This is a genomic window from Amphibacillus marinus, from assembly GCF_900110345.1.
Lineage (GTDB): Bacteria > Bacillota > Bacilli > Bacillales > Amphibacillaceae > Amphibacillus_D > Amphibacillus_D marinus.
Genome location: NZ_FODJ01000008.1, coordinates 57,672 through 115,342 on the forward strand (window position 1 = coordinate 57,672; position 57,671 = coordinate 115,342).

General features: G+C 37.5%; 62 protein-coding genes and 1 tRNA gene (2 of these 63 cut by a window edge). 38 read left to right on the top strand and 25 right to left on the bottom strand.

Annotation, left to right across the window (positions count from 1 at the left end; genetic code table 11):
• On the top strand, window positions 1-35 hold the 3' end of the coding sequence (locus BM000_RS11245) for a C40 family peptidase (RefSeq protein ID WP_091498313.1). It extends 1,207 nt beyond the left edge of the window; the window shows 35 of its 1,242 coding nt (coding positions 1,208-1,242); the start codon falls outside the window, past its left edge; the stop codon is at window positions 33-35.
• 291 nt (window positions 36-326) lie between these two features.
• Here BM000_RS11245 and BM000_RS11250 read toward each other — a convergent pair whose 3' ends face one another.
• From BM000_RS11250 to BM000_RS11275, 6 genes are read right to left on the bottom strand one after another with little or no spacing between them, the layout of a single operon-like run.
• Window positions 327-545 (bottom strand): spore germination protein, encoded by a 219-nt coding sequence (locus BM000_RS11250; RefSeq protein WP_091498315.1) that lies wholly within the window; start codon window positions 543-545, stop codon window positions 327-329.
• Between the two features lie 22 nt (window positions 546-567).
• Window positions 568-927 carry a spore germination protein GerPE gene (locus tag BM000_RS11255; RefSeq protein ID WP_091498317.1) on the bottom strand — a complete coding sequence of 120 codons (360 nt, stop codon included), beginning with the start codon at window positions 925-927 and terminating at the stop codon, window positions 568-570.
• Window positions 927-1,094 carry a spore gernimation protein GerPD gene (locus BM000_RS11260; RefSeq protein WP_091498320.1) on the bottom strand — a complete coding sequence of 56 codons (168 nt, stop codon included), beginning with the start codon at window positions 1,092-1,094 and terminating at the stop codon, window positions 927-929. The genes BM000_RS11255 and BM000_RS11260 overlap by 1 nt, the downstream gene beginning before the upstream one ends.
• Complete coding sequence (gene gerPC, locus BM000_RS11265) at window positions 1,081-1,575, bottom strand: spore germination protein GerPC (protein ID WP_091498321.1); 495 nt, start codon at window positions 1,573-1,575, stop codon at window positions 1,081-1,083. Before gerPC ends, BM000_RS11260 begins: the two co-directional genes overlap by 14 nt.
• Before the next feature lie 23 nt (window positions 1,576-1,598).
• Window positions 1,599-1,793 (bottom strand): spore germination protein GerPB, encoded by a 195-nt coding sequence (locus tag BM000_RS11270; RefSeq protein ID WP_091498324.1) that lies wholly within the window; start codon window positions 1,791-1,793, stop codon window positions 1,599-1,601.
• A gap of 5 nt (window positions 1,794-1,798) precedes the next feature.
• A complete protein-coding gene (locus tag BM000_RS11275) occupies window positions 1,799-2,020 on the bottom strand; it encodes a spore germination protein (protein ID WP_091498327.1) in 222 nt (73 codons plus the stop codon).
• 173 nt (window positions 2,021-2,193) lie between these two features.
• On the opposite strand from BM000_RS11275, the gene BM000_RS11280 reads away from it, so the two are divergent.
• Both BM000_RS11280 and asnB read left to right on the top strand, forming a co-directional pair.
• Window positions 2,194-2,574 carry a YisL family protein gene (locus tag BM000_RS11280; protein WP_245751645.1) on the top strand — a complete coding sequence of 127 codons (381 nt, stop codon included), beginning with the start codon at window positions 2,194-2,196 and terminating at the stop codon, window positions 2,572-2,574.
• Between the two features lie 193 nt (window positions 2,575-2,767).
• Complete coding sequence (gene asnB, locus BM000_RS11285; RefSeq protein ID WP_091498332.1) at window positions 2,768-4,618, top strand: asparagine synthase (glutamine-hydrolyzing); 1,851 nt, start codon at window positions 2,768-2,770, stop codon at window positions 4,616-4,618.
• Between the two features lie 70 nt (window positions 4,619-4,688).
• Here the strand turns inward: asnB and BM000_RS11290 are convergent, their stop codons facing one another.
• Window positions 4,689-5,549: a DegV family protein gene (locus BM000_RS11290; RefSeq protein ID WP_091498334.1), complete on the bottom strand. Its 861-nt coding sequence runs from the start codon at window positions 5,547-5,549 to the stop codon at window positions 4,689-4,691.
• 372 nt (window positions 5,550-5,921) lie between these two features.
• On the opposite strand from BM000_RS11290, the gene BM000_RS11295 reads away from it, so the two are divergent.
• The 3 genes from BM000_RS11295 (at window position 5,922) to BM000_RS11305 (ending at window position 10,023) form a co-directional block, all read left to right on the top strand.
• Window positions 5,922-6,770, top strand: a complete 849-nt coding sequence (locus BM000_RS11295; protein WP_091498337.1) for a YitT family protein — start codon at window positions 5,922-5,924, stop codon at window positions 6,768-6,770.
• 306 nt (window positions 6,771-7,076) lie between these two features.
• On the top strand, window positions 7,077-9,374 hold the full coding sequence (locus BM000_RS11300) for an ATP-binding protein (RefSeq protein ID WP_177178284.1): 2,298 nt from the start codon (window positions 7,077-7,079) through the stop codon (window positions 9,372-9,374).
• A gap of 4 nt (window positions 9,375-9,378) precedes the next feature.
• Window positions 9,379-10,023, top strand: a complete 645-nt coding sequence (locus BM000_RS11305) for a response regulator transcription factor (RefSeq protein ID WP_091498342.1) — start codon at window positions 9,379-9,381, stop codon at window positions 10,021-10,023.
• 114 nt (window positions 10,024-10,137) lie between these two features.
• On the opposite strand, the gene BM000_RS11310 is transcribed toward BM000_RS11305, so the two are convergent.
• Window positions 10,138-11,361: an ISL3 family transposase gene (locus BM000_RS11310; protein WP_091498345.1), complete on the bottom strand. Its 1,224-nt coding sequence runs from the start codon at window positions 11,359-11,361 to the stop codon at window positions 10,138-10,140.
• 253 nt (window positions 11,362-11,614) lie between these two features.
• Window positions 11,615-11,878 carry a NifU N-terminal domain-containing protein gene (locus BM000_RS11315; protein ID WP_091498347.1) on the bottom strand — a complete coding sequence of 88 codons (264 nt, stop codon included), beginning with the start codon at window positions 11,876-11,878 and terminating at the stop codon, window positions 11,615-11,617.
• A 387-nt stretch (window positions 11,879-12,265) separates the two neighbouring features.
• Here BM000_RS11315 and BM000_RS11320 point away from each other — a divergent pair, with 387 nt between their 5' ends.
• Window positions 12,266-12,466 carry a hypothetical protein gene (locus BM000_RS11320; protein WP_091498349.1) on the top strand — a complete coding sequence of 67 codons (201 nt, stop codon included), beginning with the start codon at window positions 12,266-12,268 and terminating at the stop codon, window positions 12,464-12,466.
• 194 nt (window positions 12,467-12,660) lie between these two features.
• Here BM000_RS11320 and BM000_RS11325 read toward each other — a convergent pair whose 3' ends face one another.
• Entirely contained in the window at window positions 12,661-13,482 is an 822-nt protein-coding gene (locus BM000_RS11325; protein ID WP_091498352.1) for a Cof-type HAD-IIB family hydrolase, read from the bottom strand.
• A 546-nt stretch (window positions 13,483-14,028) separates the two neighbouring features.
• Between BM000_RS11325 and BM000_RS11330 the strand changes: the two genes are divergently transcribed.
• Entirely contained in the window at window positions 14,029-14,340 is a 312-nt protein-coding gene (locus tag BM000_RS11330; RefSeq protein ID WP_091498595.1) for a metal-sulfur cluster assembly factor, read from the top strand.
• 73 nt (window positions 14,341-14,413) lie between these two features.
• Here the strand turns inward: BM000_RS11330 and BM000_RS11335 are convergent, their stop codons facing one another.
• Both BM000_RS11335 and uppP read right to left on the bottom strand, forming a co-directional pair.
• Complete coding sequence (locus BM000_RS11335) at window positions 14,414-15,115, bottom strand: Crp/Fnr family transcriptional regulator (RefSeq protein ID WP_091498355.1); 702 nt, start codon at window positions 15,113-15,115, stop codon at window positions 14,414-14,416.
• Between the two features lie 33 nt (window positions 15,116-15,148).
• Window positions 15,149-15,973, bottom strand: a complete 825-nt coding sequence (uppP, locus tag BM000_RS11340; protein WP_091498357.1) for an undecaprenyl-diphosphatase UppP — start codon at window positions 15,971-15,973, stop codon at window positions 15,149-15,151.
• 80 nt (window positions 15,974-16,053) lie between these two features.
• Between uppP and BM000_RS16800 the strand changes: the two genes are divergently transcribed.
• Window positions 16,054-16,467, top strand: coding sequence for a hypothetical protein (locus BM000_RS16800; RefSeq protein ID WP_177178285.1), 414 nt, complete (start codon window positions 16,054-16,056; stop codon window positions 16,465-16,467).
• A 148-nt stretch (window positions 16,468-16,615) separates the two neighbouring features.
• On the opposite strand, the gene BM000_RS11350 is transcribed toward BM000_RS16800, so the two are convergent.
• A complete protein-coding gene (locus BM000_RS11350; RefSeq protein WP_091498361.1) occupies window positions 16,616-16,783 on the bottom strand; it encodes a DUF2929 family protein in 168 nt (55 codons plus the stop codon).
• Window positions 16,784-17,060: 277 nt separating this feature from the next.
• Between BM000_RS11350 and BM000_RS11355 the strand changes: the two genes are divergently transcribed.
• The 4 genes from BM000_RS11355 (at window position 17,061) to BM000_RS11370 (ending at window position 20,450) form a co-directional block, all read left to right on the top strand.
• On the top strand, window positions 17,061-17,996 hold the full coding sequence (locus tag BM000_RS11355; protein ID WP_091498364.1) for a beta-ketoacyl-ACP synthase III: 936 nt from the start codon (window positions 17,061-17,063) through the stop codon (window positions 17,994-17,996).
• Between the two features lie 22 nt (window positions 17,997-18,018).
• Window positions 18,019-19,257 carry a beta-ketoacyl-ACP synthase II gene (gene fabF, locus BM000_RS11360; RefSeq protein ID WP_091498367.1) on the top strand — a complete coding sequence of 413 codons (1,239 nt, stop codon included), beginning with the start codon at window positions 18,019-18,021 and terminating at the stop codon, window positions 19,255-19,257.
• A gap of 180 nt (window positions 19,258-19,437) precedes the next feature.
• A complete protein-coding gene (locus tag BM000_RS11365) occupies window positions 19,438-19,641 on the top strand; it encodes a YuzI family membrane protein (RefSeq protein ID WP_091498370.1) in 204 nt (67 codons plus the stop codon).
• Window positions 19,642-19,694: 53 nt separating this feature from the next.
• Complete coding sequence (locus BM000_RS11370; RefSeq protein WP_091498372.1) at window positions 19,695-20,450, top strand: DUF3603 family protein; 756 nt, start codon at window positions 19,695-19,697, stop codon at window positions 20,448-20,450.
• A 51-nt stretch (window positions 20,451-20,501) separates the two neighbouring features.
• Here BM000_RS11370 and trpS read toward each other — a convergent pair whose 3' ends face one another.
• Window positions 20,502-21,494: a tryptophan--tRNA ligase gene (gene trpS / locus BM000_RS11375; protein WP_091498375.1), complete on the bottom strand. Its 993-nt coding sequence runs from the start codon at window positions 21,492-21,494 to the stop codon at window positions 20,502-20,504.
• Between the two features lie 592 nt (window positions 21,495-22,086).
• Between trpS and BM000_RS11380 the strand changes: the two genes are divergently transcribed.
• The 6 genes from BM000_RS11380 (at window position 22,087) to pepF (ending at window position 29,784) form a co-directional block, all read left to right on the top strand.
• Window positions 22,087-23,310 (top strand): putative glycoside hydrolase, encoded by a 1,224-nt coding sequence (locus BM000_RS11380; RefSeq protein ID WP_091498378.1) that lies wholly within the window; start codon window positions 22,087-22,089, stop codon window positions 23,308-23,310.
• A gap of 318 nt (window positions 23,311-23,628) precedes the next feature.
• Window positions 23,629-24,213: a GNAT family N-acetyltransferase gene (locus BM000_RS11385; RefSeq protein WP_091498381.1), complete on the top strand. Its 585-nt coding sequence runs from the start codon at window positions 23,629-23,631 to the stop codon at window positions 24,211-24,213.
• 280 nt (window positions 24,214-24,493) lie between these two features.
• Window positions 24,494-24,889: a transcriptional regulator SpxA gene (gene spxA, locus BM000_RS11390; RefSeq protein WP_091498384.1), complete on the top strand. Its 396-nt coding sequence runs from the start codon at window positions 24,494-24,496 to the stop codon at window positions 24,887-24,889.
• Window positions 24,890-25,257: 368 nt separating this feature from the next.
• Entirely contained in the window at window positions 25,258-25,941 is a 684-nt protein-coding gene (gene mecA / locus BM000_RS11395; protein ID WP_091498387.1) for an adaptor protein MecA, read from the top strand.
• Window positions 25,942-26,618: 677 nt separating this feature from the next.
• Window positions 26,619-27,812, top strand: coding sequence for a competence protein CoiA (locus BM000_RS11400; RefSeq protein ID WP_091498390.1), 1,194 nt, complete (start codon window positions 26,619-26,621; stop codon window positions 27,810-27,812).
• A gap of 148 nt (window positions 27,813-27,960) precedes the next feature.
• A complete protein-coding gene (pepF, locus tag BM000_RS11405) occupies window positions 27,961-29,784 on the top strand; it encodes an oligoendopeptidase F (protein WP_091498393.1) in 1,824 nt (607 codons plus the stop codon).
• 620 nt (window positions 29,785-30,404) lie between these two features.
• Here the strand turns inward: pepF and BM000_RS11415 are convergent.
• Both BM000_RS11415 and BM000_RS11420 read right to left on the bottom strand, forming a co-directional pair.
• Complete coding sequence (locus BM000_RS11415) at window positions 30,405-31,304, bottom strand: ClpXP adapter SpxH family protein (RefSeq protein WP_091498400.1); 900 nt, start codon at window positions 31,302-31,304, stop codon at window positions 30,405-30,407.
• A 319-nt stretch (window positions 31,305-31,623) separates the two neighbouring features.
• On the bottom strand, window positions 31,624-32,199 hold the full coding sequence (locus BM000_RS11420; RefSeq protein ID WP_091498403.1) for a CYTH domain-containing protein: 576 nt from the start codon (window positions 32,197-32,199) through the stop codon (window positions 31,624-31,626).
• Between the two features lie 129 nt (window positions 32,200-32,328).
• On the opposite strand from BM000_RS11420, the gene yjbM reads away from it, so the two are divergent.
• Genes yjbM through BM000_RS11435 form a run of 3 tightly spaced genes read left to right on the top strand, consistent with a single transcriptional unit; the run spans window position 32,329 to window position 34,704 of the window.
• The gene (gene yjbM, locus BM000_RS11425; RefSeq protein WP_177178286.1) at window positions 32,329-32,979 is read left to right on the top strand and encodes a GTP diphosphokinase; all 651 of its coding nucleotides are present in this window, start codon (window positions 32,329-32,331) and stop codon (window positions 32,977-32,979) included.
• Between the two features lie 8 nt (window positions 32,980-32,987).
• Window positions 32,988-33,791, top strand: a complete 804-nt coding sequence (locus tag BM000_RS11430; RefSeq protein ID WP_091498405.1) for an NAD kinase — start codon at window positions 32,988-32,990, stop codon at window positions 33,789-33,791.
• A 19-nt stretch (window positions 33,792-33,810) separates the two neighbouring features.
• Window positions 33,811-34,704, top strand: a complete 894-nt coding sequence (locus tag BM000_RS11435; RefSeq protein ID WP_091498408.1) for an RluA family pseudouridine synthase — start codon at window positions 33,811-33,813, stop codon at window positions 34,702-34,704.
• A gap of 36 nt (window positions 34,705-34,740) precedes the next feature.
• Here BM000_RS11435 and prpE read toward each other — a convergent pair whose 3' ends face one another.
• Complete coding sequence (gene prpE / locus BM000_RS11440; RefSeq protein WP_091498411.1) at window positions 34,741-35,487, bottom strand: bis(5'-nucleosyl)-tetraphosphatase PrpE; 747 nt, start codon at window positions 35,485-35,487, stop codon at window positions 34,741-34,743.
• 332 nt (window positions 35,488-35,819) lie between these two features.
• Here prpE and mgtE point away from each other — a divergent pair, with 332 nt between their 5' ends.
• The 3 genes from mgtE to BM000_RS11455 all read left to right on the top strand — a co-directional run bounded on the left by mgtE (window position 35,820) and on the right by BM000_RS11455 (window position 38,645).
• Window positions 35,820-37,178 carry a magnesium transporter gene (gene mgtE / locus BM000_RS11445; RefSeq protein ID WP_091498414.1) on the top strand — a complete coding sequence of 453 codons (1,359 nt, stop codon included), beginning with the start codon at window positions 35,820-35,822 and terminating at the stop codon, window positions 37,176-37,178.
• A 143-nt stretch (window positions 37,179-37,321) separates the two neighbouring features.
• Window positions 37,322-38,101: an enoyl-ACP reductase FabI gene (fabI, locus tag BM000_RS11450; protein ID WP_091498416.1), complete on the top strand. Its 780-nt coding sequence runs from the start codon at window positions 37,322-37,324 to the stop codon at window positions 38,099-38,101.
• A gap of 67 nt (window positions 38,102-38,168) precedes the next feature.
• Window positions 38,169-38,645 carry a CotO family spore coat protein gene (locus BM000_RS11455; protein ID WP_091498419.1) on the top strand — a complete coding sequence of 159 codons (477 nt, stop codon included), beginning with the start codon at window positions 38,169-38,171 and terminating at the stop codon, window positions 38,643-38,645.
• 575 nt (window positions 38,646-39,220) lie between these two features.
• On the opposite strand, the gene BM000_RS11460 is transcribed toward BM000_RS11455, so the two are convergent.
• Window positions 39,221-39,676 (bottom strand): CotY/CotZ family spore coat protein, encoded by a 456-nt coding sequence (locus BM000_RS11460; RefSeq protein WP_091498422.1) that lies wholly within the window; start codon window positions 39,674-39,676, stop codon window positions 39,221-39,223.
• A gap of 177 nt (window positions 39,677-39,853) precedes the next feature.
• On the opposite strand from BM000_RS11460, the gene BM000_RS11465 reads away from it, so the two are divergent.
• The 3 genes from BM000_RS11465 to BM000_RS11470 are packed head-to-tail and all read left to right on the top strand — an operon-like array spanning window position 39,854 to window position 40,615.
• Window positions 39,854-40,096, top strand: a complete 243-nt coding sequence (locus BM000_RS11465; protein ID WP_091498426.1) for a hypothetical protein — start codon at window positions 39,854-39,856, stop codon at window positions 40,094-40,096.
• A gap of 12 nt (window positions 40,097-40,108) precedes the next feature.
• Window positions 40,109-40,270 (top strand): hypothetical protein, encoded by a 162-nt coding sequence (locus tag BM000_RS16805; RefSeq protein WP_177178287.1) that lies wholly within the window; start codon window positions 40,109-40,111, stop codon window positions 40,268-40,270.
• A 57-nt stretch (window positions 40,271-40,327) separates the two neighbouring features.
• A complete protein-coding gene (locus BM000_RS11470) occupies window positions 40,328-40,615 on the top strand; it encodes a hypothetical protein (RefSeq protein WP_091498429.1) in 288 nt (95 codons plus the stop codon).
• Between the two features lie 14 nt (window positions 40,616-40,629).
• Here the strand turns inward: BM000_RS11470 and BM000_RS11475 are convergent, their stop codons facing one another.
• Window positions 40,630-41,304, bottom strand: a complete 675-nt coding sequence (locus BM000_RS11475) for a DUF421 domain-containing protein (RefSeq protein WP_091498432.1) — start codon at window positions 41,302-41,304, stop codon at window positions 40,630-40,632.
• A gap of 57 nt (window positions 41,305-41,361) precedes the next feature.
• Window positions 41,362-41,787: a GNAT family N-acetyltransferase gene (locus BM000_RS11480; protein WP_091498435.1), complete on the bottom strand. Its 426-nt coding sequence runs from the start codon at window positions 41,785-41,787 to the stop codon at window positions 41,362-41,364.
• Between the two features lie 246 nt (window positions 41,788-42,033).
• On the opposite strand from BM000_RS11480, the gene BM000_RS11485 reads away from it, so the two are divergent.
• A complete protein-coding gene (locus tag BM000_RS11485) occupies window positions 42,034-43,110 on the top strand; it encodes a glycoside hydrolase family 43 protein (protein ID WP_091498438.1) in 1,077 nt (358 codons plus the stop codon).
• Window positions 43,111-43,198: 88 nt separating this feature from the next.
• Here the strand turns inward: BM000_RS11485 and BM000_RS11490 are convergent, their stop codons facing one another.
• From BM000_RS11490 to rodA, 3 genes are all read right to left on the bottom strand, one after another.
• Window positions 43,199-44,191, bottom strand: a complete 993-nt coding sequence (locus BM000_RS11490; protein ID WP_091498440.1) for a LacI family DNA-binding transcriptional regulator — start codon at window positions 44,189-44,191, stop codon at window positions 43,199-43,201.
• A gap of 184 nt (window positions 44,192-44,375) precedes the next feature.
• Window positions 44,376-45,470 carry a putative lipid II flippase FtsW gene (gene ftsW / locus BM000_RS11495; RefSeq protein ID WP_091498443.1) on the bottom strand — a complete coding sequence of 365 codons (1,095 nt, stop codon included), beginning with the start codon at window positions 45,468-45,470 and terminating at the stop codon, window positions 44,376-44,378.
• 12 nt (window positions 45,471-45,482) lie between these two features.
• Window positions 45,483-46,643, bottom strand: a complete 1,161-nt coding sequence (gene rodA, locus BM000_RS11500; protein WP_091498446.1) for a rod shape-determining protein RodA — start codon at window positions 46,641-46,643, stop codon at window positions 45,483-45,485.
• 241 nt (window positions 46,644-46,884) lie between these two features.
• Between rodA and BM000_RS11505 the strand changes: the two genes are divergently transcribed.
• Window positions 46,885-46,956, top strand: a tRNA-Val gene (locus tag BM000_RS11505).
• A gap of 117 nt (window positions 46,957-47,073) precedes the next feature.
• Here the strand turns inward: BM000_RS11505 and BM000_RS11510 are convergent.
• Window positions 47,074-47,433, bottom strand: a complete 360-nt coding sequence (locus tag BM000_RS11510; protein ID WP_091498449.1) for a DUF6483 family protein — start codon at window positions 47,431-47,433, stop codon at window positions 47,074-47,076.
• 276 nt (window positions 47,434-47,709) lie between these two features.
• On the opposite strand from BM000_RS11510, the gene BM000_RS11515 reads away from it, so the two are divergent.
• A complete protein-coding gene (locus BM000_RS11515; RefSeq protein WP_091498452.1) occupies window positions 47,710-49,335 on the top strand; it encodes an alpha-glucosidase in 1,626 nt (541 codons plus the stop codon).
• A gap of 168 nt (window positions 49,336-49,503) precedes the next feature.
• On the opposite strand, the gene BM000_RS11520 is transcribed toward BM000_RS11515, so the two are convergent.
• A complete protein-coding gene (locus BM000_RS11520) occupies window positions 49,504-50,511 on the bottom strand; it encodes a LacI family DNA-binding transcriptional regulator (protein WP_091498454.1) in 1,008 nt (335 codons plus the stop codon).
• A gap of 210 nt (window positions 50,512-50,721) precedes the next feature.
• On the opposite strand from BM000_RS11520, the gene BM000_RS11525 reads away from it, so the two are divergent.
• The 7 genes from BM000_RS11525 to BM000_RS11555 form a co-directional block, all read left to right on the top strand.
• Window positions 50,722-52,008, top strand: coding sequence for an ABC transporter substrate-binding protein (locus BM000_RS11525; protein ID WP_091498457.1), 1,287 nt, complete (start codon window positions 50,722-50,724; stop codon window positions 52,006-52,008).
• Between the two features lie 13 nt (window positions 52,009-52,021).
• The gene (locus BM000_RS11530; protein ID WP_091498459.1) at window positions 52,022-52,873 is read left to right on the top strand and encodes a carbohydrate ABC transporter permease; all 852 of its coding nucleotides are present in this window, start codon (window positions 52,022-52,024) and stop codon (window positions 52,871-52,873) included.
• 19 nt (window positions 52,874-52,892) lie between these two features.
• Window positions 52,893-53,735 (top strand): carbohydrate ABC transporter permease, encoded by an 843-nt coding sequence (locus BM000_RS11535; RefSeq protein WP_245751647.1) that lies wholly within the window; start codon window positions 52,893-52,895, stop codon window positions 53,733-53,735.
• A gap of 27 nt (window positions 53,736-53,762) precedes the next feature.
• Window positions 53,763-54,311 (top strand): hypothetical protein, encoded by a 549-nt coding sequence (locus tag BM000_RS11540; RefSeq protein ID WP_091498462.1) that lies wholly within the window; start codon window positions 53,763-53,765, stop codon window positions 54,309-54,311.
• A 246-nt stretch (window positions 54,312-54,557) separates the two neighbouring features.
• The gene (locus tag BM000_RS11545; RefSeq protein ID WP_143063933.1) at window positions 54,558-56,432 is read left to right on the top strand and encodes a hypothetical protein; all 1,875 of its coding nucleotides are present in this window, start codon (window positions 54,558-54,560) and stop codon (window positions 56,430-56,432) included.
• Window positions 56,433-56,447: 15 nt separating this feature from the next.
• Entirely contained in the window at window positions 56,448-57,524 is a 1,077-nt protein-coding gene (locus tag BM000_RS11550) for a glycoside hydrolase family 130 protein (RefSeq protein ID WP_091498466.1), read from the top strand.
• A 9-nt stretch (window positions 57,525-57,533) separates the two neighbouring features.
• Window positions 57,534-57,671, top strand: the beginning of a protein-coding gene (locus BM000_RS11555) for a DUF1861 family protein (RefSeq protein WP_091498468.1). The gene runs 798 nt beyond the window's last position; the window shows 138 of its 936 coding nt (coding positions 1-138); its start codon is at window positions 57,534-57,536; the stop codon falls past the right edge of the window.

The following is a 57,671-nucleotide window of genomic DNA, read 5'->3' on the forward strand; positions in this document are numbered from 1 at the left end:
ATACATTTAACGGATTGGTTCGTCGAGTTAAATAATTTCAACTATAAATATAAAGGCTACTGTATCTTAAAAGATACAGTAGCCTTTTCGGTTCTTCATCAAATAGCGTTGGTAAGATAATTCCAAAAGATTAGGCAGAAGCAAAAAAGAGCCGACTCCTGCGGGAATAGCACGTGTCCGAAGACCCGTTCGTCTAACGGACTCACATCCTGTGAGCCTAAAGATGTCACGTTTGTACCGGTGGGTGAAAGCGCCTCTTTTTTGCTGGAGCAATACAAATATTTGCCTAACCGACGCTATTTGATATACAATCACCTTTCCCCTCGTTATGCGTTACTTGCAATAACTTGATCAGCAAGGTCAGGATCGTATGTTGTTGTCGCGTTTAAGCCTGATGTTGCGTTTACAAAACTACCGGTATTAAATGCACCTGCTCCAGCAGCTGTTTTAGAAGCACTTTTGGGGGAAAGGTAGAAGCTATCACCAAAATTTATGACACCACCCCCCACTTCAATAATTTGAATAGGACCAACGATTGCTGGCATAAAAATTAACACCTCTACTTTTTTAGACATATCGAATATGTTTTATTTTGGTGTCAGCATAAATTGACTGACAATTTCCAATTTGTATTTGGGAGCTTCCACTTAGTCCTGTTAATTTAATACGCTCAACATGAATATGCGGTTGATGATTCACGGTTCGAAGCACTTGATTAGTAGGTAAAGGATAGTATGGAGCTTCTCTTGTAAAAAATGGGTAATCACCATATGCCTCATCTTCCTCTCCGGTAATGTCGGGATACTTCTGAATGGCAACCTGTCTAACAGAAGCAGTCCGCTCTGTACAATCACCAATTTGGATAGCGGATGAAAAGGAGATTGCAATAACTTTGAGATCATTGACAAGTGCTGTTCGCTCACTCATTAATCATCCCTATTTGGACTGTTTAGAACAACGTAAGAGTCTGGAGGCGTGTCAAAATACCCGTAAAGCTGAATATGCTGACTGTCTCCGATAATTAAGCTGGAAGAAGCAGAAACAGTGCCAATATCAATTTGACAAACCTTTAATTCCCAATTATGAACCTCCATCGTTGTCATCCACCTTTTTCTCAAAATGATTTGATAATGATTGCCGCAGGTCTTTTCTTAAGGCAGTCTTTATCGCTTCTAATGATAATTGCTTATTTTGATAGTATTGTATTCGATTAGGCATTTGCCGATACAAATCTGATAAAATAATTTCTTTGTCATTATTTGTTAGTTGGAGATTATATTGTGCTGCTAACTGATCTAATTCAGATGGTAGGTATTCCACCATGTCAGAATGTAGTAACTCTTTTGTCTGCTCATGGGCATGTGGGATGAAATTTTCAATATCATCTGGAGAAATTCCTATTTGCAAAACGCCATCAAGTTGCTCAATCTTTAATTGATCAAAATGATATTCAATGCGATCAATTCGTGTACGAGCTTCAGTACTAAATTGTTCTTCAATTCTTGCGAGTCTTTGCTCTAGTTGTTTTATTTTTAAGTCTTGTTGCTGAATATAATACCAGAAGTCCATTTGCATGGTATATCCCCTTTCCGACAGTGCTAAATATTGGGTTGAGATAGTGGTACAATGGGAGCATCGAATTCAGGCTTATCAAGTACTTCTGTAAATTGTCCTGTATTATTTAAACTCGCATATGTTTGAAAACTACCAGTCGTTCCAATTTGGAATACTGAAGCATTACTAATCGACCCAATTTTAATTTGATAAATAATAATCGATTGTTGTATAAACATCTAATCTACCCCATACCAGTCATAACTTGGTCGAACTTGTCATTGTCATTAATTGCCGTTTGTGCATGATCAATTTGTACGGTAACAGCATCTCCAGTATTAAAAGAGCCACCACCTGCGAAGGTTTTTGCTTCAGAGTAGGAATTTATCGAGTAAACATCACCAACATGAATAATACTTGAGGTACCGACTGATTGAATTCTTAAAGCACCGACGATTGCTGGCATGACTATTCCCCCTCCTTCATAGCTTATGCAGAGTATACACTACTGTGTCTGCTGTCAGTTGATTGAACTATATGGTTTTGAATCTGAATAAGCTGTTTATGGTAAGAATTATGAAAGTAGGTTTGCATGCTCTTATGTAAGGGAATTTATTTTAAAAAAGGAGGTCGATATTTTTGTTTTTTATTCATTTACATGTTACAAGTTGGCTACTTGCTTTTATTTTATTTCTTATAGCTTGGCCATTATACGTGAAAGGGAAAAGTCAGACAGCAATAATCCTACATTGGATAATTCGGATAAGCTATGTGATCATCTTAATTAGTGGAAGTGTGCTCTTATATAGGTATTCACAAGCGGAAGTATGGCAAACATATAGTGCTGAGGTGATTGTAAAGGCAGCTGCCGGTCTTTGGGCAGTTGTAATGCTTGAGGCAACGCTTCATCGTATGAAAGGTGGTAAACCATTTAAGGGGTTCACTGTGCAACTAGTCGTCATGTTTGCCATTACTTTAATTCTTGGTTTTGGTCGTTTACCTTGGGGATTCCTTCCTTAGTTCTCTAATTAAGATTAGTTCAGCAAGTTACGAGGAGGCTAACTATGAAGCAATAGTTAGCCTTTTAGCATGCTCAAAAATCTTTGTTGTTTATTTATGTTCTAATCTCTATCGGCAATTTAATAAATGGGCACTTCTCCGCTCGGACAGCATATACATAACTAGGAACAGCAAAGTGAGGGAGCGTGAGTGTATGTGTGGAATTACTGGAATAGTTAGCTTTAAAGGTAATATAGAAGATCAGGACACGAAGATAAAGAAAATGACAGCAGCTTTAGTTCATCGAGGTCCTGATCAGGCAGATGTCTATCAGTCTAAACATGTGTTATTTGGTCACCGTCGCTTAATTGTCGTTGATCCTGAAGGTGGGTGTCAGCCAATGACTGTCGAGCATAATGGATACGCATATACGATGGTTTATAATGGTGAGTTGTACAATACCGACCAGCTAAGGCAACAGTTAATGGATTTAGGCTGGGAATTTGAATCTCATTCAGATACTGAAGTTTTATTAAAAAGTTATATTGAATGGCGTGAAGATGCTTTACCACTATTAAACGGAATTTATGCTTTTGCAATTTGGGACCCTGAAACAGAGCACGTGTTTTTTGCACGTGATCGATTAGGGGTCAAGCCACTTTTTTATACGAAATGTCAAAATAGCCTTTTATTTGCTTCAGAAATTAAAGGCATACTTGCTCATGATGATGTACAGCCAGTCGTTACTAAAGAAGGCCTGCAGGAATTATTAGGTTTAGGACCTGCGAGAACATCAGGCCATGGTGTGTTCAATAATATTTACGAATTAAAGGCTGCCCATTTTGGACGATACTCTCGGAAGGGGTTTGAGCAAGTTAGGTATTGGCAAGTGGAAAGTAGACCGCATACGGACTCAGTAACTGAAACAGCTTTACGTGTGCGAGAGCTCTTAATGGATGCTGTCCAAAGACAGCTTGTCTCTGATGTACCAATTGGTACTTTTTTATCTGGTGGAGTGGATTCTAGTGCAATAACTGCTATCGCAGCGCAGTACTTAAAAGAGACAAAGCAAGAGCGATTAAATACATTCTCCATCGATTTTACGGAAAATGAGCGGTTCTTTCAGCGGAACAGCTTTCAACCATCTCGGGATCAGGACTTTCTACCGCTGGTTGTTGAAAAATATGATACAGAGCATCAAAACTTTGTCCTTGACCAGGTCACGCTGGTAGAGACATTAAAGCAAGCTGTTAATGCAAGAGATTTACCAGGCATGGCTGATATTGATGGATCACTGCTATGGTTGTGTGAGAGAACAAAAGAACATGTAACGGTAGCATTATCTGGTGAATGTGCGGATGAGATATTTGGCGGTTATCCATGGTTTTATCGCGAGGCAGATCTTAATCGAGAGGGATTTCCATGGATTCGATCAAAGGAGTTGAGAAATCATCTCATTCGACCTGAACTAGTTGAGCAATTGAACCTTGATAGCTATCGTATCAATGCCTACAATGAGATCATCAAGCAGACGCCCAGATGCGCGGCTGATTCACCACTTGAAGCTAGAAGACGAGAGCTTTTTTACTTAAATATGGAGAGTTTTATGTCAACACTCTTAGAACGGAAAGATAGAATGAGTATGGCAGTAGGCTTTGAGGCGCGCGTTCCATTCAGTGATCATCACCTAATTGAGTATGTTTGGAATATTCCTTGGGATATTAAAAATACCGGCGATCAGGAAAAAGGTATCTTAAGAAAAGCTTTGCAAAACATACTACCAGAAGGGATATTAGCACGGAAGAAAAGTCCTTACCCAAAAACGTATCATCCCGACTACACGAAGGCAGTTGTTACTTGGATGGAAGCGATCTTGTCAGATGCTGAAGCACCATTGTTTCAGATATTTGATCGAGAGACGATTAAAGAACTAGTAGGGAATGAAGGAGAAACGATTGATGAACCGTGGTTCGGACAATTAATGCAGGGACCTCAGTTATTAGCCTATTTAGCCCAGTTTGATTATTGGTTGCGAACTTACAAGGTACAATTAGACTTTTCTTAAGTGTTGTGTAAATAAATAAATGGCGGTAATCTAGACTGATTACCGCCACTTATTAACTTATATGAAATAATTACTCATATTTGTCATTTGAGAAAAATAAAGCAATTGTACCTGGACCGGAGTGGGCACCAATACTTGAACCTACCATTCTAATTTTAATTTCTTTGACATCATAGCGTACTTTGATCAATTCCGCTAGTTCCTCTGCTCGTTCTAGTGAGTCACCATGGCTAATTCCAATTGTTTGATTGCTGAAATCAGTCCCTCGCTCACTCATAATTGCAAGCATGCGTTGAAAGACTTTTTTTGAGCCTCTGATCTTTTCAAGGGGGATTAATTTTCCAGCATTCATATGAAGTAAAGGTTTAATTTTAAGCAATGTTCCAACAAAGGCAGCTGATTTGCTCACTCTGCCACCTCGATATAAGTACTCTAGATCGTCTACTGTAAAGATATGCTCCATATGATTAGCTTGATATTGACAAGCTGCTGTTACTTCCTCTAACGTACGCCCTTCTTTTGCTAGTTCAGCTGCCTTAATAACGACAAGACCATAACCAAAGGAAGCGCACTTGGTATCGATCGTCTCTAATGACCAATCCGGATAACTCTCTTGTACCTCCTTAGCAGCAATTACTGCTGATTGGTATGTTCCGGATAGTTCTGAAGAGAAAGCTAAATAGAGGCAGGGTTGTCCGATTTCAGCGTATTTAATAAAAGTATCTTTAAAATCTTGAGGTGTGACCTGAGATGTTTTTGGTGCTTTTCCTGCACGCATCGCATCATATACTGTCTTGGCGGATATTGTCTTACCATCTAAATATGTTTCATCGTCTAGAAGAACGGTAAGGCTCACATTGTCAATGTCATAATTTAAATAGTCCTCTTGATTTAAATCACAAGCAGAATCAGCAATTATTTTCACGTTCATATTTACAGACCTCCATATTTTTTTGGTGAATTTAAAAAAGAATGATTGCATTACATATACTTCTAGTTTATAGTTAGCGTGGTCATTCGTCAAAAGTTATTTTTTGAAAGATCAACTTTCATACATGTAACCATGGTCACTATCTTTAGAATAAATTTAGCTGATTAAGGTTTAGTAATTACGATTGCTGGCTAACACTTTAAATAGTAGGTTTTTATCGCAGATTAACAATTAGTAAAACCCCAAATCAGTGTTTCTTTTGCGAGGACGCACTTGGGGCATACCTTTAGGTGCATGCTCGTGCTATTAAGGATCAGTAGGAGATAAACAAAATGCACGGATTGAAGATTCACTTTACAAGGGGGAATACTCATGTTTATTTTTGAAGCAAAACGAATTGTTGTTGTGATCATTGGTGGGTTAATTAATGCCATCGCTCTTAATTTCTTCTTTATTAGCGCAGATGTTTATGCCAGTGGTTTTACTGGGATGGCTCAAATTATTTTTACAGTTTTGTCGGAGTTTTTAAATGTAGATTTTATTAGCACAGGAATCTTGCTCTTACTGTTAAATATTCCTGTAGCATTATTAGGTTGGTTTAAAGTAGGTCGTCATTTCACAATTTATAGTATTCTGTCAGTTTTAATGACCACGGTATTTCTTGAAATTATCCCGATCCGATCCTTTTCAAGTGATATCATGTTAAATGCGGTTTTTGGTGGTGTGCTCGGGGGTTTTGGCGTTGGTATTACATTAAAATGGGGTGCTTCCACAGGAGGGTCGGATATCTTAGCAATGGTAATGTCGCGCATGAAGGACAAACCCATTGGCGGTTATTTAATGATTATTAATGGAATTATTATCTTCTTAGCGGGTGTATTAAATGAGCCGGAAAATGCTCTTTACACACTATTAGCTCTGTATGTATCAACGCGTGTTATTGACGGTATTCATACGCGTCATGAAAAGGTTACGGCAATGATTGTGACAAAAAGAACGGATGATCTCCAAAGTGCCATTCATAAAAGAGTAGTAAGAGGTATAACGATTTTACCAGCGAGAGGTGCGTATTCAAAGGAGGATAAGTCAATGCTCATTGTGGTTATTACAAGATATGAGCTATATGACTTAGAACGAATCATTAAAGAAGTTGATCCAGAAGCATTTACAAATATTGTCCAAACAGCTGATGTATATGGCTTTTTTAGAAAAGATAATTAACTTAGTTTGACCGCCACTAAATGGCGGTCAAACTTATAAATATGTCGGTTAAAATTAATTTAATTTATGATAGAATGAATTTAACAATTAAATGTGCAATATGCACATAAACATTACCCCCCCTAAGCATATTTCGACAAGGTAATGTTACGGAGCCCGGCTGCATATGGTCAGGGCTTTTTTTCTTGAATAATCAACAATTGTGTAATCGCTGCTCATGTTTAATAATGACAGTCTATAGTGACCAATTTAGAGTTAATATAGGAATAATCCGATATTTGTAAGATGGAGAGGAGACTAACAATCTTGAAGCGATTTCTGCAACGGTTAAAGTCACATCGTTTACTTGTAATCTTTTTTATTTCTATTATCCTTATTCATATGTATTTGCTAATTAATAATTTTCAGCCCTTAATTGGCATTAACCTCACTCAGGAAAATGATCAACATTACCGGATTACCTCATTTGATCGGCTTGGCTGGGGCAGGACAAGTGGATTAGCAGTTAACGATCAAGTGATCTATGTTAATAATCAGTCAGTTGAAGCTTTTACAACTGTTCAAACACATAATCGAATTGAAGGAGCTCAAACGATTACGGTTGATCGTATTGGTCAACTTTATGTTTACGAGGTCAGTTATCATAGTGATTTATTTTATCAATATATTTTCTATCTTCTTTTACCGTTATTGTTTTTTTTATTTTGTCTACTTACGTCATTTATCCTTTATCAGCGTAATCCAGATCAAAAAAGTGCCCAGCTATTAATTATAATGTCACTGCTTATTAGCCTTGCCTACAACTCATCAAGCTTGGCAAATAAACTGTTTTTTTCAGCTGAAGTAATAATGGTTAGTGTATTGTTGCTATCTCCATGTTTTTTCTTTCATTTCGTTTATTTGTTATTTACTGAAAAAAAGAAAAATTGGTTTACCGTAAAGCTGGTGTACTTTTTATACGCAGTTGCCACTATTGCAGTGGTTAGTGTATTGCTTAACTGGCAAACTATACAAAGTGATCAGATTACATCACCATTTTTCTCAATTATTATGTTGATTATTTTTTTTCAACTTTTCCGTGGTGCTTATCTTTTGCGCTTTGACCCGGCAATTGATAGCATTTATGGTATATTATTATCAATTGGACTTGCAATTTCGCCTTTTTTATTTCTTTACACCATTCCACAGGTGTTATTTGGTCTCCAATTTATATATGTGGAAGTGTCAAATGTCTTTTTATTCTTTATCCCTGCTGGTTTCCTCTATTTAATTGTTTCTGATCAACTTTACCTGCTGAAAATAAAAATTAAGCAGCTTCCCTATTACTTGATGCTTGCCTTTTTTTTAGCAATTAGTATGACCATTATGCATGTTTCCTTCATAAGTGAGGTATTTAATCCAAGACAAATCGTGCAATTCTTTGTTTATACCTTTTTAACCGGCTTGCTCTTGTTATTTCTTAAGAAACAGTTGGATTACTATTTTCGATTACAACTATTTGTATCACAGGAAAATTATCAAGCTAGTTTATATCGATTTAGTGAAGCAATAAAAATGGAGAAGAGTAAGGATCAAATTGTTGCAGCAGCTCAACGTGAGATTCGTGAAGTGTTGAATACTGTCCATATTGAGATAGCTGAATTACATGAACCTGTCTTTAGTAATGAAGCTCTACAGGGACTTCGACCAATTTTCATACCATTAATTCGTACTTATCAAGGACAACCATTAGTTATGGGAAAGATTTATAATCGCAATGAGCTTTGTGCAATATCGATTAATCAAAAAAACGAGCAGCCTTTAGTCTTCTTTCTGGCACTGAACAAGGGCTTAAGACGAGAGCAACTTGATTGGCTATCTAGCTTAGCCCAATTCACCAACCTTGCCTTAGAAAATCAATTAAAAATTGATGATCTTCTGGCCGAATTGGAGCAAATCAAATTTTCTGGTGACATGAGTTGGTTATCAAAGCTCCTTTTTCATTGGTCGGAGAATGAGCGCAGAACTTTAGCACAAGATATTCATGATTCTTTCCTTCAGGATCTTATTGTGTTAAAAAGAAATATTGAAGGAATTAAGGATATTAAGCGGGCAGATCAAAAGAATAAGCAATTAGAAGCGGTTGAACAGGATATTCAAGATATGGTATATGATGTTAGGGAAACGTGCATGTTCTTATATCCAACGATTATCGAAGAAATCGGTTTAATTGAAGCACTTCAGGAATTAGCTGCAAAGTTTAGATTGCAATCTAATAGTGTGTTAGATTTTAAGATAACAATTCATGAACACAGAACATACTCTAAAGATGTTAAAATGGCAGTTTATCGTATTGTCCAGGAATGGTTAAATAATGCACGGAAGCACGCAAAAGCAAATCATGTTAAAATTGACTTACAGGAAAGAAGTGGCGAATTGTGCTGTCAATATATTGATGATGGAGTTGGAATAGCCTCTGGCGGTTGGCCGACATCTTATCATAATATGGGTTTACTATCAATTAAAGAGCGTGTTAGAAGCTTGCAAGGTCATGTCTCACTTGACACTAAGGAAAAGCAGGGTGTGAGAATGATCGTTACGCTACCGTATCAAGAAGGAGAATAATGTAATGAAAACAATCTTGATTGTTGATGATCATAAGATGGTTGGAGAAGGAACAAAGCGCCTATTAAGTGACGAGCAGAACTTAATAGTTGATTTTGTTTCAACAGGTGCTAAGGCACTAGAGATGCTTGATAACAAGGAATATGATTTATACATAATTGATTTGAACATGCCAGATCAGAATGGCATTGAGCTTACTCAAGCGATCAAAGAGAAATATGCTAATGCTAGAATTTTAATTTATACGGGTTATGATACAAGTGCATATTTTAATAGGTTAGCAGATATAGGTGTAATTGGCTTTTTAAGTAAAAGTTATTCAAACGAACAGTTTGTTCATGCTGTGATGTGTGCCTTGGCTGATCTTGCTGTTATCCCGGCAAAGTGGTTATATGAATTAAGACGGACAGATCATAGTGCTCAATTGATGAACGGTGATCACGTCTCACTAACTGATATGGAACAAGAAGTACTCATTCTTGTAAATAAGGGAATGTCAAATGACGATATTGCAGAACATATTAATGTGAGTCGGCGTACTGTTGAGCGATACTTAACTAAAATTTTTCAAAAAATGAATGTAAGCTCAAGAGCTGAAGCAATTGAGACAGGCAAGAAAATAGGTGTTTTACCAGAAATTATTTTATAATAGGAACTCTTTTATTACCTAAAGAAAGCTGTTAGGAAGAACATCTGTTACCTACTAATTGAGAATTCAGGTTCTACGTCAAATGTTGGGGTGAGCTCATGCTTACTCCTTCATTTATAAAACTCGCGTGTTAATATGTTTGTATTGGTGATGCAATAAGATTTTCAATCTAAAGCGGTCAAATCGACGGAAACCAAAGGCATTTCGCTTGATCACTTTGGTCTGATTATTCATCCCCTCGATATAACCATTGTGTAGATCAAAGGCAAAACTATTGAGAATCTCTTTTTGCCAATTTTTAAAGGTTTCGATCGCTTTCGTAAAGGCTGGTATTTCAGCTGTTCGAACGCGCTCATAAAAATCATATAAGTGCTCCTTAAGGGTTGATAAATCTGTGTAACCTAAGGTCTTTGCCTCTTCAAACCATATCCGATAAGCTTCTTTTAGGTCATAAGCTTTCCTCAATCCTTCGGATAAATTTAAATAACGCATTAAATACCAGTGTTGTTTTTCTGACAAATGCTCTTTTTTCTTATGGAAGACATGTTTCATTCGCTTGCACTTTTTGCGATCGTACGTACTAAACGTTTTCTGTTCTTCTCTTTTGACGCGTTCCAGAGCCCAATTGATATAACGACAAAAATGAAAACGATCAGCCACCACAATGGGTTTTCCTAAAGCTTGATCGACAGCTGCCTTAAAGGATGGGCTCATATCCATCACAACCATATCTACCTGCTGACCGTGCTTTTTCAAGTATGCCTTCACCGTTTCTTTTTTACGATCCGGCAGGATCTCTAGCGGTGTTCGCTTTATGGGATCAGCAATTAACGTTTGGTATTTCTCACCTCCTGCATCCCCTTTGTATTCATCAATGGCAATGATAGGTGGGAGCGTCTTTGTCTCCTCTAATAAGCTTGCACCTACTTCATCAAAGCGACGCATAATCGTGGTGGGGGAAGTATTGAACCGTAAAGCTATATCTCGAAAGTTCTTTCCGTGAATAAGCTCCAGAGCTACAGCCTGTTTAAAGGCTTTCGATTGACGCTGGTAACGTGATACCAAGCTATTTTGTTCATAGAAACGTTTGCCACAGGCCGAAGCACTACATCTATAGCGTCTTTTAGCGTAAAAGATGCGCGTTTCCCTCGCAAATATTTTCGTATGCTGGATCTTTTGAATACGATAGTCATGCACCTTCTCTGTTTCTGCATGACACTCTGGACATTCATGAGATTTGATCCCTAACTCCAAATGAATATGAAAGACACCCGCTTGTTCTTTACTTTTTTTAATTCGAAATTCTTCTAAACCTGGTAGAGATATGTTAGAATGCACTTACACGCAACTCCTTTTGTTTTGTTTTAGTGGTTTAAAACAAGTCTAACAAATTTAGGAGTTTGCGTGTTTTCTTTTTGTTTGATTTTTTTCTCTACCCCAACATATATTTTAGAGCCAGAATTCAGAGGGAAACAACAAAGAAATGGAGCTGAGATAGAAGGTAGGTATTGCTTTTATCTCAGCCCCTGGTTAGGAAGATGTGGCACGAAAACTAGAAAAAGAATGCGTGTCAAGTCACATGTTTTTTCTATTAATAACCGTTTTGTTGCATAATCTCTTCAATTAAATGTGTCAAACCTGACCAATCTGCATCAGGGTCTTTATTGATCGTAATGAAAAATTGATAACCAAATGCATTGTCCACACCAGGTAAAGCAATGAGTTGGTTAAGAACCTGGTACTCGCTTTCTCCACCTTTTGCGACGGAAACACTTGCGTCTCCTTGGAAAATCTGTTTGTTAGAAGTAAACTTCATTGCATTTGGATTTGGTGTAGCCTCGGCGATAACACTCATGTATAACTTCCTCCTTAAACATTGTCTTCTCTAGTTTAGCAAAACATTGAGCTAAGGTAAAAATAAATTGACCTAGCTAGTCGCTTAGTTAATAATAACTTAACTTCTGCACCCTGAAAATAGTCATTAAGCTTTGGTGGTGCTTGGGAGAGATGGTATTCAGTACCTATGTTGACCCTCTTATCCGTTTGGCGCGCTATGTCGTTCCTAAAGGCAATGGATTCGCTTTCCGCGGGGCTGGCTTCTGGCCTACAGGTTAGACGTTGTCACAAATGTTTTGGTGGGGCATGTAATTGCAAATCACTTCGGTGGGACGAGTAATCGCAGTCCCAGGACGGGACGGGTTTAGCCTAACATCCCCACTTTGTGAAGAAATGCGCGTCAAAAATGGATCTTCAGCTCATCCTGTTCCCGCAGGAGTCTCCCTATTGCTTATCTCCTCTTGGTTGGGTATTCATCATGAATGAATCTGTTCAAAAGTTAGGAGTAGAAGGGGAAATAGCGCTTATTATCGGTCATCCAGCTAAGGTGCTGGCATTTGCTGCTTCGAAAACCGAACTCTCTATCTTCTCGACCGACAAGGTGTAGCTCTAATACTGACATAAAGCGAACATATTTCTACTAAGGGTTAATAACATTAGCTTTATTTAAGAGAGGACTAATTCATCAAACGAGCTATTAGTCCTGTCAATCCGTAGACTTAATCCTTCGCCCACCCCTCAGCCAGCTTAGTTGAACCTGAATATATTGATGCGAAAGTTGAGTTAATAAAAAAACGAGAGTTAATTAAGTTTAAAGTACTCTTCAATAAATAACCCAACGCCATTTTCTTGATTGGTTTTGGTTTGATAGTTTGCAATTGCTTTTAACTCTTCAATAGCATTGCCCATTGCCACACCAACTCCGGCATATTCAAGCATTTCAAGATCATTATCCTCGTCACCAAAAGCCATCACATGAGCAGGGTCAATATGAAAATAATGAGCAATTCGCTGCAGTGCAACTGCTTTATTCATTCCTTTTCTAACAATCTCAATAATATTCCATGGCGCACCCCATTTACGGTGCTCTATAACTGAAGCATGATCACGTTCAAGACATTGTCTTAACTCGTCAATATGTTCATCACGAGGGTGAATAAGTAGGGATGTAGGATTTTCCTTCAGTTGGTTCTTAAGACTCCCAATCCGAATCGGATTTTCTTCCTTATCTGTATGAACGATCTCCATAATTTTCTCATCGTATCGATCAAGATAAACATCACTTAGAACTTCAGCCATTATATTACGAACTTCCATGTCATAACAGGTTTGAATAATTCCCTTGGCTGTTCGAAGGGGGAGCGGGCTGTGTAGTACTTTCCATTTTTGATCATGTGGATGATGGAGATAGGCACCGTTAAAATTTATCATCGGTGTATCTAAGCCTAATTCATGATAGTAGTCAAGACTAGCTCGGTGGGGTCTACCAGTTGCAATAACAACAATGTGACCGGCATCACGTGCCTTTTGAATAATTGATTTGTTTCTTGAACTAATTGTTTTGCTATCTGTTAATAAAGTTCCATCAAGATCTAATGCTATTAAATGTTTTTTGTTTGTCATTTATGCTTTCACCTCATTCTATGTACATACAGTGTAATGAAGATTTTGCTAACTGTAAAGTCATAATCTTGTTTCTTTAACTAGCGATTGAATGAATTTCATAATTGCTTATACCCGTTCCAAACACGAACATCAAGAATGGAACTAGACTATTAATCCGTTCTGACAGGCCAATGGACTCGCTTTGTCCGAGGCTGACTTCAGCTACCTTTTTGTCACAAAATGCGTGACAAAAGTGGAGAGTTAGCGCAATTCAGGTCCATGAAAAGCGGAACATAGCTCCTCAACGGGGTTAATAACGATAGCTTTATAAAAAAAGGGATTATTCATCAAACTACCTACTGGTCTTGTCAATACGTGGATTTAATTCTTCATCCACCCTTTAACCAGCTGAGCTGAACCTTAATATGTTGATGCGAAAGTTAAATTGTTGTCCTTTGTTAGTTTAAACATTTTCTTTTCATGTGAAAATTGTTTATACTATAATGTGAGCAATATGTTGAAAAATATTGCTGTTTTATTAACATAGATAGGAGTGTGTAAATGATGGATGAGGCATTACAGGAAAACTTACTCGGCGCACTGGAGAATGTAATTGATCCTGAGCTTGGTATCGATATAGTTAATTTAGGTCTAGTTTATGGCGTTGATATTGATGAGGACGGTAAGGCGATTGTTACCATGACACTAACAGCAATGGGCTGTCCGCTCGCTGGTCATATTGAAGCAGATGTTAAACGTGCTTTATCTGATCTCCCTGAGGTTACTGATACAGAGGTAAATATTATTTGGTCACCACCATGGAGTAAAGATCGCATGTCGCGCTATGCAAAAATAGCATTAGGAATTCCGGATTAATAGCAGCTTAGAATAAAAAAGGGATGACAGGGGCAATCATTTAGTTAAATGCCATGGTCATCCCTTGTTATTATTATTGGATTGTGCAAAGAATTAGAGGGCAGTTTTCACAATTTATCGCTTGTTTAAGGTAATTTAAATTAACGATGGTAATTTGCCCGCTATCAATTAAAATAATTTCTTTTCGTTTTAATTCGTTTAACATTCGGTTTACAGCTTCTCGTGAAGTAGCGCAAAAACTGGCGAGTTCCTGGTTAGTTAGTTTAACATCAATTAAAATACCATTTCCGCTTTTTTTGCCATAACTATTTGACAGCCTAATTAACGTTGAATAGAGCGCACCCTTTTTTCCATGAAGTACCAGATCCCTGAATTTTGTTTGATCCTTGCGGTATTGTAAGTTTGCTAGATTAAGAAAGCTTGTCATAGCATTTTGATCTTCGCGTATCCGCTCTCGCAGCCGTGTCTGATTAAAGACAGCAACGGTTCCAGATTCGACTACTTTTGCATCTACTAGATATGGCATACTTTCTGCTTCCCATGTCAACTCACCAATTATATCACCAGGTCCACAGAATCTAAGACTTAGCTCACGACCATCAGGTGAAGTTTTGCCAAGTAAAACTTTGCCCTCCACAATAATATAAAGGTCTTTTACCGCTTCACCTTGTCGAAATAAGAGTGTGTTCTTCTTCAGTAATGAGTAGTAATCGGGTTGAGAAAGGTAACGGGCTGTGCTCTTTGGAAGTCCGTTAATCTTTGTTAACTTATCCATGTGAAGCAGACTCCTTTCTTACTCATAGAAGAGCTATAAAATAATAAATGCAAATGTACCTAAAATAAAACAATAAATTGAGAAATAGATGAGGTTTCCTTTCGCCATAATGTTCATAAACCAACGTAGAGCAAAATAAGTTGCAATTGCTGCAGTAATAAAAGAGAACAAATATGGAAGCCATAACGTACTAAATTGATCATTAAAAAGATCATTTACAGATAAGATGAAAGATCCTAGGCTCACAGGGATGTATAGTAAAAAAGAGAATCTGAGTGCTGTTTTTTGTTTCATTCCAAGGAGCATGGCAGCTACAATTGTCGCGCCCGATCTACTTATTCCAGGAATTAAGGCAACCGATTGAGCCAAGCCAACAATGATTGCATCCTTTAAGGTAATTTCTCCTTCATTTTTATTTCCGCGTAAGTTCCGAATAACCCACAATGCAATTCCAGTGACGATTAAGCTAATGCCGACCATTTTAGCAGCGCCAAATGTTTCAGCAATTAAATCATCAAATAAAATACCGATAACACCAGCTGGGATGGTACCAATTATTAAGTATATAATAAAATCAAACTCTGGCTTGCTAGCCTGTTCTTGTTTAAATAGATAGTTAAAGCCATTTACAGCTAATCGAACAATATCGTCCCAATAGACGATGACAACAGCGATTAATGAAGCAAAGTTAACAAGAATCTCAAAAGAAAAATTGTTAACCCCAGTTCCAATCCCTAAGATGCGTTGGACAATAACTAAATGCCCACTTGAAGAGACAGGAATAGGTTCCGTAAATCCTTGAACGAATCCTAAAACAATGTATTGACTAATTAAACGTAGAAACTGTAAAAATGGCATATAAATTTCCTCCTAAATTTTCTAAAAGTCACACTTTCTTTTTTTGGGCATAGGCTAATGATGAGAAAGGGAGTGATCGATTGAAACCTGATATGTATAAGTTATGTCAAGAACACTTAAATCATTTTGTTAGTTTACAAACAGTTAATGGTGAAGAAATCCAAGGAATAATTACTGAGCTAGATGATCAGTATGTCTATTTGTCGATTCCAAATCATGGTACAGACCATCAACAACCCTATATACCTGAACAAGACCATCAACAACGATCACCGTATGGTGGTCCAGGGTATGGTCCAGGTCCAGGATACGGCCCTGGACCTTTTCCGCCTTATGGTCCCAGACCACCTTATGGCCCAGGTCCTTATCCACCGTATGGTCCGGGTTATGGTTATGGACCAGGTTTTTATCCACCATATGGTCCTGCTCCAATTCAGAGACTTGTCTTACCATTAGCCGCTTTAACAGCGTTAACAGTGCTACCCTGGTTTTAACAACGAATCCCATTCTAAGAATTTAGAATGGGATATTTTTTTATCTACGTAGTATCAATTAAAGTTCACCAAGGAGTTGGTTAGTTAAATGAAATAGTTTTCGCACACAAAAAGATCTACTTATAGTTATTATTTCCTTAAAGCCTATTTAATCATCAATTAGTTTTTCACCGACAAATATGCCAACAAAGCTAAATAACAGTGTTAACCCGATAACAGGTAGAAAACTGAACGAATAACCGGCCATACTTGTTAGGACATAGCTTAGCACTAAGCTTAGTGCGAATGACCAGATAATAATAATAATGAACCGCATGTAAGCCACCTCGTTTATTTTGCATGAATCCTCATATTATTGTATCAAATTGATTATCAAAAGGGAATAAAATTAATTCGTTTTATTAAGCCTAGAAACGGATGATCTGGTAAAATTAAAAGGATATGCTTTGTTTTATAATTCAGTTAGCTATTCATGATAATTTAACGGTATTAACCGATTTTTTTCGTAAAAAACTTGCTTCTCATGTCATAATGCCTTATATTAGTACCAAGTCTTAATTGTAGATTATAATTTTTATATAAGGAGTTTGAAGATGGCGACTGGTATAATTGGAGTTGGACATTATGTCCCTGAGCGTATTTTAACAAATTTTGATTTAGAAAAGATAGTGGATACAAATGATGAATGGATTCGTACCAGAACGGGAATTGAAACACGTCATATAGCTAATGAATCAGAGAATACTTCGGATTTAGCCTATCAGGCCGCTTTAAGTGCAATCGCAGATGCCGGCATAGAAGCAGAGGAGCTTGATTTAATTCTGGTAGCAACAATTACCCCTGACCAGCCATTTCCATCTGTTTCCTGTCAATTACAGGCTCGCCTAGGGGCAAAAAAAGCAGCAGCTATGGATATTAGTGCTGCATGCTCTGGCTTTATTTATGGCGTTGTGACAGCAAAGCAGTTTATTGATAATGGCACATACAAACATATTCTGGTTGTTGGGGCAGAAAAGCTTTCAAAAATTACGGATTGGACGGATCGGAATACCTGTGTTTTATTTGGAGATGGCGCAGGGGCGGCTGTCGTTAGTCATGTTAGTGAAGGGAGAGGAATTCTTTCTTATGAACTAGGTGCAGATGGTAGTGGCGGAGCGGCACTCTATCAGGAAGATCAAAAGATAAGAATGAATGGCCGTGAAGTTTTTAAATTCGCCGTTAGACAAATGCCAGAATCGTCAGTTAATGTCGTCGAAAAAGCGGGTTTTCAAAAAGATGATGTTGATTTCTTAATTCCACACCAAGCCAATGTTCGGATTATGGAAGCAGCTAGAACCCGGTTAGGAATTAGTGAAGATAAAATGGCATACTCGATTAACAAGTATGGAAACACTTCGGCTGCTTCTATACCAATTGCATTGTCTGAGGAAGTTAAGGCCAATAAAATTCATGATGATGATCTTATTGTGCTTGTAGGCTTTGGTGGTGGATTGACATGGGGTGCAATGGCGCTAAGATGGGGCAAATAATAGATTAAGGAGGAATTTTAAAATGACAAAAAAACGTGTCGTTGTTACAGGAATGGGAGCTATAACCCCATTAGGATCAACAATTGAACAATTATGGGATAACTTAATTGCAGGTGTGTCAGGGATTGACTTCTTAACCAAAGTAAATCCAGATGATTTTCCTGCTAAGGTGGCTGCTGAGGTTAAAGACTGGGATGCTAGCCTATATATGGATAAAAAAGATGCAAAAAGAATGGATTTATTTACACAGTACGCTGTTGGAGCAGCAAAGCTAGCAATAGATGATGCAAAGCTTGTTATAAACGAAGATAATGCTAGCCGTGTAGGTGTTTGGGTAGGGTCAGGAATTGGTGGCATGGCAACCTATGAGGAACAGTTTAGAAAATTCCTTGATAAAGGTTATCGACGTGTGAGCCCTTTCTTTGTTCCAATGTTAATTCCAGATATGGCCGCTGGTCAAATTTCAATACAATTTGGTGCAAAGGGGATAAATACGTGCACAGTAACGGCTTGTGCTACCTCTACTAATTCTATTGGTGATGCTTATAAAGTCATTGAACGTGGTGATGCTGACGTTATGATTACCGGTGGAGCAGAAGCACCGTTAACGAATATGGCTTTTGCTGGGTTTTCTACAGCTAAGGCATTAACATTTAATGATGATCCTAGCACCGCTAGTCGTCCATTTGATAAAAATCGTGATGGTTTTGTTATGGGTGAGGGTGCAGGTATCCTCATTCTAGAATCACTAGAGTCGGCAGAAGCAAGAGGCGCCCATATTTATGCAGAAATTGTCGGTTATGGTGCGACAGGTGATGCCTACCATATTACTGCTCCAGCACCAGATGGGGAAGGTGCCCAACGTTCTATGAAACAGGCTATTGAGAATGCTGGAATAGTGGCGGCAGATATTAATTATATTAATGCCCATGGGACAAGTACGCAATTTAATGATAAGTTCGAAACAGCGGCTGTTAAAGCTGTTTTTGGTGAACATGCTTCATCAGTACTTATGTCTTCAACGAAATCGATGACAGGTCATTTACTAGGAGCAGCTGGTGCAGTAGAAGCGATCGCATCGATTAAAGCGATTAATACTGGAATTGTCCCACCAACAATTAATTATGAAACAGTAGATCCAGATTGCGATCTTAATTATGTTGCAAACAAAGCAAAATCAGCTGAAGTAAATATTGCACTATCAAACTCATTTGGGTTTGGTGGGCATAATGCCAGTCTCATTTTCAAAGCGTACAAATAATGATTAAGCCCTAATAAATTAATAATTATAGTCAAAGTCGTGACAAGAAAGACGATTAAATCATTAGATTTAATCGTCTTTCTGTATATATAGAAAAATCCTAAATATAAGACTTTAGCATGTATGTTGAGCGCTTCTCATAAGTATGAATTATCAGGACAAGCACTGGGAGGTGCCAGTATGTTATTCTTAATTGGTTTTGGCTTAACGGTAGCAGGCGGTGTCATGCTTATTTTATATATGAATCTCATTCCAGCGGGTTTAACATGGACAGGCTATTGGCAGTTTGTTATTAAGCAAGCAGAATGTTTATTATTTTTTGTTGGGATAATCCTCATGTTAATTGGCTTACCTCGAATAAGTCACCGATTTAAGGATGATTAGAATTTCCTTAATTGGTGATACTATCTGTAAAAATAATGAAGTGAGGAATAGACATGAATGTCATACAAGATGTGTGGGTAAATTGGTTTGAAGGTGAAGCGAATGGCTATAATATCTGTCCGTTTTATGAGTGGCGTAAGCTTGATGATATTGAGCTAATTGATACAATCCCTGTATTGTATATTGAGTCACAGTTCTTCACTTATATTGAAAATCAACTTGATGATTTGCCAAAGAAATTATTAGACTTTATTAAAGGACAGACAGTAATAAAGGGAGAAAGAATCATATATGCAGCAATTGTTACCGATGGGCTTAACGTTCTTGCCTTTGACACGATGGGCTATCAAATGCCATTAAAGAAGAGTCGCCTTATACCTAGACAGGAGCGGAAAGTACTTAGAATGGTTGACGGTAAACAAAGACAATACTTTAGACTTAGCGATCGTCTGCAAGAAAATGGTAATCATATCTTCTCGCTAGCACCAGAAGCGATGATTGGTTTAATGCGCCGAGAAAGAGAACTGAAGCAGTTAACGATGCTAGCACTTGATGCAATTAGGCAAACTAAGAACAAGTCAGAGGTCCATTACTGGTTAATGGAATGGGAGCCAGATCAATACTTAGAAATATGCAGTTTAAACTTTGAGCAGGCATGGGAACGCTTATATAACCATGTCTATCACAAGTGGTCGCAGCGCCATGAGTTGTTTTGTCGAGCTATTATTAAAGGCAACCCGTTATTTGAACAACTATGGGAAAAAGCCCACCTAATTAAAAATCAGCCAGCACTTAAACGGATGAAATAAATAGTGAAAAAACAGCATAAGGGGTAATATTAGCCCCCCTTATGCTGAAGATTATCTTTTCTTAACTCTACCCAAGCCCATTGCCTTCTTCGCTTTTGCTAATTTTTTGTTAGCAACCAAGCTTGCTTTTTCTGCCCCTTGGTCCAGAATTTCATCAAGTTCATTGGAGTTAATAATCTCATTGTAACGTTGTTGAACAGGTTCAAGCTCTGCAATGACTGCATTTGCAACATCCTGTTTAAACTGACCATAATTCACATTTGTATAACTTGCTTCAAGTTGTTTAATGGTTTGATTTGAACAGCTTGCAAGGATGGTCAGTAAATTGCTAATTCCTGGCTTGTTCACAGGGTCAAAACGAACAACCCCTTCAGAATCTGTTACAGCACTTTTTACTTTTTTCTCAATTTGCTTTGGCTCATCAAGAATGAAGATGGTTGATTTTTGATTTAAATCAGATTTACTCATCTTCTTTGTTGGTTCTTGTAGCGACATAATTCGTGCGCCTACCTTGGAGATCTTAATCTCAGGAATTGTAAAAATATCATTGAATTTTCGATTAAATCTTTGGGCCAAATCTCTTGTGATTTCTAGGTGTTGTTTCTGATCATTACCAACAGGTACAACATCTGTGTTATAAAGTAATATATCGGAGGCCATTAGTGGTGGATAGGTTAATAGCGCTGCTGAGACAGCTTCTTTCCCGTCTGACTTGTCTTTAAACTGGGTCATGCGTTCTAGCTCACCAATATAGCTTTGCGTCTGCATAATCCAACCAAGTTGTGTGTGTGCCGATACTTCCGATTGGATAAATAGTGTTGCTTGGTTTGGATCAATCCCACTTGCTAAATATAATGCTGCCAGCGAACGAATATTCTCTCGTAGCTTTAACCGATCTTGAGGGACTGTGATAGCATGTTCATCAACAATACAGAAATAACAATTATATTCGTACTGTAATGTCACAAATTGTTTCATAGCCCCTAAATAATTTCCCAACGTTAATGTTCCACTGGGTTGTATTCCCGAAAAAATCGTTTTCATGATTGTTCACCTTTCTCATAGTAAATTAAAAAAACTCACTATCCGACTGTTACAGGGACGAATGATCGCGGTGCCACCCTGTTTATCTCGGAAATGAGATCTCTTTAAATCAGAATATCGCTTGAAAAAGCGGGTAGATAGCTACCGTGCTCAACAGCCCCAATTTCATCATACCATAGTATCCGTTCTCAGCAGCCGGACTCTCTTATAGCTAGCGGGTATAAATCATATGCTGTATCATCACATTTAAATGGATTAAATTTGTTTAAATTATAGCACAATGTGCTGGCGTTACAAGCCCAAATTTTAAAATTCCTTGCCAGCATAACTTGTAAATACAAGACTAAATACGCATACTTTTACGTTTTTATGAAAATAATGAGGTGTAATTAAGGTTTTGAGAAAATTAATAAAGGGAAGATATTTCTTATAACATCTAATTATTTTTTCATAAAAAGTAATTAATACCACATAATGGTTAATTTCTGTTTTCGTATCATTCTGTCAAAATGTCTTATATAATGTAGATAATGTGACAAACTAAATAACGGATTCGACATTAACCGGTAATAAATAACATGGAGGTAAAGGTATGTATCAGCACCATAGTAAACAGCTTTTTTCAATCCCGATACTAATACTCTGTTTTTTGAGTATCTTCTCTTTTTTTGAAGTAAACGCTTCTGAGCTAGAAAGCCTAAAGGCAACCGATTTGCAAACGAAGTCAGTTCGTTTTGAGGTACCAGAACAAGTAGCTAGACTAGCGCGCTTTTCGTTTAATTCAGGATACGCATTTGCATATCCGGATGCAGTTAGAGGTATCTACTTAACTGGTCATTCCGTCGGTGGCGCTCGATTTGAGACGTTACTTGAGTTAGTGAATAGTACAGAGCTTAATACAATGGTTATTGATATTAAAGATGACCATGGTTATTTAACCTATAAACCAGAAGAAGATTCTCCATTTAGTGATATTGCGCAAAATTACATAAGTGACCCTCAAGGCATGATGGAAATACTTGAAGAAAATAATATCTATCCAATTGCCAGGATTGTTGTATTTAAAGATAGTGTGCTAGCAAAAGAACGACCAGATTTGTCCTTTTTAGAGAACGGTGAGGTCTGGGTCAACAATCGTGGGGAGGCATTTGTAAATCCATACATGAAGGAAGTCTGGGAATATAACGTGGAAATTGCCAAATTGGCTGCCGAAATGGGTTTTCAAGATATTCAATTTGATTATGTACGATACCCTGAGGGCTTTGAACGCCGCGATGAAGATTTAGAGTATTCACTTGGTGATTACGAAGATATGGATATGGAAGGTGTGCAAAGGCGCGTTGAAGCTGTCACTAATTTTGTCACCTATGCACGTGAGGAACTAGAGCCTTATGACGTTGACGTTTCAGTTGACATTTTTGGATATGCTGCAACTGTCGAAGAAACGCCTGGAATTGGCCAGAATTTTTCTAGAATTTCAGAAAATGTAGATGTTATTTCTTCAATGATTTATCCTAGTCACTGGACACCATACTTTGATATTGACTTTCCGGATCGTGAACCATATAAACTGGTTGACGCATATAGTAAGCTTGAGAATGAGATTTTAGCTGCTCTAGATAATCCACCGGTATCCAGACCTTGGATTCAAGATTTTAGCGCGCCTTGGCTATATAGTGGCCCAACATTTACCTACGGAGTGGAAGAAGTGGAGGCACAGATTAGAGCCTTAAACGAAAATGGTATTGATGAATTTTTGCTATGGAATGCAGGGAACACATATACAGAAGGGGTGGATTATACACCTCTTAATTAGGGTTTTTTAAACAAATAAATAATTAATAGGCGAGTGCCTGAATATTAGCTTCTGATCTTATCTTTTAGTTTGAATGGAGCTTGTAGCAATTCACATAGGTATTGTGGTTGTTTATTATTCAGGACTCGCTTTTTCGGTTGATAATGCGTGTATAATTAAGCGTGAAAACGTTTAATATATAACATAAACAAGCCCCTTTAATTTCAAAATTGTCGTTATTGTATATAATAAAGTAGTGTAGATGGTTTAAGAAAAGGGTAATGAAAGATTGGATAACTATTATTTTTAAAAAGCCAATTTAAGATAGGAGGCGAATGAATGGATTGGTTCGAAAAATTAAACGAATATTTTCCGATACATGAAATGAAATCAAAGGAACATATGGAGAGATTACTTAAGGATAAAAGTGATATTTATTATAAAGATGAAGGTACCGAACACGTTATGATGTATGCTGAATTCCCTGAATTTATCTTTATTGATTACTTGTATGTCTCAGCTAGCTCACGTGGGAAAGGGCTCGGGCATCAATTAATTACAAAGCTTAAGGACAAAACAAAACCAATTATTCTTGAGGTTGAACCAATTGATTACCGTGATTCTGACTCAGCAAAAAGGCTGCATTTTTATAAGCGTGAGGGCTTTAAGCACGCGAAATCAATTGGCTACAACCGCCTGTCGCTAGCAACAAATGAGAATAGCAAGCTAGAAATTCTTTACTGGTCCCCAACTAATGAAGATGAAGCGGTAATATATCAGCAAATGAGACATATGTATGAAAAGATTCATACATATAAGGATGAAGAAATTTATGGGCAAGCTTACCAAAAGGTAGAAGATGTATTGTCTTATAATCATACGAAAGAGTTAACCGATATACTTAATCAGCTTGAGGAGGATTAAAAAGATTGCTCTTATTTAATCGGGAAAAAAGAAATTTAGATGAGAATCATTTTTTCGGTAATAAAATGTTTAAAGTAAATTTAATACGGGTATATTCTTTTCAACGAGCAAATCTATACGAGCATTTGTGTAATTTGTAAGTAATTTTTAGTTATCCCCTATCGTAATAAGATCAGGTATAGTATACTAATATTAGTAGAATTAAATTAAACTTATTTTAATTTAATAAGAAATCAAAATTATTTAAATTAAATACATTTTTTATGAGGAGTGAAGTAAAATGGTAACACTTTATACCTCACCAAGCTGTACATCTTGTCGGAAAGCAAAAGCATGGTTAGAAGAGCATGATATTCCTTATCATGAAAGAAACATCTTCTCCGATACGTTGTCCATTGATGAGATCAAGGAAATATTACGTATGACCGAGAATGGGACAGATGAAATTATTTCGACGCGCTCAAAAGTATTTCAGAAGCTTGAAGTTGATATTGATCAGATGCCTTTGAAGGATCTAATTAACATTATTCAACACAATCCAGGCATTTTACGTCGTCCAATTATCATTGATGAGAAGAGACTTCAAGTTGGTTACAACGAAGATGAAATTAGAAGATTTTTACCGCGTAAAGTGAGAACTTATCAGTTAAGAGAAGCACAAAAGATGGTTAACTAATTTAGACAATTTTATTTAACGCAACCTGTAGTGTGGGTTGCGTTTTTGCATTCTATTGGTTGTATATCAAATAGCGTTGGTGAGATAATTTCCCAAGATTAGGATGAAGCAAAAAAAGAGCCGACTCTTGTGGGAATAGCACGTGTCCGAAAACCCCACAAGAAAATGGTGTTTGCTTTCTGATTTGCTGGAGCAATACAAACATTTGCTTAACCAACGCTATTTGATGAAGAACCATTCTATTTCAATGAATTAGGTGACATTTATTGTAGAATAAGTTAAAATAGATATTTAGAGAAGCTACCAACTCTATCTTTAATGAAAGTCTTACTAAATGTAAATTGACCTTTTCGAAGGGAGTGTTATAGATGGAAATAGAGAGAATTAATGAGAATACCGTTAAATTTTATATCTCATATTTAGATATTGAGGATCGTGGGTTTAACCGGGAGGAAATTTGGTACAACCGTGAACGAAGTGAACAGCTCTTCTGGCAGGTGATGGAGGAAGCTGATAATAAGGAAGATGATTTTGACATTGACGGTCCACTCTGGATACAAGTCCAAGCGATGGAAAAGGGGCTTGAAATAACAGTAACGAAGGCACAAATTTCAAAAGACGGTCAAAATCTAGAGCTGCCAATTGAATCTTCAAATATAGATAAACAGTTTGATGATAAGCTTGATGAATTATTAGATAACAAGTTTGGTCAGAAATCTGAAGATGATCTTGAGGATGACGAGGTAGATACTGAAGATGTTTTAATTAATATTATTGAGTTTGCTGATTTTGAAGATGTAATACAATTAAGCTATGGCTTAGAAGATTCATCAGAGTTAAATAATACAGTTTATCATTATCAAAACAGCTATTATCTTGTTTTTCAATTTGATAATGAGGAATTATCTAACAAGACAAGAGAAGGCTTAATTAGTAGAATATTCGAGTATGGTAGGAAGTCTAGTGTAGCATCTGCTTTAATTATTGAATATGGCAAAGTTATTTTTGAGGATAATGGTTTGGAGCAAGTAAAAGAATATTTTAATCGCTAGGCAAAAGCTCTAAGTAATGAGCTTTTGTCTTTTTTGTCTGTTTGATTCTTAGTAGAGTATTAAGATTGATTATGGATGTTGTCTATAACTTACCTTACTTTGTGAAGAAATGCGCACCAAAAGTGGATCTTAAGCTCATCCTGATTCCACAGGAGTCGCACCCTTTGCTTATCTCCACTTGGTTGGGTATGCATCATGAATGAATCCGTTCAAAATCAGGAGTAGAAGCAGAAATAGCGCTTATTAGCGGTCATCGAGCTAAGGGACTGGAATGTGCTGCTTCGAAAACCGAATGCTACTATCCTCACGACCGACAAGGTGTCGCGCTAATACTTACAGAAAGCGGAACATATCTCCCCTTAAGATTAATAACGATAGCTTTATAAGAGAGGAATTATTTCTCAAATTAGCTACTGGTCATGTCAATACGTTGACTTAATCCTTTGTCCACCCTTCAGCTAGCTTAGCTGAACCTTACTATATTGATGCGAAAGTTGAGTAACTTGGTAAATGAAGATATTAAGTTAAGCCTTTTTAGTATCCGCTAAGCTTAACAGTATTTTCTACCTTTCCCTGAGTACTGTAATAGTAAAAAGTATGAATTGATTTAAACAGATAGTGCTAGTATATTTAAACAAGGTATTTCTTAACAATGATTACTTGAGAGAGGGTAAACGATGCTACAAGCTTTAAATGATCAAGGTTTTCTTGTTACGCCAGGTTTATTTAAGCAAGCTGAAATAATTAGGCTAAAGCTTTTACACAGCAAGTACTATTGTCCTTCTTGTCGAAAGCCTGTTACTTTAAAAGCAGGATCAAAGTATATTGCCCATTTCGCCCATGAATCGACAGCAATATGTATAAACCACTCTGAGGAAGAAGGGTTATATCATGCTCAAGGTAAGCTGCAATTGTATCAGTGGCTCCTAGCATCACGGTTAGTGCAGCATGTTCAGCTCGAATGCTATTTTCAAATAATAAAACGTAGAGCTGACTTGTCCTTTCAGCTTGAGGGTGCTAAACGTGTTATTGAGTTTCAGTGTGCAGCAATTTCGGCAACAGAGATTATTACCAGGACAAGAGACTATCAGACTATTGGTATTCAACCAATCTGGATTCTAGGTGCAAATCAGTTAAAGCGTGTAAATAGCGCAACAATTCTCCTTAGTAAGACACAAGAGCATTATTTACAAATGAATGATTACCAAGGAGGGGCATGGCTGCTCTTCTATTGTTCTAACAGTAAAAAAATGATTAAGCTTAACAACACTTGTTTAACCGGAAAGCAGAGAACCGTTGGCAATCTAAACGTGTACAGCCTTTATCAAACTGATATAAGTAGACTGCTCCAGGAAAAGGACACGTTTCTCATAAATGAGCAGTGGTTGTATGAAAAGAAACGATTTCGGATGGCTACTCCTAGCAGGTTGGCCAAACAAGATAAGCAATTTCAGGTTTGGTTATATCAAAGTCAGTTGCATCGTTCAGTCTTATCTAGCTGGGTGGGTCTTCCAGTCAAGGGTCAGCATTTGCTTAATTGCTCGATTTGGGAATGGCAGGCACGTATTTATTATGATTTTTTCAAAAGAAATAAACGATTCTCCTTAAAACAACTTCAGCTTTATATCCAACCCTTCAAACGTGATAAACAGCAGTACTTACTTCTCAAAGCTCAATCCGATCCCATTTCTGAGTATCTTAACTATTTTCTTATGTTAGGTCAACTTGTTTATCAAAATAGTACGTATTGCTGGAAAGGGAGCATTCGTACTTACAAAACACTTGATGTAGCACTTAGAAAAGATCTCCAACTCTGTTCATTATTAAATAAAGCCCTTCAAGAAAAAATTTGTTCGCATAGATTAAAATAAGAATAGATAAGCTATGCATAAAAGTTTTTTAAGAATCTCGTTTATAAAAAATGATAATGTTTCGATTTTGTATTATAATGGATTTTATAGTACATGTGTGACATTTCAGAAAATTCAAATTTAATAGTTCTTTTGAGGAGGAAAAATAGTGACAAAATCAAGTGCAGCTGAAAAATTACAAACACGAGATCAAATAGCCAAGGAAAGAACGTGGCGCTTGGAGGATATATTTACTACAGATGACAGTTGGGAAAAAGAAAGAGAAGAATTGGCTGCTGAACTAGATAAGTTTGCGCAATATCAAGGTAAGTTGGCAGATTCGGCAGAGCAATTGCTTCGTCTGCTTCGCTTCGAGGACGAGGTTTCGGAACGAATTGGGAAGCTTTATACATATGCCCATATGCGCTATGATCAAGATACGACTAATGCATTCTATCAGGGTTTAAATGATAAAGCACAAACTTTATACGCCAAAACTGCCAGTGCTATGAGTTTTGTAGTACCTGAAATATTGCAAATCCCTGAGCAGCAATTAGCAAAATTTTTAAATGAAGAGCCAGATTTACTGCATTACCGTAAGGTTCTAGATGACATTACGCGCCAGCGTGAGCATATCTTATCGGAAAAAGAAGAGGCTTTACTTGCTCAGGTTAGTGAGGTAACAAATAGTTCTTCAAAAACGTTTGGAATGTTAAACAACGCCGATCTTACCTTTCCTACTGTAAGGAATGAAGATGGAAAGGAAATAGAGCTAACACATGGTCGCTATATTAATTTTTTGGAGTCAGCAAAGCAATCTGTTCGGAGAGATGCATTTAAGGCAATGTATGATACGTATGAAAAGTTTATTAATACTTTTGCCTCAACCTTATCAGGGCAGGTTAAGAAGGATAATTTTTACGCAAAGGTAAGAGGCTATCAATCAGCGCGCGAAGCGGCTCTAGATAATAACAACATACCGGAATCAGTTTACGACAATTTGGTAGAGGCTGTGAATAACCGACTTGGGTTACTGCACCGTTACGTCGCATTAAGAAAGAAGATATTAGCACTAGACGAGTTGCATATGTATGATTTGTATACGCCCCTTGTTCAGGATATCGATGCTAAATATTCCTATCAAGAAGCACAGGAACTACTTATTAATGGGCTTGAGCCATTAGGTGAGGAATATATATCGCGACTTAAAGAGGGCTTTAATAATCGTTGGGTGGATGTAGAAGAGAATAAGGGGAAGCGGAGTGGTGCCTATTCTTCCGGTACTTATGGAACAAATCCGTATATCCTCATGAATTGGCAAGACAATTTAGATAATGTGTTTACACTTGCCCATGAATTTGGTCATTCTCTTCATAGTTATTATACAAGGGAGACTCAGGCTTTCAGGTACGGTAACTACTCAATTTTTGTGGCTGAAGTTGCGTCTACTTGTAATGAAGCGCTTTTAAATCAATATATGGTTAATCATTCGAATGATTCTAAAGAAAAACTGTATTTACTTAATCATTTCTTAGATGGATTTCGTGGTACGGTCTTTCGTCAGACCATGTTTGCAGAATTTGAACATATTATTCATCAGTTAGAGCAGAATGGCGAAGCGTTAACACCAGAGAGACTCTCTTCAGAATACTATGATTTAAACAAAAAATACTTTGGTGAAGAAGTTATTCAGGATGAGCAGATAGCTTTAGAATGGGCACGAATTCCTCATTTTTATTACAATTACTATGTGTATCAATATGCTACCGGTTATGCGGCTGCCCAGTCTTTAGCTGCTCAAATCCTCTCAGAGGGCGACGAAGCTATTGCTCGTTATTTTGGCTTTTTGAAGGCAGGTAGTAGTGATTATCCAATAGCTGTTTTGCAAAAAGCAGGAGTAAATATGACAGACAAAGCACCTATTCTACAAGCTCTTGACGTTTTTGAAGAGAAACTAAATGAAATGGAAGAACTGTATAATGAAATTGTCTGAACTATACAAGGTGATTAGTTAAGCTATTGTGTAAATTATTTAAAGCCTTTGAATGTACGACGGTGCAAAAGGCTATTCATGATAAAATGAATAACGAAAAATAAAACGGGTAGTGTAATAAACAGTGGAATAAGCCTCATTAGACCTAGTAAGTTTAGGTAGAGTGCTAATGCTAAGATAATACTTGCTATAACAAAGTGTAGTAACCTTTTCATAAGCCATCTCACATCCTTGATTATTTTAGTAAGTTACATCGATTAAAGATTAATTATATGAAAAAGCAATAACGTTTGATTAATAAATGACTGTCTATCGGTGTGTTAATAAAGCTAAAGATCATGATGAAATGTTAATTAATCATATGAAGCCTAGATAAGAAATAGAAGTATGACAGTTTTGTGACACATAAAGGAAAACTATTGAAAGATAAGATAAAAATTGTTATATTAAGATTGTGAGATGTTTAACAAACAAAACCCCTTTGTTTGATCTGAAACTTTCTCCCATCCCCCCATGGTAGAGCGAATCTACCATGGTAAAGCGTACATTCTAGTGATGTACGCTTTTTTTTTCGATATAGTTATCAACCTATATAAAAAAACCTTGAATTTAATAAAAATTCAAGGTTTTTTTATATAGCGCCAAAATATTTCATTTTTTACAGGAACGCGCTGTACCAATTGCATTAATTGTAGTTTTTTCATCTCGCTACAGGCTTTCTCATGTGACCAATCGTAAATAATAGCAATTTCGTGTGTTCCAATGAATTGAAAGTGTTTAGTTAGTTCCTCCAGAGTCGGTTTGTCCATGGGTGCTACTTCCCTTTGTAATAATTGCCTTAACACTTTGACATACACTTCATAGCGATAGGCACCTGAAAGCTTTAACCCTTCTTCCTCTTCTTCCTCATTAAAGAAAACAATTGAAGGTGTTTGATCAATTTCCATTTCACCAGATAATTTCAAATCACATTGAAGAGCTTTAGTTGCTGATTTAGAATGTAAGTCACCTTTAAACTCTTCAAGGTCTAATTCAGCCTCAGCTGCAATTCTAATTAATTGCTCATCCTTAGAAATATCTGTTCTATTTAAAAAAATATTTTCTTGTACTTTTCTTAAGTAACGACGTCCTGCCTTGCTACCTTGTAACTCAGCAGCTTTTATGGCCATTGATACATTGGCAGGAAAGGTAATTGGGTCTTCAATCCAAAGATCACCATCACAACACATGCCAGTCAGCTTAGCAGTGCGCTCCCATTGCTTTTTTAATTGTTCGGGTGCGCCTAAACAAGCTTGGTTAAGCTTTGACCATTTTCCGCTTAAAATCGGTCGCAATGAAAAAAAACGGCCATACTCTAACTGTAATTTCTTTACAATTGGTTCTAAAGACCAAGACTCTGGGCACAATGGATCAATAAATAAATAAATTTCAATGGGTTTTGTTAGAAGATCAAAGTAGCTGTACTGTGCCTTTGATTCGCTTCTAAGCTCATTAGAAGGCTCAGTTTGTTTGTAGCTCACATCGATTCTCCTTTCTAATACATTGTTGTTATGAATAGTCTAAGTTGTTTAATTACTGAACTTATTGTACCAGTGCAATTGCATTTCATCAAATAATAAGCATTGATAACGATTCTCATTAGGCGGTTTGCATGATTAACTTGTTTTTATGCTGGAAAATAAGAACTTAGACAAAGCAATGTAATTAAGATTAAATTACCTCTTTATTGTTAAAAAAGCATAAGGAATTGCGTTATCTTAACATTGTTTTTCATGAACATGATCTTAGTCTTCGCTTAAAGTTAGCTTAGATCCAGTCAACCTGAAGAGGAACGTTAGTTTAAGAAGGTAATGTCTGATAAAAGCGAACAATTTTATTTGGTGTGTCTTTTCTAGTAATACTTAGCTTTGTTAAGAGATCATGCATAATGGATTCTGCCAACTTAACGGTAGGTGCTTCAACCTCCAATTCATAATCCTCTTTATTATTGTAAATACTGTGATCAAGGGCAAGTAATCCACCAAGATATGATACTTCAATTCGGTTTGTTTGTAGCATCCCTCCATAAAATAAACCTTCAATTGGTATAGATAATTGCTCAAGCTGGTTTGCAATATTTGTTTTAATAACAGGCTGTTGTTTTAACCATTGTTTGCACTCTGCATGTGTTAAAGAATCATGCGTTTCGAGTAAGCCGTCCTTGTGCGGCTGCTTTAATGTTAGGGTATATTGATTATTTTTTTCTCTAATTCTAAGGGCAGCACCCCGTTTTTTTAGGTCAAAGTTCTTGGTTTCAAAATAGTGATTTACTTGTATAATTGGTTCAATATGACTATGGTTAAGAAAATCAAGTAAGGCTTCGTATTCCGTTTTGGTTAAAAGATTTTTTCTTTCTATTTCATATTCCTGGTGCAAAATCTGTCACTCCCTTTTTGAATCTGAATAAGCATAGTCGATTATATCATTAATTCTTATTTTTTTGTTTATAGAATTCATTTCTTGCTATGTTACAATAGAATGGATTATATCTGGGGTGGTGAATGAATGGTAGAAAAGATTAATTGGTCTACTTTTTTAGTTCCGTACACACAAGTTGTTGAAGAATTAAAGGTAAAGCTTAGGGGCGTGCGGACGCAATTTGAAATTGAGAAAAAACATTCACCGATCGAACTTGTAACCGGTCGGGTGAAGCCAATTTCTAGTATCCTAGAGAAGGTTGAGCGTAAAGGAATATCAGAAGTTGATATTGAAAATGAACTTCAAGATATTGCTGGTGTTCGAGTCGTTTGTCAATTTGTTGAGGACATCTATACCGTAGTTAATTTACTACGTTCTCGCCATGATATTACCATCATTGATGAAAAGGACTACGTGAGTTATAAAAAAGACAGTGGTTATCGTTCCTATCATGTCATTATTAGCTATCCAGTTGCGACAATAAATGGTGAGAAACAGGTAATTGCAGAAATACAGATTCGTACTTTGGCAATGAATTTCTGGGCAATCAACGAGCACTCTCTTAATTATAAATATAGCGGTCAAATACCTAAAGAGATAAAAGCTAGGTTAAAGAATGCAGCAGAGGCGGCCTTTAGATTAGATGAAGAAATGGCAAAGATTAAAGATGAAGTGCAAGAAGCACAATTAATATTTCGGAAAGATCGACGACAGAAGCAACGGGGAAGAGAGGAGTAAGAACTGTGATGAAATTTGCTGTTACATCAAAAGGCGATCACAAATCAAATAAGATTAAGTCGATAATAGAGCAATATTTGTTAGATTTTGATCTGAAACAAAGTATGACCGACCCAGATCTTGTTATTTCAGTAGGTGGAGACGGGACTTTTTTACATGCAGTTCACAATTACTTTCATCGCTTGAAGGAAACTGCGTTTATCGGTGTACACACAGGCCATTTGGGTTTTTATGCGGACTGGTTACCTGAGGAGGTTGAAAAGCTCGTCATTGAAATTGCAAAAAAGCAGTTTGAGATTGTTGAATATCCACTTCTAGCTATGCGAATCTGGCGTAAAGATGAGCCGCAGCCTGATCGGTACCTTGCATTAAACGAGGCAACAATTAAAAAAATTGAGGGATCCGTCGTATTAGATGTTGCAATTAACGGTGATGAGTTTGAACGCTTTCGTGGTGATGGCTTATGTGTATCAACGCCTTCAGGGAGTACAGCTTACAATAAAGCATTAGGTGGTGCTATTATTCATCCTGCGTTATCAGCTTTACAAATTACTGAGATGTCTTCAATAAATAATCGCGTTTATCGGACGATTGGTTCACCACTAATCTTACCAAGTCATCATGTTTGTGAATTTAAGCCAGTTGATCACAACCAAAGCTTTATCATTACAATTGACCATATCACGCAGAGCTTTGATAAGGTAACCTCAATTGAATACACAGTTGCAGATGAGCGCATTCGGTTTGCACGCTTTAGACCGTTCCCGTTCTGGAAACGTGTGCACGATTCTTTCATTTCAGATTCAAGATAGATGAGGGGGAGATTTTCGGATGTTTAAATGGACAGTAACAGCTGAACATACCGATATGCTGTTACGGGAGTTTCTTCAACATCATGCTTTACTTTCACGTAGTCTTGTAAAAGTATTAAAGTTTGATGGTGGAAGTATTTTAGTTAATGGAAAACAAGAAAGTGTTCGGCGAAGGTTAGCAATTGGTGATACTGTTCAAGTTATTTTTCCACCTGAGCAAAGAGGACCACAGGTGAAGCCAGAGAACATGGACTTAGATATCCTATTTGAAGACGATTTGTTTATGGTCATTGATAAACCGCCACGGATTGCTACTATCCCCTCTGCGCAGCATCCAACTGGTACAATTGCTAATGCAGTTGTTCATTATTATGATCAAAATAAATTGCCCTATACTTTTCATGTTGTGACCCGTTTAGATCGAGATACATCAGGATTAATGCTTATTGCCAAGCATCGCTATGCTCATAGCTTAATGGCAACTCATAAAATAGAACGAGGCTACCATGCTGTTGTATCAGGACACTTAGCAAGTAAAAAAGGTGTAATCAACGCCCCAATTGCTCGAAAGCCAGGGTCTATTATTGAGCGGACGGTAGCAGCGGCAGGGAAGCATGCTATTACACATTATCAAGTCGTTAATGAGCTTAGTGACTATTCGCTTGTACAAATTCGTCTTGAAACAGGACGCACCCATCAAATCCGGGTACACTTTGCCTATCTAGCTCATCCTTTATTGGGAGACAATCTATATGGGGGAGATTGTACTGTCATTTCAAGACAGGCTCTACACTGCTCAAGTCTTCAATTCATGCACCCAGTATCGCATGAGGTAATAGCACTATCTGCTCCGATCCCATCTGATATTAATCGACTTCTGCAAGATGTTTCAACAGCACTGAAAAACGATTAAGCTCTTGTGAATTTACACAAGCAAATTCTAACAAGTTTACTCATCGTTAAAGATAGTAAACTTTTCTTTTTGTAAAGCCTGTTGGGAGTCCACTGTTATCATTACTTCCTCTGGTAGCCGAAACGCTGCTAACTTATTACCAAATACACATCCAAGATCAATGTTAACGGTCTTGTTCAGAAAGCGTGGTTGCCAAACAGGTGTGTGACCGTAAACAATCCATTTGTCTCCAGCGTATGCTTTAGCCCAGTCTCTTCTAACTGGTCGTCCATCAGGAAGCTTTTCTCCTGTGGTATCACCATATAAAACAAAGGAGCGGGTCTTCTTATCATGGCGCCCGATTAGTTGCTCTTTAATTCCCGCATGGGCAACTACCGCATTTACTAGAGGTAAGTCCAAGTAAAGTGGTGCGTCTTTATAAAGTTGAATAAATTTCTCCTTTACTTGTTGTAATTCCGTTGGAGTTAGTCGTTCAAGCTCAGCAATTGTCGTTTCTAATCCGTGCTGAGCTTGAACGTTATTTCCGAGGAAATAACGATACAGTTTATTGCAATGGTTTCCAGGTGCGTAGTTGGCAACTCGATCTTCATAAACAAGTCGGTAAACAAGGTTTATTGTTTTTATCGAAGCTGGACCGCGATCGGTTATATCTCCAACGAAGATTAATGATCGTTGATCTGGATGAGAATATTGCCCGTTGATTTCTAGGTAACCAAGTTTATTTATGAGTTGCAGCAATTCTGTTAAACATCCATGCACATCACCAATAATATCAACCTTCATTGCTATTCCCTCCTTATATCGTAGGCAGATTAACTAACGGCTTATCCCATACTTTGAAGAATGGGGAGTTAACAGACAGTAAAGCCCAATTTGCTCAGAGATCTTTTTGTTGATACCTTTAAGTGCTAAAAATTAGTAGGTCAAAGGTATCCTTTTTTAATTGAAAGTTCTGTTGTTTATCATAATTAGTTTAGCACATTCCCATCGGCCCTTGCACTAAGCAAAAGACTAGTTATCTTATTTTTAGGGTATAGTTTGATTATAAACAGTTTTATCTTCATTTAAATAATGCTAAAATAAACAACGAAGATGAAGGTTTGGAGGGGTTATTGGTGGATGAGTTACAAGCTAAACAACAAGAGGTTTATAAACTACTCGAAGATGCACTATCAGATGAACAAATAGATCGATTTAGGTCTGAGTTTTTGGAAATCCATCCATATGACCAGTCAGAATTTTTTGAAGCGCAGTCTGAACAGATGCGATCGCTAATTTATTCTTATTTGTCCCCAGAAGAAATGGCTGACCTGATTGAACACGTTGAAGAAGACTTAGTGGGTAATTTTATAGTTGAAATGAATCCGGCTTATGCAGCCCAAATACTATCAGAGCTTGCTACTGATGACGCCGTGGATATCTTAAATGATTTGGATAAGAACAAGGTTGCTAGTTATTTAACGATTATGCCAAAGGAATCATCCGACGAAATTAAGGCATTACTACACTACGAAGAGAAAACAGCCGGTAGTATCATGACCACTGAGTTCGTAGTAGTCACTACTGATATGTCGGTCAAGGATGCAATGAGACATCTAAGAAAAGAAGCGCCTGAGGCAGAAACGATTTACTACATTTACGTTGTTGACCACGATCAGCAACTTGTTGGGGTTATCTCTTTGCGAGACCTTATTATTGCTGAAGGTTCCTTTACAATAGCGGACATTATGAGCGATCGAGTTGTCTCTGTTTCTGTTGGAGATAATCAAGAAGACATAGCTCAAATGATGCGAGATTACGATTTTCTTGCATTACCTGTTGTTGACTTTCAAAATCATTTACTTGGTATCATTACAGTTGATGATATTATGGACGTTATGGAAGAAGAAGCAAGTGATGACTATTCTAAGCTAGCTGGAGTTGACGTCGATTCAGTTGATCATAACCCAATAATTGCTGCTAAAAAAAGATTACCATGGTTAATCATTTTACTGTTCCTCGGTTTGTTTACCGCAAGTATTATTGCCCGTTTTGAAGAAACACTAAATCAAGTTGCTTTGTTAGCAATTTTTATTCCCCTTATTGCTGGAATGGCAGGGAATACGGGAACCCAGGCATTAGCTGTAGCTGTTCGGGGAATTGCTACTGGGGAATTTCAAAAACAAGGTATTTTAAAGATTCTAATAAGGGAAGCAACGACTGGATTAATTACTGGTTTGACTTGCGGTATTGCGATTTGGATTATTATTTATGTCTGGCAAGGTGTTTTCTTCCTTGGTTTTCTAGTTGGGTTGGCCATTACTGCTACATTATTTGTGGCGACAATATCGGGAGCCCTTGTGCCATTATTAATGCACCATTTCAAGGTTGATCCAGCGGTCGCTTCCGGCCCATTTATTACAACAATAAATGATATTATTTCGGTTATTATTTATTTTGGCATGGCTACTGCATTTATGCAATTTCTCATTTAATAAGGCAACAGTGCGGCTTTTTAAAGCATAAGTATGGCTTTTTAAAATGGAATAAACGATTAAAATTGTTGTTTTTCAAAATATAATCGGCTAAAATAGTATCAGGTACTAATAACAAGGTATAATTCAGGGGGCTATTATTTATGAATTTTTCATTAGATGGTAAAACATATGTTATTATGGGTGTTGCGAATAAACGTAGTATTGCTTGGGGGATTGCTAAAGCATTACATCAGGTCGGCGCAAAGTTAATCTTTACGTATGCAAACGAACGGTTTGAAAAGCCTGTAAGGGATTTGGCAAGTACACTTGAAGGCCAAGAAGCAAGTTTTTATCAATGCGACGTGACGAATGATGAAGCTATTGCCGAGACTTTTAAGCAAATTAAACAAGATATTGGTATTATTCATGGTGTAGCACATTGCATCGCATTTGCACAGAAAGAGGATCTTCAGGGTGAGTTTATTAATACGTCACGAGATGGCTATCTGCTTGCGCATAACATTAGTGCATATTCGCTTGTTGCAGTTGCACGTGAAGCAGAGTCGCTAATGACAGAGGGTGGCGGAATCGTTACGCTAACCTACTTAGGCGGAGAGCGCGTTGTCCAAAACTATAATGTGATGGGCGTTGCTAAAGCAAGCCTTGATGCGAGTATGAAATATTTAGCCAATGATTTAGGGAGAAAGAATATTCGCGTCAATGCTATTTCAGCTGGACCAATCCGCACACTCTCTGCTAAGGGTGTAGGTGATTTTAATTCAATCCTAAAAGACATTGAAGAAAAAGCACCGTTACGCCGGACCGTTACACAAGATGAGGTAGGCTCAACGGCTTACTATCTTTTAAGCGATCTATCTCAAGGAGTCACGGGAGAAATTATTCATGTTGATTCAGGCTATAGTATTTTAGGCTTATCGTAATTATCTTGGGTTAGTGTCACCTTTTCTGCTTTTACTCATATAGTATGATGTGAGAGGAGGAGGTTAAATGCATAATCGACCGATGATGTATGTGACACAACCTGATTTAAAATCACCAATTGCTAAAATGCAACAGGAATATCGGACATCACAGCCACAAATTGAAGCTACGCAATCACGTAGGCAATCAAGATCTGTTTATATCAACCGTGATCAACCTATCTTTGATGAGAGCCAAACCAGTGAAACCACTGAAAGGGATTCTCTCGAAGCTGAGTCTACCTACGAAGATACTGAGCCGGCTTCAGAACAAAAACGTTTTGAGGACATGACTAGGGAAGAGCAAGTGGATTATTTATCACGCCCATCTCCCTTTTTACCTAAACTATCTTGTCAAGTTAAAGTAGCAGATCAAACACACATAGGGAAAATAGTTAGTAGGCAAGGAGATACAATTACTTTTGAAGCAAGAAGTGCACCACGGCATCGCCAGTTCACCATAACTGAAATGGACGAGATTAAGTTGCTAGGTTTTGATAAATAAACAATACGTGATGATAATTACAAAGACTAAATCCAAACTGTTTTTTTTATGGTTGGCTTTAGTCTTTTTTGTGCTTGTGCATTAGCGGTTGTATATCAAATAGCGTTGGTAAGATAATTTCCAAAGATTAGGCGGAAGTAAAAAGGAGCCGACTCCTGCGGGAATAGCACGTTTCCGAAGACCCCTTTGAGGATGTTAGACGAATAACGCGACGTCGTGTCGCAATGTCTAACTGACTCACATCCTGTGAGCCCGAGGCCGTGCACGTTCGTGCCCTTGGGTGAAAGCGGCTCTTTTTTGCTGGAGCCATACAAACTATTTGCTTAAACCAACGCTATTTGATGAAGAACCGCATTAGCTAGCTGTGGTGAGATACTCTGATAGGATTACTATAGCTGTACAACTTTATTACTTAATGAATACTATTTAGTGGATTATCCTTCATCACTATACTAGTGCATAAGCTTACTTTTTAAAAAATAAAAGACTGCATCCGTATACACACTAAAATAGTGAGCAGGATGCAGTCAAGCTAAGGCGCTCCATTAGATAAGGAGCAAACTCAAGTTAAAAGTTTAAGTTAGCGCATTAATTGCTGGTAAGCAAGTGATATGGCAGAAACAATCAAGATTAACTGTTATACAAACGCCAGTACCGCGTAATCTATGCGTTTCTTGATCTACTGGAGATTTTGGATCACGCTTTTGTGAGCTAGGATCTCTTAATAATTCAAGTACAGCACAGTTGTCTTTATCAACACATTTTACTCGGAAATAAAAGCTGCCAAACACATTTTGAATATGATTAACACGAGCGCCAAAGCCTTTAAACGGCTTACAGTCTTTACAATAAAGAATAACTGGTACGGTATCAAGGTTGTTTGATGGAGAAGTTTCCCCAAGTAAGTCTTTAATGGATTGTTCACAGCTCGAATCGCAACTACAATCATCTAAATTATTTTGGGCATCAGCAATTTCCCGTAAAATATCGGAAACGCAATTTCCTGTATTAAATTTACCCCCACAAGACATATTAAATTGCTCCTTTCGATTAATAATGACTGACCTCATTGTCACTTATAGAATATGTAAGTTACGCTAGCCGGTGTGGGCGCTTTTAAAAAAAATAGTGAATGATCACCTTTTTGGGTTTATGAACATAGACTAATATCGACTTCATTCTCGTAATAAAAAAGGAGTGATTAATAAATGGCAGAGGAAAAAAAAGTGATTAAGGTCAATGATCTTATTATTCAAGCGGAGAACGTTCATTTTGAATCAGTTAATAGACCACAACAGCAATCCTATGATCCATTTCCGTTTTTCGGGCGACGCCCCGTGCCGGAGCAGGTGGAAGTAGATGAGCAAACTGAATCAACAGTTGAAGCTAAGTCTGAAGCAGGAGCAGAACCTGAGGAAACACCACGGCGCCATCCATTCTCATGGATATAGGAGTGACAAATAATGAATCATGCACAATTAATTAAAAATTTAGATATTATTGGCAAGCACCTAACTAAGCATGAATATTATTTTAGAAAACCCGAACAAAAGGTCTTGCCGTATATTGATCTCCTAGAAAAAGATATGCAGGACTTCGCAGCTGCTTTTGAACTTTTTGATTAACTAGCTGACATATTTCTCTCCGATATAGGGTATAGATACCATAAGGAGGGAAAGCACATGGGCTATATATTACCAATTACTCATCAGCAGATTCAACCTGTATATTTGAGTGAACGTGAACCAACCCGAGCACCTCTTGAAGTTGAAAAACTACCTGCTGCAACCTTAAGCACGATGCATGACGGTTATGGTTCAATGCTCTCTAATTATGAGGAAGCAGAACAGCAAGAAGATCTTGAACATAAGCATCGTTTAAACAGGACCTTACCAATAGTCTCAGAAATAGTTGCTAATCAGTACGCTGAGTTGACGGGAATTGGTGCTAATATTAATCGTTACGTATAAAAAAATGAGTTGCCTCACATCGTTTGGACGTGAAGCAACTCATTTTCTTCATATTCAGCATAAAAGACATCTTTAATTGAGGCTATCTGTTGTAGAGCCAATTGCTGTTCTAACCATTCTTGGGTTTGATTTATTTCGGTAAGATTATCATAAATAATTTCGCCGTCATTAATTAGAGTGAAAGGCAGAACAACTGGTTTAACCGGTAAATTTAAATCTAAGCGATCTGGTGCTTGCGCATAAGTCTTTTTAAGTACAGAGACAGTCCCATCAGTTTCTAGAATAGCATAATCAACATCTCTAATTGTAAAAACATCTTTTAATCTTAGCATGTGTTGGAGTTGATTAATATCAAGTTTATTCTTCTTCATCACTTGACGATCAAGTTTTCCTTTCCGAATAACAATGTCAGGTTTTCCTTCTATCAGTGCCCTAGAGCGTTTAAAGTGCTGACTAATCCATTCCGTTGTATACATGAGCCCCCCCCAGATTACAACTGCAAAAGATATTTCAGCTATACCTACCTGGTCATCATATAATGCATTTCCAACTAGTTCACCAAGAATAAGTGCAGAAATAAAGTCAAAGGCAGTCAACTGCCGAATTTGGGTTTTTCCTAAAATCTTCGTCATAGCAAATAGCACAAAAAAACCAAAAACTGTTTCAATTAAAATAGAGCCATAATGCATAACTAATCCCTCCGAATCCTTATCAACAGCTTGACCGATCCAGTGGTATTTTATACGTTAACTAAGCAATTTTTCCATTGAAACATGCTCAATCCCTGCTTCTAGAAATAAGTCAGAGGTGACATTGTAGTTTAAAGATTTATAGAAATCAATTGCATGGGCTTGAGCATTCAGTACAGTTTTAATTAGATGATGTTTTGCAGCTATTTGCTCGAGCTCAAGCATTAGAGTTTTGCCATACCCTTTATTTCGATATGGTGCAAGAACAGCAACGCGTTGTACTTTCCCTGTTTGTCCGACAATTCGCATGCGCGCAACCGCAACAGGTGTGTCTGCTACATAGCCAACAATATGAATGGCTGCTTGGTCAGCTTGATCCATTTCAATATTAGGATCAATTCCCTGCTCTTGAATAAATACCTGCTCTCTTACTGCAAAAGCATCCTTAACCTGGCCCTCACTTGCTGCTTCAATAACCTTCACATTTATGTCCTCCTAGTCTATTTTAAAGCTATTTTAGCATTTTTTTTAAGGGATTTAAATGAGTAGCTAATTGACAATAATAGCAACATTATATATAATCGGTAAACAAGTAAACTTTAACTAAAAATGATAACGGTTTCTTTTGATAATAATGTTATTTATTGCAATTTGCGACACTATCACTATTAGCGTGTAATTCAGAGAGTTTAATGAGCAGGTTCCATCTTAAGGAAGTGGGGAAGAATAATGACTAGAAATAATTTTGAGGGAGCGGCATACTTGTGGGCTTTTTTTACTGGTGAAGGTAAAGGTGCGGAGCAAATAAGCATTGCCGTGTCCAAGGGGAATGATGCCTTAGCTTGGCATACCTTAAACAATGGTAAACCGCTTATTACTTCGCAAGCCGGTGAAGAAGGGCTACGGGATCCGTTTATTATAAGAGCACATACTGGTAACAAATTTTATTTATTAGCTACTGATTTAAAGATAGCCAGTCGACATGGGCAAGGTTTTCACACTGCCCAGATTGATGGATCGCGCTATCTTGAAATCTTTGAATCAACTGATCTTGTGAATTGGTCAAAGCAGCGTCATGTTAGTGTTTCGAGCGAGTATTCTGGAAATACATGGGCGCCAAAAGCAATTTGGTGTAACGAGCAGCAATGCTATGTTATCTTCTGGGCATCAAACCTTTATACAACAGCAAGCATCACAAGTCGAGAAACGATTACTTACAACAGAATGATGTATGTAACAACTAAGGATTTTCAATGCTTTAGTGAGCCAGAGGTTTGGGTTGATGTTGATCGTGGCCTTGGCAAAGGATCAATTGATGCAGTTGTTGTTGAAGAAAATGGCTGTTACTATCGGTTTATGAAAGAAGAGGAAAGTATGACTATTCGATTAGATCGTTGTAGTCAGTTACTTGCAAAAGTTAAGGGAGATAAATATCCACAGCAATCTGGTCCACTACATGAGTGGGTCACCTTAAAAGAGAGAGTGGCAAACGGCTTGCCTAATGGAGCAGGTCGTTTATTTACGGGTGGTGAGGGCCCGTGTGTATTTCGAGCAAACAAAGGTGATGTCAATGGCCACAGCTGGTACTTATTTATTGATCAACCGAGTTACCATGGGGGACCTAACCACTATATTGGCTTTGCCTCCAATGATCTGACGAATAGCGATGGCTGGGTGAGCGTTGCCAGTAAGCTTAGGCAAAACTTGCCGGAAAATCAAGATGGTGGTAAGCCACGGCACGGATCGATTATTTCAATAACCAAGACAGAATATGAACAGGTACGAACGGCATTGGTTGTCAATTAGCAAAGCCAGTCTATAAACGTGGAATCATAAATAGCCAAAAACCGAGCCAGTCACATTGACATGTCTCGGTTTTTGGTTCCTTTACACACTATTTGGATGAATCCCTTAAATTAAGTGAGGTCTCGATATAAACCTTCTTAGCGACTTTCCTTTCCGTAGTAAGGCGCTCAATCACCAAATCTATTGCCGTCTCGCCCATAAGTTCCGTTTCAATACGGACAGTGCTAAGAGCAGGATAAACATATTTTGAAATACTAATGTCATCAATGCTAATGATACTTACTTGATTTGGCACATTAATATTCGCCTCGTGTAGAGCGCGGAGGACACCAATCGCAACGGGATCACTACCAACATAAAATGCTGTTGGCAGCTTGTCTTTCAATGTGGCAATCGCTTTTTTCATTTGTTGATAGCCACTCTCAGGTGTAAAATCGTCAACAAAAATATATTTTTCAGTTAATAAGTGATGTTCATTCATGTACGCTCTAAAGTACTTTTCGCGTTTGTCTTGAATCGGTTTTGCTAGACCATGGAATGTCTCATAACCACCAATAAAGCCAATTTCTTGATGACCATTCTTGATGAAATGGTCTAAAATACGCTCGGTTACTTTTTTAAAGTTAACTTGAACGGCATCAACACCTTCAATATCAAAGAATGAATCAATAACAACAATATTATTAGTTAGTTGCTTAAGTTTCTCAATTTGCTCATTCAGCATGGTCCCAACAATAATAATTCCATTAATATCTTTCGGTAAATCTAAGTAATCTTCTTTTAAACATTTAATTAATTGAACCTTGTGATAGTCAGCACGTTCCTCAATGCCTACCCGAATTGCCATGTAGTAAACATCATTTAATTCTTCGTTTTCTGTTCCCCAATGGAGCAGAGCTACTCGATGGGAAGCATGTACTTTTGGCTTGCGTTTTTTATAATCAAGCTCTTCAGCTATCTTAAAAATACGTTTCTTCGTGTCGTCTCCAACAGAAAGGGTCGAATCATAGTTAAGAACGCGTGAAACGGTCGCAATTGATACACCAGCCTTTTCTGCAATATCCTTAATGGTTGTAGCCAAGTCTTTCACCCCTTATTTTCGTCAAATAAATCTATCTGAGTCATTAATCTAGCAGTTAAACAAAGTCTATTTTTAGATTAGCCTAAATAAAAGGGTACGTCAATGTTTTTAGTAAAATTTTATTTCATCGGATGCTTTTTTTACCTAAGCTATAAAAAAACTAATTATGACTAAAAGGCTGCCTTTAGTCAATACTTCTTCTTCCGCTCACATTAATTAGGATCCCAACTGATAGAAGCGTAAAGACAAGTGATGTCCCACCGTAGCTAATAAACGGGAGAGGGATACCTGTGATCGGTAGCATACCACTAATGGCACCAAGATTAATAACTGCTTGAATAATAATTTGCACGGTCACCCCAAGAGCTAATAGTTTTAGGTAAACAGCATCAACTTGCTTCGATATTTGCACACCTCGATACAGAATAAATAAATAGCCTCCGATAATAAACAGCACCCCGAAAATGCCAAGTTCTTCAACAACAACTGCCATGATAAAATCTGTTTGTGCTTCAGGTAAGTAACCTAGCTTTTGGACACTGTTACCGAGGCCATTTCCAAACAAACCACTAGTAGCAATTGAGACGTAGGAATTTACAAGCTGATAACTTTCACTAGGATCGAAGTCCATAAATGAAGTTAACCGTTGTAATCGATAAGGCTGAGAAATGGCAAAGAAACCAATTCCGGAAACCGCAATTAAGCCTAGCATAAAAATATGAACAAACCTAACGCCACTAAATACGACAATAAAGCCACAGATAATTAAAATATGTACTGCTGTCCCTAAATCAGGTTGACCAAGAATCATAATGAAAATAATGCCCAGAATAAAGAGTGGTGGAAGCACCCCTTTAGCAAAATGATCAAGGTAAGCTTGCTTTTTTGCGTATATATGAGCAAAATAAATAATCATAAATGTTTTAACAATTTCTGAAGGTTGAAAAGCAATGGGCCCGATTTCTATCCATCGTCGAGCACTATTCCGGACAATACCTATTTGTGGTACAAGGACAAGTCCGAGTAATATGATGGAAAGTAAAACTAAAAAAGGGCTGAGCTTTCCTAAGCTTTTTAATGAAAAGAACGCCATTACGGTACATAGGACTAAGCCCATAATGAAAAAAATCAATTGTCTATTGAAATAATAACTGCCATTCTCATGTAATAAAGTACCTCTCGTGTAGCTGGTGCTGTAGACCATCACGAGCCCAAAGATACACATAGCCAAAACAGTTATAATTAGACTATAATCAAAACGTTTTAAACGGTCTTTCATACCAACGTCTCCCTACTCTATTGTTTCTTCTTCGCCAAACATATACGACTTTGTCCGTAAATGGACACTGGTAACAAGGCCAAGTGCTAGCATATTTGTTAATAAGGCGCTCCCCCCATAACTGATAAAAGGAAGTGCTAAGCCAGTAATCGGCATTAAGCCAATTGTCATTCCGATATTTTGAAAAACCTGAAAAGTAAACAAACCAATTACACCAATACAAATATAAACACCAAACAGAGAATTGGCATGAAAAGCGATCGTTATAATACGGTAAATGAGCAGGAAGAATAAAATTACTAAAATGCTAGTTCCAATAAAGCCGAATTCTTCCCCGATAGCAGCAAAGATAAAATCAGTATGTGCTTCAGGTACTCGCCCCGATTGCACCTGATAACCATTTCTAAAGCCTGCTCCAGTGAGCTGGCCAGAGCCAATACCTAATAAGGATTGCTGAAGCTGATAACCAATCCCTTGTGAGTATTCAGCAGGATTAAGCCAGCCCAGAATTCTTGGTACTTGGTGACTTGGTAAAATACTCTTTAAAAAATCAAGCTGATAAACATAAAGGTAAGCAAATGCTCCAATACCGGCAAGGCCAATTGAGGTTAAAATTGAAATAACCTTCAACGATATACTCGAAGCAAACATCATCACGAATAGTGTAAACACAATCATTAATGTCGTCCCTAAGTCAGGTTGAGCAAAAATAAGATAAAGTGGCACTACTGAGTACAGTAAAATTTTAGAGGTTACAATCACGCTTTCTTTAAAGCTGAGTCGATATTTTCCTGCCCTTGCCAGCAGCATCGCTATATGAATAACTAGAAAGATTTTCATTATTTCAGAAGGCTGGATTTCCATACCTAAATTTAACCAGCGTTGCGCACCATTTTTTTCAACACCTACTAGAGGAACCGCCAAAAGGAGTACCATGCCAACTCCGTAAAAAAACCAGGTCCATTTTTCAATCACTTCAAAGTCAAAGTAGGCAACAGCCATCATCAGAATAAAACCAATAACATAAAATACCAGTTGTCTTCTGACAAATAACATTGGGTTCGAGCTTGCATATTGACCTGAGCCACTATAGATTCCCACTAAGCTAAAAATGGAAAAGCAAACAACTAAAAAAGCTAAAGTATAATCTATTGGTAATTTCCTTGGTTGCATAATTAAATCCTCATCTTCTTTTTAAAAGTTTCTAACATTTTATTTATTCTGTTCTATCATATCAAAAAATCAATCAAAATTGTTGTAGGAAAAAATAAATCGTTAAATTTCTTACATGCTAATTTAACAACGGATTGAGAGACAGGGTTATATTTTGTGTGTTTGTTTGAATAATAAAATGACTTGACGAATGACAGTCTTTCGATTATAGTAAAAACACTGATTGAAAGATTACATACTTGACTTCGTAGCTCAGCGGGAGAGCACTTGCTTGACAGGCAAGGGGTCGGTGGTTCGATCCCACTCGGAGTCACTCTATCAAACGCTTGTCCTATTAGGGATGAGCGTTTTTGCTACCCATAAAAAAGTCAGAACACTTTTATTATCAAGATTCTGACGAGTTGGATGCTAGATTCCGATGCCTAGCTTTTTATTGATCAAGAGTAAATAATCTTCTGACTTCATTTAATCCATCGATAATTTCTGCTCTAGGGAAATGACATTGCGCTAAATATTCATCGTCATATTTATCTAATTGGGCATAGAAGTCTAAGGCAATCTGAAAATATCTACTATCATAGCTGCTAATCGCTTCAAAAAGCAGATTCTCAGCTTCGTTAATTTTTCCTTTGTCTAGCAACGCCGTAAGCTGCTCATGGAGCAGTTGGCACTCTATCTCTTCGGATGCAAATAGAACCTCATTATTGGGCTTATCTTTATTTAGAATGAATTTGGCGAGAGAGAATGACATGCCTTCTACTTGGTGCATGATCCAATCCTTTTTCTCCATAATTTCCTCCTTAAAACACGCTAATCGCTTTGGTACACAATATAATCAAATTGATTCCTTATACTGGATAATGATATATAAAATAGATTGTTTAATCAAGAGCTTTACTAGTAATTACAAAAAATTAGCCAATTATTTAGCTTTAGTACAAATAAACTTCCTCGTCTCATGACTTTGCCTGTTACTTTATCACATTGATTGACTTTATTTACAGCGTAAGGTAGTCTCTAATGAGTTGGTAACGTAACAGTAACGTTACATAAGGAGGGTAACAAGATGGTAGCGTGGTGGAAAGAAACGGTTTTTTATGAAATTTATATTCCTAGCTTTTATGACGCCAATAATGATGGGATTGGTGATTTGCAAGGAGTTATTCAAAAATTAACTTATCTAAAGGCGTTAGGGGTGAATGGTATCTGGTTAACGCCCTTTTATGAATCACCTAAGGTTGATAACGGTTATGATATCAGTGATTACTATCAGGTTGATGCCATCTATGGAAATAATGAAGATCTTGACTTATTAATAAAAAAAGCACATGCCTTAGGTATGAAAATAATTATTGATATGGTTTTAAATCACACTTCGGATCAACATGAATGGTTTAAAGCATCGAAGTTATCAAAAGATAATCCTCAACGAGACTGGTATCTTTGGCGTCCACCTAATGAGGATGGTGGACCACCGAACAATTGGGAATCCTTTTTTGGTGGATCAGCTTGGACCTTTGATGAAGGAACGGGTGAATATTATTATCATGCTTTCGCGAAAGAACAAGTTGATTTAAATTGGGCAAATTCCGCGGTTAAGGATGTCATTTATGATATGTTGCGTTTTTGGTTAAATAAGGGGATTGATGGGTTTAGGTTAGATGTTATTAATTTCTTAACAGTAAATCATGATTTTAAAGATAATCCAATCAACAAAGATGAACAAGAGCATTTATATGATAAGGATCAACCAGGCGTCTTTGCAGTGATCGAGGAGATCGTTAACTTAACAAAAGGTTATGGCGATAAATTTCTATTAGGTGAGGTTGGCTCGGAGAAGTTTGAGGTATTAATTGATTATGTGCAAAAAGCTGGATTAGATGCTGTCTTTAATTTTAATTTAGGAAGTATTCATACACTAAAAGCAGAGAAGCTATATGAAGAGCTGTTGAAAATGGATAGTAACTACGCTCCACAAGAGTGGCCAACGCTATTTTTTGGTAGTCATGATATGGCACGGCATTATTCGAGATTTGGTCAAGAAGGCTATCATGAAGCAATTGCTAGATTGATGGCTACGTTTATGTTAACTGCGAAAGGTATCCCATTCTTGTACTTTGGTGAAGAAATTGGGATGGAGGATTATCTTGCTCAAACGCAGGGAGAGATTCGTGATATTCAAGCATTAACCGCTTATGAACTTGCTAAGAAGAAAGGTGCAACAGATGCTCAAGCACTTGTCAGCGCTAATGAAAAGAGTCGAGATAAGTCTCGGTCAACGATGGATTGGGCGAACGAAAAAAATGGTGGATTTACCGCAAGTTCTCCTTGGATAGGAGCTAATGCACATAGAACAAATCACCCAGCATCAGTGCAGATGAGCGATGCTAAATCTTTATGGTCCTACTATCAAAAACTAATTAAGCTCAGGATAAATGAGCCAATTCTTGTTGCGGGAAATTATGATCAGATTAAGCTTGATGACGGTGTGATAAGCTATAGCCGATCATTAGAAAATCGATCGTTAACCGTTATGCTTAATGTGACAGATCAATTAATTACTGCCAGCACAATAAGCAGGGCGGCTAAAAGAGTAAATCAACGATGTTTGCTATCTAGTTTACGGCCAGTAGAAGAAGTGGATGATCGACTTTTGCCCTATGAAGCATGTATATATATAAGTGAACAGTGAATAATAACCAATGAGAATCGGATGATCAATGAGGGGCCATGACGAGGCCTCTTTTTTGTGGTATGACTAATTAATTAGTATGAAGGGTTCGAGCTATTGAAGAAATCGTTAATATGAAGGGAGGTGGGGAGAAACTGATAGGCATCCCCACCTAATGCTCAAGATAAGCTAAATTGACTTAACAGATTCACGTTCAATTAAGTCAGCATCAATGATTAGTTTGTCAATCGTTGTCTTTCGATTATTGATATACTTATGCATTTTGCTTAATGCGAAGCGGGCCATTTCATCCTTTCTAACACGCATCGTGGTAATTTTCGGCTGGGAAAAGATGCTGTGATTATTATCATCAAAGCCAATCACTGAACAATCATCTGGAATACGTAATCCCATGTCCTGTAAAGAACGGATCAGATAAAAAGCGGCTTTATCATTGTTGCAAATAAATGCTGTTGGTAATCCGCTCTCGATTTGATAGTCCACTTCATGATTATCATCATCTCGCTCTTTTAAGATGTGTTCCTCTTTGACAGGATAATCGTGCTCCATCATTGCTTTACAATAGCCGAGATAACGATCCATGATACTTTGTGTTGTTTTAATGTTTCCGACAAACCCGATTTCTTTATGTCCTTTTGAGATCAAATAATTTGTTGCCTGATAACTTGCTTCAAAATTATTAGTAGTAATGCTGTCTAGATCAGCATCTCTTAATGCGAAATCAACCAGAACAATTGGGATATCATAGGGCATAAGACTTTCTTTAATGTAATGCTCAGGTAATTCACCTAAGATTATCAGCCCGTCTACTTTGTGCTCACTACAAATATTAGGGATATCGTTATGGTTAAGTTGATCCTTGTTGATCACTGACAAGATGGTGCTGTAGCCCAATTTCTCTGCTTCTTTATAGATGTGTTTATAAATATGAACATAGAAATTCTCATCAGGCTCCAAAAAGACCTCTGGAACTACGATCCCAACATTACCTAGACGACTGGTTTTACTCGTTTTAACACCAGCATGATAACGATACCCTAATTCTTTGGCTACCTTAAGCACACGTTGTTTTACTTCATCAGATACATCTGTACGATTGTTGAAAACTTTAGAAACGGTGACTTTACTAACACCAACAATATCAGATATTTCCTGCATCGTAACTTTTCTTTTCATGGTAGCCTCCTTTCTAGAAGTAATGGGTATTTTATTGGAAAATAGATAATTAATTATCTTTATTAAATCATGTTACGTAACTTTTGTACAGTGAAAACCAGTAAAATTATTCAAAAAGAATAGTTATTGACACGATAGATTCAATTATGTTAAGTTAATTATAACGAATAGTTACGTTAAAAGTTGCGTAACATAAAGGAGGAAACGTTTATGAAATTAAAGGGTTTAGCTTTATGCCTTTTGACACTCATGGTCATAACAGCTTGTGGAACTACGAATAGTGGAAATAATGAAAACGAATTCATTTTTGCGACATGGGCTGCCGGGGAAGAATTACAGGAGTTTGAGGAAATTATTAATCAAGTAAATGAAAATGCGGATGGAGAATATACCGTAAAAGCATTAAGTATTCCATCAGATTACTATATAAAACTTGCAACACAGATTTCTTCTAATAATGCTCCTGATTTCTTTTGGATGACACAAGAGTTAATCTCACGCTATGCAAATCTAGGTGCCATTACCGATTTAACTGAGAAGCTAGAACAAAGTGAACAGTTAACACCAGATTTATTTTATGATGGTGTGCTCGCATCAGCCACTTATGAAGATCGTTACTATGGTGTACCGTGGATTGCAAATCCACTAATGATTTATTACAACAAAGATTTATTTGATCAAGAAGGAATTGACCATCCATCTCCTACCGATCCATGGACGTGGGATGAGTTTATCGAGGTTGCCAAGGAACTAACTGTGATCAAACAAGATGGTAATGGGAATGATTATCAACAATTTGGGACAGTCGTTGACGGTTGGCCGAATATTGAAACGTTTATGTGGGCAGGTGGCGGAGATATTATTGCAGAAGATGGGGAAGATATTTTAATTGATTCTGCAGAATCGCTTGAAGGCTTATCAATCTTAAATGAAATTTTAACATCAGGAATTACCCCAAGCTATGCCCAGGTATCTAGTCTAGGATCTAATAACGTTTGGTTCGAAAAACAACGTGCCGCTATGTTTATGGGCGGTATTCAAGATAACTTCGAAGAAAAGATGACGAGATGGGAAGAGGAAGAGCAATTTGAAATTGGCTATACACCAATGCCAGTTGGGCAAGATGGTGAAGCATATGCCTTTAACTGGACCGCTTCAACCGTTATGAGTATTGATCAGGCGGAGAATCCATTAGCATATCAAGCTCTCGAAGACATTACTTTAGAGTTTTTTAAATGGAAAGTTGCTTCGCCACTAGAAGGACAAGTTGAACGTGTGGTAGAAATAGATCCCCATAAAGAAGAAGCTCTTGAAACGATTGAACAATCATTGCTAATTGCGCGTTCAGCTAATTATATACCAGAATGGGATGTTATTAATAATCGTCTCTGGGTTGACTTATATACAGGCATGCTTAATGCTCCTGAAAGCTTCGACTATGAAGCTATGGCAAAGGAGATCGCCGACTTTGCTAGAAATGAAATAAATAAGCGTTAATAGGAGGGTCTTTATGCCGAAACAGAAGGTAGGTTTTTACTTTATACTGCCGTGGTTAGTCGGATTAATTGCTTTTACCATTGTACCAATGCTAATAGCACTCTATATCTCGATGACCAATTGGTCGATAATCGGGTCGGCAGAATTTGTCGGATTAGCTAATTTTAAGCGAATCTTTGAAGAAGGCATGTTTTATGAAACATTGTGGATCACTGTTAGATATGCATTGCTAGCCGTTCCAATGACAATAGCAACCGCCTTTATTGTCGCCATTTTCTTGAATAACAATTTAAGATTTATTGGCATTTATCGAACGATCTTTTATATGCCTGCAATTGTATCAGGCGTAGCTGTTGCCATTGTCTTTAAGTGGGTGCTAGATCCAAACTATGGTGTAATTAATTCATTGTTAGCTAATTTCGGGATTGATGGACCAAACTGGTTATATGACCCGAATTGGGTGTTGCCATCATACTTAATTATGGCTGTCTGGGGAGCAAGTGGGGGCTTATTAACGTATCTGGTCGGCTTAAAGGATATACCGAGGTCACTCTATGAATCGGCCGATTTGGATGGCGCCAACTTCTTACAGAAAGTGCGACACGTCACGATGCCGATGATGACACCAATCATTTTTTACAACATGATTATGGGGATCATTGGTGCATTTAGAAAGTTTACCGATGCATACGTGTTAGGAGGAGCCGGTAATCAAGGTAAATTCTATATGGTTTACCTATATGAAGAAGCATTTGCCTTTTACAACATGGGCTATGCGACTGCGTTAGCATGGGTGCTATTTGTTATTATTCTTACATTAACGATTATTATCAATATTAGTAAAAAATACTGGGTGCATACTTAAAGAGAGGAGTGTAGCTACTGTGAATTCAAATAGTCGAAAAGTGCGGATTAATAAGGCGATTTTATATCTTGTGTTATCGTTAGGGTCTGTCTTGATGTTGTTACCTTTTTTCTGGATGATTAGTACGGCACTAAAGCCTGATAATGCTATTTTTACCGTGCCGATTCAATGGTTTCCGCAAACATTATACTTGAATAACTTTATCAGGGCGATGGAAGTTGTTCCGATTATGCGTTATATGTTCAATACCTTCTTAATTGCTGCACTTAAAATATTCGGGGAAGTATTTGTATCAGCGCTTGTTGCCTATGGTTTTGCGCGATTCAATTTTAAATATAAAAATATCCTGTTTATGGTTTTATTAGCAACTATGATGCTGCCATATGAAGTAACAATGATCCCGACCTTTATCATTTGGTCAAGATTAGGTTTTGCTGATAGCTATGTCCCATTAATTTTACCGGCATACTTTGGCTCGGCATCGTTTATCTTCTTTTTAAGAATGTACTTTCAAACATATCCAAAAGAGCTAGAGGAGTCCGCATTAATTGATGGTGCGAGTTATTTGCAAATTTTCATCCGAATCTTCGTTCCGCTGTCAAAGGCTGCGCTCATGACGATCGGGATGTGGTCATTTATGGGTACATGGAATGATTTATTAGGTCAATTAATTTATATTAATTCACCTGAGAAGTATACGATTCAATTAGGTCTTGCTTCATTTAGTAATATGACAGGCGAGACACTCTGGGGGCCGCTGATGGCCGCCTCATTCATTGCCTTAATACCCGTCATTTTAATCCTTCTATTTGCACAACGCTACTTTACAGAAGGGGTTAAGATGTCAGGGATTAAAGGATAAATTATTAACCTTAGGGGAGGAAGTAACATGTTTAAAAAGGTATTATTAACAATTGGTTTAATTGCATCAGTAATCGTTTTTATAGGATGCCAGCAAGCAGCTGAAGGTGGCGATTTATTCTTCTACACGCAAACAGCAGATGAAATCGCAAACTGGACATCAATGGTAACACCAGGTGGTGGAGAAGGCTCAGTTGAGCTTGGTGATGATGTTGCCATCATTAAAGCTGCAGAAGATGGTTGGGGTGGTGTTCAATCGGAGGAAGTATCGATTGACCTAACAAAAGATCCGATGTTCTTTGTACGTGTTAAAGAGGCAAATGATGGTTTTATGTGGGGAGCAAAATTCGTACCAAATTCACCAGCTATTGATGAGCATGCATGGGGTGTTTATTTAATTGAAGATAATGATTTTAAGTGGAACAACTATGCTGCTGTAGAGTTAAAGGATAAGCTGGGCGAAGACTTTATTAGCTTATATGGTGAAGAGATTGAAGGTGTGTTATGGATTTATGCAACAGGTGGTCCAGAAGCTGAAGTTGAAATTTCAGAAGTGAAAATGTTAAACCAAGAGTAAGTAATGATGTGCCAATAGTTTGAAAATCAGAATGAAGCAGGCATTTTTCAATCAAAGTCAGGATTAAGAGCCAGGATCAAAGCTGATTGACTAAACCATTGGCATATTTTATTTTAAACATACTTATCCCAAAAACAGCTAGAGCAGTTAAGTTAGGAGATCCAATCTATGTATGCATATAACAAACTGAAGATACGATTAGGACTAATCATATTTACATGCTTTTTAGCGGGGTGTGATCAGGATATGAAAACGAGTAAAGATCTAAACCTCGATAAAGAAGTATTAAGGGTGTCATTGTATAACGAAGCAAGTCCAACTGATTATCAACTTATTGACTGGCAAGATCGCGCATTGGCCTTTGATCGTTTGATTTTTGACCAAGAAGCTGAAGGTAATTATCTCCCGCTTATTTGGGACGACAGGCAGTATAATTCCTTTGGTCTGCCAGCATATGTTGGCGATGGCCGTTTGCATAATGATGGTGCACAAGAGGCTGTGACCAATATAGCAGCAATTGTAAGCGCTAGTTTATTGGGGGAAGATAAAAGTGAAGGTGAGGATTACGTCTCCCAGCTAAGTGCGTTTTTTAGCGAAGAAGAAGGTATTATCTTAAATAACCCCGCAGGCAGTAGTGAAACAACCTCAATGTGGTATTTACTGTATCCGACAATCTTGTTTGCTCATGCGTCAGACTTATATGAGTCAAATGATCTGTTAAGAGAGCAATTATTAACAGCAATTGAGAGCTGGTATCAAGCTTATCTTGTTATGTACGACAATGGCAATCCAGATTTTGATTACACCGGATTTAATTTTAATACGAATGAACCATATCGCAACGATGTTTGGACAGAGCCGGATAGCGCAGTAGGAATTGGATTGTTAATGTATTATGGCTATGAAATGACTGAAGAAACTAAGTATTTAGATGCAGCCATCAATACGATGGATTACATGGAGAATTATTTTGGTAGCCCACTTTATGAAGCACTAATGTACTTTGGGCCATATCTAGCAGCTAAACTAAATGCCTATCATGGTACCACATATGACATAGCCGGTTTTATGGATGACAATTTTAATGCATCTTCTATTCCGCGTGGAGGTTGGGGCTCAATTATTGGTCAGTGGGGTAATTACGAAATGAATGGGTTATTTGGCAGTGCGACAGATGGAGGCGGTTTTGCCTTTTCTATGAATACGTTTGCCGGGGCCGGTGCAATTGTGCCGGTGGCCGCATATGATGCGCGCTTTGCTAGGAGTATCGGGCAGTGGATGCTTCACCTCGCCAGTAATTCAAGGTATTATTTTGCAACTGAAACAAATGATGAAAACCAATCATGCACCTACTTTAATAATGATTGTGCTGATATTGAAGATAGCATTAAATACGCCATTCCTTATGAAGGAATAAGAAAAGATAGTAATGGGAGAACGCCTTGGTTTGGTGGTGATCCAACTGTGTACGGCTGGGCTGAAACAGATTTCTCACTATATAGCGGTGCCCACACTGGGATACTAGCCTCTTTAATTACCGCTACCAATATTGAGCAAATTCTTCGTCTTGATTTAAATGCGACAAGGTTTTTTGAAGACGAGAACTACCCAACGTCACTATTCTATAACCCTTATCAAGAAGAAAAAGAGCTTATATACGAAGTGACGTCAGCTGGTGAAGTCAATCTATTTAATACGTTAACGAATGAAGTTATTGTGTCCAATGTTAATGACAGTGTTGCAGTCGAGATCGAAGCTGATCGTGCCTTGGTCATTGTCGAACTTCCGAGTGATGCTGAAGTAATCAAAGAAGACGGAGGGTATTATGTCAGTAATCAATTAATATCCACGGAGCTAATTGCTGTTGCGGTAAGTGGAATTGAAGAAAATGAAAGTGTTTCTGGCAAGATAACATTGGATGTTGAAGTTGTTGCTAATTATGAAACGGAAATAGCTGAAATCACTTTAGAGTTAGATGAGCACACACTTATTTTTAATGAAAATGAAGCGGTCACTTTTACTACGAAGGATTACCGTTCAGGACCAAAAAGAATGCGTGTTGGCATAGAAACGACTGATGGTAAAACGGACCACACATATTTAAGGATGCAGTTTAAATAGAAAGCAGGTAATTAGATGAACATAGATAGACATGACAACAACCCCATTATCACAACAAGTGATATTGAGCCTTCTCGTTCAGATTTTAAAGTGGATGGGGTATTTAATGCGGCTGCAACAAAGTATGGTGATGAAATCATATTGTTACTCCGAGTAGCCGAGAGCTTAAAAGAAACATTAGCAGATGAAGTGACCTATCCTGTTCTTGAGCAAGATGAAGATGGCAATGATACACTCGTTATCAAGACAATTAATAAAGTGCGTGAACGTGAACATTATGACTTTTCTGATGCACGAGTCATTTATGATCGCTCTAAAAAGCGCAAAACAGTTGCGCTTACTTCAATATCTCATCTTCGTTTGGCCAGAAGTAAAGATGGAGTACACTTCGAGATTGATCAAAAGCCCACTATTTTCCCACAAGGAAAGTATGAAACGTGGGGGATAGAAGACCCTCGGATCACTCAAATTGAGGGGGTTTACTATATCAATTATACAGCAGTATCACCACTTGGTGCAGGGACGGCTTTAATTAAAACGACCGACTTCATCACCTTTGAACGGGTCGGTTTAATTTTCCCACCCGAAAATAAAGATGTCTCGTTATTCCCTGAAAAAATTAACGGTAAATATGTTGCTTACCACCGCCCTGTTCCTAATGCTTTTGGCAATCCGGATATCTGGCTAGCAACCTCTCCTGATCTGATCAGCTGGGGAGAGCATAAACATCTGTTATCTGTCCAAGAAGAAGGCTGGGAGAATGGTAGGATTGGTGGTGGGGCACCGTCATTTAAAAATGATAAGGGTTGGATTCATATTTATCATGCAGCTGACCACAATAACCGCTATTGCTTAGGGGCATTTATAACTGATATTAATGATCCAAGTAAGATTATTGCCAAAACAAATAAACCAATTTTAGAGCCAGAAGCACTTTATGAGGTCGAAGGGTTTTTCGGCAATGTTGTCTTTACGTGTGGCGTTATTAATGAGCATGATAAGGTGAAAATATACTATGGTGCATCTGATGAAGTGATGGCTCTTGCAGAGATCGGAATTGAAGAAATCTATGATGCTTTAGGTATTAATTAGGAGGAAATTATGAACCAAACTCAACAAACGGTAGATAAATTATTAGTAGCATTTAGAGAAGAAGCGAAAACAAGTACCCCTAAGAAGATTATCTTCCATGGTGTGGAGGGGTATGATGTATATAATCCGACCGCCCCCTTTCAATGG

Excerpts from the sequence above, each read along its gene's own strand:
- BM000_RS11250 (WP_091498315.1), bottom strand. The coding sequence starts at position 545 with ATGCCAGCAATCGTTGGTCCTATTCAAATTATTGAAGTGGGGGGTGGT.
- BM000_RS11255 (WP_091498317.1), bottom strand. The coding sequence starts at position 927 with ATGAGTGAGCGAACAGCACTTGTCAATGATCTCAAAGTTATTGCAATC.
- BM000_RS11260 (WP_091498320.1), bottom strand. The coding sequence starts at position 1,094 with ATGGAGGTTCATAATTGGGAATTAAAGGTTTGTCAAATTGATATTGGC.
- gerPC (WP_091498321.1), bottom strand. The coding sequence starts at position 1,575 with ATGCAAATGGACTTCTGGTATTATATTCAGCAACAAGACTTAAAAATA.
- BM000_RS11270 (WP_091498324.1), bottom strand. The coding sequence starts at position 1,793 with ATGTTTATACAACAATCGATTATTATTTATCAAATTAAAATTGGGTCG.
- BM000_RS11275 (WP_091498327.1), bottom strand. The coding sequence starts at position 2,020 with ATGCCAGCAATCGTCGGTGCTTTAAGAATTCAATCAGTCGGTACCTCA.
- asnB (WP_091498332.1), top strand. The coding sequence starts at position 2,768 with ATGTGTGGAATTACTGGAATAGTTAGCTTTAAAGGTAATATAGAAGAT.
- BM000_RS11290 (WP_091498334.1), bottom strand. The coding sequence starts at position 5,549 with ATGAACGTGAAAATAATTGCTGATTCTGCTTGTGATTTAAATCAAGAG.
- BM000_RS11295 (WP_091498337.1), top strand. The coding sequence starts at position 5,922 with ATGTTTATTTTTGAAGCAAAACGAATTGTTGTTGTGATCATTGGTGGG.
- BM000_RS11305 (WP_091498342.1), top strand. The coding sequence starts at position 9,379 with ATGAAAACAATCTTGATTGTTGATGATCATAAGATGGTTGGAGAAGGA.
- BM000_RS11315 (WP_091498347.1), bottom strand. The coding sequence starts at position 11,878 with ATGAGTGTTATCGCCGAGGCTACACCAAATCCAAATGCAATGAAGTTT.
- BM000_RS11320 (WP_091498349.1), top strand. The coding sequence starts at position 12,266 with ATGGATCTTCAGCTCATCCTGTTCCCGCAGGAGTCTCCCTATTGCTTA.
- BM000_RS11325 (WP_091498352.1), bottom strand. The coding sequence starts at position 13,482 with ATGACAAACAAAAAACATTTAATAGCATTAGATCTTGATGGAACTTTA.
- BM000_RS11330 (WP_091498595.1), top strand. The coding sequence starts at position 14,029 with ATGGATGAGGCATTACAGGAAAACTTACTCGGCGCACTGGAGAATGTA.
- BM000_RS11335 (WP_091498355.1), bottom strand. The coding sequence starts at position 15,115 with ATGGATAAGTTAACAAAGATTAACGGACTTCCAAAGAGCACAGCCCGT.
- uppP (WP_091498357.1), bottom strand. The coding sequence starts at position 15,973 with ATGCCATTTTTACAGTTTCTACGTTTAATTAGTCAATACATTGTTTTA.
- BM000_RS11350 (WP_091498361.1), bottom strand. The coding sequence starts at position 16,783 with ATGCGGTTCATTATTATTATTATCTGGTCATTCGCACTAAGCTTAGTG.
- BM000_RS11355 (WP_091498364.1), top strand. The coding sequence starts at position 17,061 with ATGGCGACTGGTATAATTGGAGTTGGACATTATGTCCCTGAGCGTATT.
- fabF (WP_091498367.1), top strand. The coding sequence starts at position 18,019 with ATGACAAAAAAACGTGTCGTTGTTACAGGAATGGGAGCTATAACCCCA.
- BM000_RS11365 (WP_091498370.1), top strand. The coding sequence starts at position 19,438 with ATGTTATTCTTAATTGGTTTTGGCTTAACGGTAGCAGGCGGTGTCATG.
- BM000_RS11370 (WP_091498372.1), top strand. The coding sequence starts at position 19,695 with ATGAATGTCATACAAGATGTGTGGGTAAATTGGTTTGAAGGTGAAGCG.
- trpS (WP_091498375.1), bottom strand. The coding sequence starts at position 21,494 with ATGAAAACGATTTTTTCGGGAATACAACCCAGTGGAACATTAACGTTG.
- BM000_RS11380 (WP_091498378.1), top strand. The coding sequence starts at position 22,087 with ATGTATCAGCACCATAGTAAACAGCTTTTTTCAATCCCGATACTAATA.
- BM000_RS11385 (WP_091498381.1), top strand. The coding sequence starts at position 23,629 with ATGGATTGGTTCGAAAAATTAAACGAATATTTTCCGATACATGAAATG.
- spxA (WP_091498384.1), top strand. The coding sequence starts at position 24,494 with ATGGTAACACTTTATACCTCACCAAGCTGTACATCTTGTCGGAAAGCA.
- mecA (WP_091498387.1), top strand. The coding sequence starts at position 25,258 with ATGGAAATAGAGAGAATTAATGAGAATACCGTTAAATTTTATATCTCA.
- BM000_RS11400 (WP_091498390.1), top strand. The coding sequence starts at position 26,619 with ATGCTACAAGCTTTAAATGATCAAGGTTTTCTTGTTACGCCAGGTTTA.
- yjbM (WP_177178286.1), top strand. The coding sequence starts at position 32,329 with ATGGTAGAAAAGATTAATTGGTCTACTTTTTTAGTTCCGTACACACAA.
- BM000_RS11430 (WP_091498405.1), top strand. The coding sequence starts at position 32,988 with ATGAAATTTGCTGTTACATCAAAAGGCGATCACAAATCAAATAAGATT.
- BM000_RS11435 (WP_091498408.1), top strand. The coding sequence starts at position 33,811 with ATGTTTAAATGGACAGTAACAGCTGAACATACCGATATGCTGTTACGG.
- prpE (WP_091498411.1), bottom strand. The coding sequence starts at position 35,487 with ATGAAGGTTGATATTATTGGTGATGTGCATGGATGTTTAACAGAATTG.
- fabI (WP_091498416.1), top strand. The coding sequence starts at position 37,322 with ATGAATTTTTCATTAGATGGTAAAACATATGTTATTATGGGTGTTGCG.
- BM000_RS11455 (WP_091498419.1), top strand. The coding sequence starts at position 38,169 with ATGCATAATCGACCGATGATGTATGTGACACAACCTGATTTAAAATCA.
- BM000_RS11460 (WP_091498422.1), bottom strand. The coding sequence starts at position 39,676 with ATGTCTTGTGGGGGTAAATTTAATACAGGAAATTGCGTTTCCGATATT.
- BM000_RS11465 (WP_091498426.1), top strand. The coding sequence starts at position 39,854 with ATGGCAGAGGAAAAAAAAGTGATTAAGGTCAATGATCTTATTATTCAA.
- BM000_RS16805 (WP_177178287.1), top strand. The coding sequence starts at position 40,109 with ATGAATCATGCACAATTAATTAAAAATTTAGATATTATTGGCAAGCAC.
- BM000_RS11470 (WP_091498429.1), top strand. The coding sequence starts at position 40,328 with ATGGGCTATATATTACCAATTACTCATCAGCAGATTCAACCTGTATAT.
- BM000_RS11475 (WP_091498432.1), bottom strand. The coding sequence starts at position 41,304 with ATGCATTATGGCTCTATTTTAATTGAAACAGTTTTTGGTTTTTTTGTG.
- BM000_RS11485 (WP_091498438.1), top strand. The coding sequence starts at position 42,034 with ATGACTAGAAATAATTTTGAGGGAGCGGCATACTTGTGGGCTTTTTTT.
- ftsW (WP_091498443.1), bottom strand. The coding sequence starts at position 45,470 with ATGAAAGACCGTTTAAAACGTTTTGATTATAGTCTAATTATAACTGTT.
- rodA (WP_091498446.1), bottom strand. The coding sequence starts at position 46,643 with ATGCAACCAAGGAAATTACCAATAGATTATACTTTAGCTTTTTTAGTT.
- BM000_RS11510 (WP_091498449.1), bottom strand. The coding sequence starts at position 47,433 with ATGGAGAAAAAGGATTGGATCATGCACCAAGTAGAAGGCATGTCATTC.
- BM000_RS11515 (WP_091498452.1), top strand. The coding sequence starts at position 47,710 with ATGGTAGCGTGGTGGAAAGAAACGGTTTTTTATGAAATTTATATTCCT.
- BM000_RS11520 (WP_091498454.1), bottom strand. The coding sequence starts at position 50,511 with ATGAAAAGAAAAGTTACGATGCAGGAAATATCTGATATTGTTGGTGTT.
- BM000_RS11525 (WP_091498457.1), top strand. The coding sequence starts at position 50,722 with ATGAAATTAAAGGGTTTAGCTTTATGCCTTTTGACACTCATGGTCATA.
- BM000_RS11530 (WP_091498459.1), top strand. The coding sequence starts at position 52,022 with ATGCCGAAACAGAAGGTAGGTTTTTACTTTATACTGCCGTGGTTAGTC.
- BM000_RS11540 (WP_091498462.1), top strand. The coding sequence starts at position 53,763 with ATGTTTAAAAAGGTATTATTAACAATTGGTTTAATTGCATCAGTAATC.
- BM000_RS11545 (WP_143063933.1), top strand. The coding sequence starts at position 54,558 with ATGAAAACGAGTAAAGATCTAAACCTCGATAAAGAAGTATTAAGGGTG.
- BM000_RS11550 (WP_091498466.1), top strand. The coding sequence starts at position 56,448 with ATGAACATAGATAGACATGACAACAACCCCATTATCACAACAAGTGAT.